Consider the following 57,671-nt stretch of genomic DNA (forward strand, 5'->3'; position numbering starts at 1 on the left):
TAACTGCTGAACGACACGTGGGCTTCCAGCAACCATTTCGCCAGCGTAGAGCGGGTCGTTGTTACCGGCAAAATCAGTGACTAAGCCACCAGCCTCACGCACGAGTAACTCACCGGCGGCAATATCCCATGGTTGTACACCGCGCTCCCAATAACCGTCAAGTCGCCCTGCGGCAACATAAGCCATGTCTAGGGCAGCAGAGCCTGAGCGACGAATGTCACCCGCTTTACTAAAGATTTGCGTAAATTGTCGCGTGTATTGTTCTAGCTGTTCTGGCTGCTTGAATGGGAAAGCTGTGCCCAAGATAGTTTGATCAAGATCTTTAGCTTTCGACGCGCGAATACGGTAGCCATTTAGCTGTGCACCTGCACCTTTGCTGGCGGTAAATAATTCGCCTCGAATTGGGTCAAAGACCACTGCTTGGTCTAGACGACCTTTGTGCAACAGCGCAATAGAGACACTGAAGTGAGGAATACCTTTGATAAAGTTAGTCGTGCCGTCTAGCGGGTCGATAATCCAAGTGAAAGTTTCATCGTCGCCCTGTTTACCGCTTTCTTCGCCATAGAACGCGTGATCTGGATAAGATTGTTTGATCTTACTGATGATGGCTTGCTCAGCTTCCTTATCGATTTTCGTGACAAAATCGTTCTTACCTTTTGCTTGTGTATCTAAGTCGTCGCGGTTTTCAAAACCCCGCGCAATAATGTTACCGGCCACGCGTGCTGCGCGCACCGCAATATTTAGCATTGGATGCATATTATTCACCATCAGTTGTCAAAGAACGAGAAAGGCCCGCAACCGTCGGTTTCTGGGCAAAAAACGCGCGCATCCTAACAGAACGACGCTTTTTTGCAATGGCTTTATATTCTCTGGTTTCAGCTTAGTTCAATTCGAACTGCTTTGCCGTGCCTAATATGCTAAAATCTCGCGCGATTTTTTGACGGCTCATTTGATTGGATTTGTGCTGCGTTTAACGGTAGAGACTGCAATGCTAGAGAACATCCGGATAGTTTTAGTTAACACTTCTCATACAGGAAATATTGGTTCCACGGCCCGAGCGATGAAAACCATGGGGCTTAGTCAATTAGTCTTAGTGGATCCAGTATCACCGCCCGACGGCAAATCCAGCGCACTTGCAGCAGGAGCCGGTGATGTACTTGCCAATGCTAAGACAGTTGCCACGCTAGAAGAGGCTGTAGCTGATTGTGGTTTGGTAGTGGGTACTTCGGCGCGTTCACGCACGCATTCTTGGCCGATGTTAGGGCCACGTGATTGCGGCGTGAAGTTGGTGCAAGAAGTGGCGAAGTATCCAGTCGCACTCGTGTTTGGACGCGAGAACAACGGGCTTTCTAACGAAGAGTTGCAGCAATGTCATTTTCACATGTGCATTCCCGCAAACCCAGAATACAGTTCGTTAAACTTGGCCGCTGCAGTGCAAACACTGTGCTACGAAATCCGCATGGCGCACTTAAGTCAAAATGAGTACCCCGAGGTAGAGCAAGAATATCCGCTCAATGAAAACCTTGAAAAGTTTTACCAGCACCTTGAGCAAAGTCTGACAAAAACCGGTTTTATTGTAAAAAATCATCCGGGCATGGTCATGACTAAACTGCGACGTTTGTTTAATCGCGCTCGACCTGAATCGGCAGAACTGAATATTTTGCGCGGGATTTTATCATCCATTGATAAGTCCGTGCCTGATGCTAATGCTACTTCAGCGTCTCAGTCAGACGACCGCAAAGAGGGTTAGTTATGTTTGCTCGAATAAAGGAAGACATAGCCAGTGTTTTTCATCGCGATCCTGCTGCGCGGACAACTTTTGAAGTATTAAGCAACTATCCGGGGTTACACGCCATTTGGTTTCATCGCTTAAGTCATAAGCTCTGGCGTCGCAATTGGAAGTGGCTTGCGCGATCAGTCAGCACCTTTTCACGTTGGCTTACCGGTATAGAGATTCATCCAGGCGCGAAATTGGGACGCCGATTTTTTATCGATCATGGTATGGGCGTTGTGATTGGCGAAACTGCTGAAATCGGCGATGACGTGACCATTTATCACGGTGTTACGCTAGGTGGTACTACTTGGAAAGCGGGCAAGCGACATCCTACACTGAAAGACAATGTGGTGATTGGAGCGGGCGCTAAAGTGCTCGGCCCAATTGTGCTGCACGAGGGCGCAAAAGTGGGTTCTAACTCGGTGGTTGTTAAAGATGTTCCGGCCGGCGCTACGGCGGTTGGTATTCCCGGACGGATTATCCAAGCACCACAAGCAAATGCTGAATCGCAAGCCGCGAATCAACAACGCCGCAGCCAAATAGCACAGAAATTTGGCTTTGACGCATATGCCGTCTCTGCGGATAACCCCGATCCAGTCGCGAACGCAATGGGGGTCATGTTGGAACACGTTCACATCATGGACAAGAAAGTTGAAGAAATGTGCACGGCTATTCAAGCAATGGGGGGCAATGTATGTACTAAGTCATTGCACAGTTTAACGGTCGAGGACTTTGCTGATACGGGCTTGAAGCCGAAAGTAAAGGACAGTAAAGACTCACCAGACGATGCCTTTGACCCCAAAATATAAGTCTCTATACCTGACTAAAACACTCGGATAAATACTTGACTGTTTTAGTAGGTTATGTAACAATTCGCGGCAATTGAACGATGGGAAAGTCGCATGAAATTGACATCAAAAGGTCGCTATGCGGTCACTGCAATGCTTGATGTAGCGTTACATTCAGCGAAGGGCCCGGTGCCATTAGCAGATATCTCTGAACGCCAGGAGATTTCATTGTCGTATTTAGAGCAGCTGTTTGCTCGACTGCGCAAAGGGCAGTTAGTTGACAGTGTTCGAGGACCGGGTGGCGGCTATTTGCTGGGGCGCGACGCGAATGAAATAGCAATTGGTGAAGTTATTCGCGCTGTTGACGAAACAGTCGATGCCACCCGTTGTCAGGGGCAGTCGGACTGTCAAGGTGGCGAGCAGTGTCTAACCCATAGCTTGTGGCACGACCTCAGCGAACGCATCAGTTTATTTCTCGACGGCATTAGTCTCGGTGAACTAATGGCAAAACGCGAAGTAAAACGTATCGCGGACCGCCAAGACAAATGCAAGAGCAAAGCATCTACATTAATTAACGAAATTGAAGTCAGCTTACAGCTGTAACTGGAGCAAATTACATGAGTCAGGTACAACTACCGATTTATTTAGACTATTCATCAACTACACCGGTAGATCCTAGAGTGGCCAAGAAGATGGCAGATTGCCTTACCAACGAAGGTAACTTCGGTAATCCAGCTTCTCGTTCGCACCGTTTCGGATGGGTTGCCGAGGAAGCCGTTGATGAGGCGCGTAATCACATTGCCGACTTGGTCAACGCAGACCCGCGTGAGATCGTTTTTACCAGTGGTGCAACTGAATCAAATAACCTTGCAATTAAAGGCGCAGCACATTTTTACTCCAAGCGTGGTAAGCACATTATTACCCTGAAAACTGAGCATAAAGCTGTGCTTGATACGTGTCGTCAACTTGAGCGTGAAGGCTTTGAGGTGACCTATTTAGAGCCTGAATCAAACGGTATCGTCGATTTGGACAAATTGCAGGCGGCAATGCGCGACGACACAGTGCTCGTTTCGATAATGCATGTTAATAACGAAATCGGTGTTATTCAGGATATCGCTGCAATTGGTGAAATCTGTCGTGCTCGCAAAATTTTATTTCATGTTGATGCTGCGCAAAGTACAGGTAAGGTGCCTATCGATTTGCAGACATTAAAAGTCGACTTAATGTCGTTCTCTGCCCACAAAACCTATGGTCCGAAAGGTATCGGTGCTTTGTACGTGCGTCGTAAACCGCGGGTGCGTATTGAAGCTCAAATTCACGGTGGTGGTCACGAACGCGGCATGCGCTCTGGGACACTTGCAACCCATCAAATCGTCGGCATGGGTGAAGCGTTTAGACTTGCAAAAGAAGAGATGGCAACGGAAAACGAACGTTTATTAATGCTGCGCAACCGCTTATGGGACGGCATAAAAGACATTGAAGCGGTTACTATCAATGGCGATCTGGAACAGCGCGTAGCCGCTAACCTCAATGTGAGCTTCGCTTACGTTGAAGGAGAATCATTAATCATGGCATTGAAAGATATGGCCGTTTCATCAGGTTCTGCTTGCACATCAGCGAGTCTTGAGCCTTCTTATGTTTTACGCGCATTGGGATTAACTGACGAATTAGCGCACAGCTCAATCCGATTCAGTTTGGGACGATTCACTACTGAAGCTGAAATCGATTATGTCATCGATGTTATACGCAATGCGATAGATAAGTTGCGTGAAATGTCACCGCTGTGGGATATGTATAAAGAAGGTATCGACCTTGAAAGCGTTGAGTGGGTGCACCACTAATACGCAAGAGTTTGGTACAGCAGAGCAATTTTTAAGAGGCAAAAGTTATGGCGTATAGCGATAAAGTAATCGACCATTATGAAAACCCACGTAACGTGGGCGCGTTTGACAAGAATGACCCAAGTGTAGCGACCGGAATGGTTGGTGCTCCAGCGTGTGGTGATGTAATGAAGCTGCAACTAAAAGTTGGCGAAAACGGGATTATTGAAGATGCCAAATTTAAGACCTACGGTTGTGGTTCTGCGATTGCATCTAGCAGTTTGGTAACCGAATGGGTGAAAGGTAAATCAATTGACGAAGCAACGTCGATTAAAAATACCGATATTGCTGAAGAGTTAGCACTTCCACCAGTGAAAATTCACTGTTCTATTTTGGCTGAAGATGCAATCAAAGCTGCGGTCGAAGACTATAAAAGTAAACATAAATCATAAGTGTAATGAGCGAAGTTCAAGAGTATTCTGGTGTTACCGTAACCGACGCCGCGGCGTTGCGAGCCAAAACATTTTTACAAAATCGCGGTAGTGGAATTGGCTTGCGCCTTGGCGTTAAGACGACCGGCTGTTCGGGGTTGGCGTATGTGCTTGAGTTCGTAGACGAGCTCAATGCCGACGATGAAGTGTTTGAAAGCAACGGTGTGAAAATTATCATCGATGGTAAGAGCTTAGTTTATCTTGATGGCACTGAATTGGATTTTGCCAAAGAAGGTTTAAACGAAGGATTTCAGTTTAACAACCCCAACGCCAATGGTGAATGTGGTTGTGGTGAAAGCTTTAACGTTTAACCAGACTTATGACCAACTATTTCGAATTATTTGGGCTGCCAGTTACCTACGAATTGGATTTGGCAGCTTTATCGCAAACCTACCAAGAATTACAGCGCCTGACTCATCCGGATCGATTTGCTGATCAAGGACAACAGCAGCAGCGTATAGCTCTGCAGAAAAACTCTCTCGTCAGCGATGGGTACAGCGTTCTAAAATCACCTGCACGGCGGGCAGAACACCTGCTGAGTTTGCGTGGCATTGAATTAGCTGGCGAAACCCAAACCATGCAAGATATGGACTTTTTGATGCAGCAGATGGAATGGCGTGAGATGCTCGCTGATGTCACTGCCGATAGCGGGGAAGAGGTCATCGAAGAGTTACACGAGATCATTGAGGCACAACACAAGCAACTTTATCAAGCGCTCCAGCGCGAATTGGAGCAGCAGTCTGCGCAGAGTGACCAAGCCGCGGCAGATTTACTCCGCAAGATTAAGTTTATCGACAAGTTGCATGCAGAAGTGATGGAAAAAGAAGAGCAATTCTTTTCTTAACGACAAAACGAGATAGAAACGACTATATGGCATTACTCCAGATTGCGGAACCCGGTCAAAGCGCTGCGCCCCATCAGCGTAAGTTAGCGATAGGAATTGACCTTGGCACGACACATTCATTAGTTGCTACTGTTCGCAGTGGGCAAGCAGAAACACTTGCAGATGAGCAAGAACGTCACTTGTTACCCTCTGCTGTGCAGTACAGTCAGGACAATACCATTGTTGGCTATAAGGCCTATGAAAACGCAGCACATGATCCGAAAAACACGATCATTTCAGTCAAGCGCTTTATCGGTCGGAGCGTTGAAGATGTGTTGCACACCTGGCCAAATTTACCTTATGAATTTGCTTCTGAGTGCGCACAGAATGTGCAAATAAAAACGCAACAAGGGATCAAAAATCCCATTCATGTGTCAGCTGACATCTTAGCGTCATTACGCGGTCGAGCAGAAAAAACCCTTGGCGATGAAGTCACCAAGGCAGTAATTACTGTCCCTGCTTATTTTGATGATGCCCAACGTCAGGGGACAAAGGATGCTGCAGCAGTTGCGGGTCTTGATGTTATGCGCTTGCTCAATGAACCGACAGCAGCGGCGTTGGCGTACGGTCTAGATAGCGGTCAAGAAGGCATTGTTGCGGTTTATGATTTGGGTGGCGGAACCTTTGATATATCTGTATTGCGTCTGAGTCGCGGTGTATTTGAAGTACTCAGTACTGGCGGCGATTCGGCACTAGGCGGTGATGATTTTGACCATGCATTGGCAGATGCTGTTGCGACGCAATTAGGCTTAAGCGAAAGTGACAAAAAACGTCACTATCGAGCGTTGGTATCCGCTGCAAAGCGAGCGAAGGAAGCTCTGAGTGAACATGATACTGCAGTGCTTGAAATAGACAGTGACGAGTTCGCGGCGGTCGAAATCAGCCGCGAGCAGCTACAAGCATTGATTCAGCCTTTGATTCAAAAAACTATTCGCGCTTGTCGACGCGCGTTAAAAGACGCGGATGTCAGTAAAGACGAGGTTGTAGAGGTTGTCTTAGTCGGTGGTTCGACACGCGTCCCTGCAGTGCGAGAAGCTGTGGAGACGTTTTTTGCTAAACCGCCGCTGACATCGATTGACCCGGATAAAGTCGTGGCAATTGGTGCCGCTTTGCAAGCGGATATTCTAGTCGGTAACAAACCCGATACGGACATGCTGCTGCTCGACGTACTACCACTATCTTTGGGTATTGAGACCATGGGTGGCTTAGCCGAGAAAATTATTGCGCGCAACACGACCATACCTGTTGCGAAGGCACAAGAATTTACTACCTTTAAAGACGGCCAAACGGCGATGATGATTCACGTGGTTCAAGGCGAGCGTGAACTGGTTGATGACTGTCGTTCACTGGCACGCTTTACCCTGACAGGGATCCCTCCGATGGCAGCCGGTGCGGCACATATTCGGGTAACGTTTCAAGTTGACGCCGATGGCTTGTTAAGCGTTACTGCGATGGAGAAGTCTTCTGGAGTAAGTGCAGATATCCAAGTGAAACCATCCTATGGCCTAGAAGAGCGTGAAATCGCAGGCATGTTGAAAGACTCCATGTCGAATGCCAAACAAGACATGCAGGCGCGTATGCTCAAGGAGCAGCAAGTGGAAGCTGCTCGGGTACTTGAGGCGTTGAATGCTGCCTTGTCTGTGGATGCAGACTTATTAAGTGCCGAAGAGTTAGCTAATCTTCAACAGCAAATGCAAGTACTTGAAAACGTCGCAGCAAATGCCGATATAGATGCGATTAAGGTGGCTATCGAAAACGTCGACAAAGCCAGTCAAACTTTTGCCGAGCGCCGTATGGATAAGTCGATTAATATTGCCTTGGCAGGCCAATCCGTTGAACAAATTTAATTAAGGTTAGAATAATGCCTCAAGTGATTTTTTTGCCACACCCTGAACTTTGCCCAGATGGCGCAGTGCTAGAAGGCGATACTGGAACCTCAGTGCTGGACGTTGCACTTTCAAACGGAATTGGTATTGAGCATGCGTGTGAAAAATCCTGTGCCTGTACCACCTGTCACGTGATTGTTCGCGAGGGTTTTGACTCGCTGGATGAGAGCGATGAACTAGAAGATGACCTACTTGACAAAGCGTGGGGATTAGAGCCTGAATCAAGATTGGGATGTCAGGCTATAATCAAGGACGAAGACTTGGTAGTAGAGATACCCAAATACACAATCAACCACGCTAGCGAAGATCATTAATCGCGCTAAGGAGACTGCGATGTATAAGCTGTTAACCTCATTCTTATTGGTATCACTTCTTAGTGGCTGTGCATCGATGGGGCAAGGTAGCGTTGCTGAAAAGCGTACGGCTATTTTGGATATGCGCAATACAACACTGCAGAAATTGTATGCAGAAAAGCCTGATACTCGAGCTCAAATTAATAGTGCTGAAGGCTACGCAGTCTTTTCAAATGCCAATGTGAATCTTATTTTTATGGCGGCAGGCACCGGCTATGGCGTGGTAGAAAATCGCGCAACGGGTAAGCGTACTTTTATGAACATGGCTGAAGGCGGTGTTGGTTTCGGGTTAGGTGTTAAGGACTATCGCATTATCATGGTGTTCCATACCCAAGAAGCCATTAATCAGTTTGTCGAGTCGGGCTGGACTTTTGGTGGTAACGCTGATGCAGCCGCAAAGGCTGGCGAAAAAGGCGGTTCAGTGGAAGCTGAAGCCTACTATGGCGATGTGAGTGTTTATACCCTGACCGAAAGCGGTCTGGCGCTGCAAGCGACGGTGAAAGGCACCAAGTTCTGGCAAGATGACCAACTGAATTAATCTGAGTTCAGCACTAGGTTTTTGCCCCAGAATTGCATATAATCCGCGCCGAAATTTTTATTAACCAGTTTACGGAGATAGAGCATGGCTCTCGAGCGTACTTTTTCAATCATTAAGCCTGATGCAGTTGCTAAAAATGTTATCGGTGCTATTTACAACCGTTTCGAAACAGCAGGTTTGCGTATTGTTGCCTCTAAAATGGTACACATGAGCAAAGAGCAAGCGGAAGGTTTTTACGCTGAGCACAAAGAGCGTCCTTTCTTCACTGCATTGGTAAACTTCATGACTTCTGGCCCAGTTATGGTGCAAGTACTTGAAGGCGAAAACGCTGTTGTTCGCAACCGTGAAATCATGGGCGCAACTAATCCTGCAGAAGCGACTGCTGGTACTTTACGTGCTGACTACGCTGAGTCAATTGACGAAAATGCCGTTCACGGCTCTGATGCACCAGAGTCAGCCGCTCGCGAAATTGCTTACTTCTTCTCAGAAGAAGAGATTTGCCCACGCACTCGCTAAGCGCGTAACGGAATCGATAAAGGGAGCTTATCGCTCCCTTTTTGCGTATTCTAGGAGACGATTAATATGTCAAATAGCCAATCACCACAACAGCAAACCGCCGGCGTAAACACGGTTGAGAGTGACGTGAAGAAAGTCAATTTACTCAACTTTAATCGGCAGGGGTTACGTGACTTTTTTGCCTCAATCGGTGAAAAGCCATTTCGCGCTGACCAATTGATGAAGTGGATTTATCAACATGGTGAAGATGATTTTGACAATATGACCAATCTCAACAAGTCTCTGCGTGCCAAGTTAAAGGCGCAGTGCGAAATTACAGCACCTGAGATTGCATACCAGCAGAATGCCACCGATGGGACGATCAAGTTCGCGTTAAAACTAGCCGGTGGTCAAGAAGTCGAGACCGTTTGGATCCCTGAAACTGACCGTGCCACGTTGTGTGTTTCTTCGCAAGTGGGCTGTGCACTGGAATGCACATTTTGTTCGACGGCTCAACAGGGGTTTAATCGCAACTTGTCAGTCGCTGAGATCATTGGCCAAGTATGGCGGGTGGCGACTACATTGGGTCTATCAAACGACTCAAGCCAACGACCGGTCACTAACGTCGTGATGATGGGCATGGGGGAGCCATTGCTCAACTTGAAAAACGTTGTGCCAGCGATGGATATCATGCTCGATGATTTTGGCTTCGGCTTGTCTAAACGGCGCGTGACATTGAGTACTTCAGGTGTTGTCCCAGCACTTGATATGTTGGCCGATCAAATCGACGTTGCCTTAGCAATTTCACTGCATGCCCCGAATGACGAATTGCGTGATGAAATTGTACCGATTAATAAAAAGTACAATATCGAAACCTTCCTTGCAGGTGTGCGTCGTTACTTAGATAAAAGTAAAGCAAATCAGGGCAGAGTCACCGTTGAGTACGTTATGCTCAATCAAATCAATGACAGTACTGATCAGGCACATGAATTGGCTAAGGTATTGAAAGATACACCGAGTAAAATCAATTTGATCCCTTTTAATCCTTATCCAGGATCACCTTATACTTGTTCGAGCAACTCGCGTATCGACCGTTTTGCGAAAGTTCTCATGAGTTACGGCTTTACTGTTATGGTGAGAAAAACGCGCGGTGATGACATCGATGCGGCGTGTGGTCAATTGGTGGGTGACGTCGTTGATCGCACCAAGCGGTTGATGAAGAAACAAGCAAAAGGTCAACCAATTTCGGTTAAAATGGCCCAGTAGACAAGAAAACACGTATAAACCATTGTTATTAGTGGGTAGTCTGATAAATTTGCCTACAATACCTTTGTGATATTACGAGCCAGTACATGTTTTTACGCAGCGCTATCATTGTTTCGATGATTCTATTATCTGGTTGCGTGAGCGAGCCTTTACCCGAAGGGTTCGAGCGCAGTAACGATTTTGATCAAGTGGAAGCCGCCAAAACGCGCATTTCGCTGGGCTTAACCTACCTTAAAAATGGCAATTACACGCAAGCCAAAATCAATTTAGACAAAGCGTTAGAGTTTGCACCTAGATTGGCAGATGCACATTACAGTATGGCTTATTATTACCAGCTAGTAGACGAAGTTGTGCGCGCCGAAGAGTCTTATAAAAACGCGCTCAAATTAGATTCGCGCAACCCTGATATTGCCAACAGTTATGGCGCGTTCCTGTGTCAGCAAAGTCGCTACGAAGAGGCGAAAGAGTTTTTTATGCGCGCGGTTAATAGCCAGAGCTATGCCAATTCGGCTGAAACCTATGAGAATATGGCGTTGTGCAGCCTGAGTCAGAATCGCTCACTTGATGCAATAAACTATTTGAACACCGCATTAAATCATCAACCCACACGCGCAAAGAGTCTGTTTTTGTTGGCCGAGTTGCAAGCTCAAGCGGGTCAGTACAACGAAGCTAAACAAACCCTGGCTCGATACCAGCGAGTCGCACGGGTCAGTGCCGATACCTTGTGGTTATCAGTACAAATCGAACGCGGCTTGGGCGAGTATGAAATGGCTGAAGGCTATGGGGAAATGCTTATGCGAATGTACCCAGGTCATCGTTTGACCAAGCGTTATATTACTTCAATTGAAGAGCAAGCCGAGCAAACTGTGCGTGTTACTCGTAAGCCTGCGCCGATAGAGGATACTCCCCTCCCTGCACAAGACGCTGAAGAAGTTGTCGAGCCCGAGCCTGTCGTTACGCCACCAGAGACTACACAAGTTGAACCTGAGCCTGAGCCAGAGGTCGAAACGAGAGTTACGCCAAACGATGATGTTACTGAGACTCCAGAGGTTGTAATTCCAGTCACTCCAGAGGTTTCTTCAGCTACGGGTACGCCGGTAATGGACGGCGATAGAGTGATTAAGCATCAGGTGGCGAAACGTGAAAACCTGTATCGTATTTCGTTACGGTATAATGTTAAAATTCAAAGCCTGATCGAGTGGAATAATTTGCCCGAAAGCGGTGCAATAGATTATGGCATGCTACTTTGGGTAGTTGACCCGGCGACAATCGAGAGCGAACAAGAGCAATAATACGCAATGACGGAATCACAAGTAGAAGCCGAAGTAACGGAAAACGCGACACCGACAGTTGGAGCGCAACTCAAAGCTGGACGCGAAGCCATAGGGCTTTCCCAACAAGCGTTGGCCGATAAGCTATTTCTTAAACTCACTATCATTCAACAGTTAGAAGACGATAACGTTGATAGCGCTACGTCTTCAACTTTTGTTAAAGGTTACATTCGCTTGTATGCCAAGAATGTTGACTTGGAACCAGAACCTTTGGTCGATTTGTTTAACGCCAGTATAGGGGTGCAAAAGGCGCCACAAAAGTTACAAAGCTTTTCACGCCGAACCACCCATGAGGCGCGTGATAACCGTTGGATGATGGTCACCTATTTCATTTTGGCTGTAGTGATCGCTTTATTTGTTTTGTGGTGGTATCAGCAACCACAAACAACGGTGTCAGAAGTCACAGCGACTTTGCCTGACGTAGAAAACATACAAACAGAGCGCACTGAACTGCCAAATTTACAAAGTGATGATGCTTATTCAGCCAATGCAGTGGGTGTTCCGCTTGACGAAGCTACCGACTCCGTCACTGAACAACCTGAGTTATCAGAACCGGGTGACATTGACGCAGACGTTTCGTCTGAACTCGGGGGGGAAGATACACAAGCGCTTGTTGATAATGACGCGCCGGCGATAGAAAATTTGAATCAAACAGAAACGCCAGCAACTGTCGACCTTGTGTTTAATTTCAGTGGCGACTGTTGGGTCAATATAACCGATGCTACAGGTGAAGCAATTGCCTATGGGACTAAAGTCGCGGGACGGATTATGCCCATCACGGGCTTACCACCATTTGAGGTCACACTCGGGGCTCCGCAAAATGTGGCGATAACATTCGCTGGCGAACCGGTTGATCTAAGCGATATTCCTGAAGGGCGAAGCGCCCGATTCACATTACCCAGGTAGGATTTTCATGTTTGCAGAATCACCTATAACGCGTCGTAAATCGACGCGCATTTATGTCGGCAATGTACCCATTGGTGATGGTGCCCCAATTGCCGTTCAGTCGATGACCAACACCCCGACGACAGATGTTGAGGCGACCGTTGCTCAGATAAAGCGTATTGAAGCCGTCGGCGGCGAAATTGTCCGCGTTTCGGTGCCAACGATGGATGCGGCTGAAGCGTTCAAGCAAATAAAGCAACAGGTCAATGTGCCATTGGTAGCTGACATACATTTTGATTACCGTATTGCGCTTAAGGTCGCTGAATACGGTGTCGACTGTTTGCGAATTAATCCCGGTAATATAGGCAACATGGACCGTGTTCGAGCTGTAGTTGACTGTGCTGCGGACAAGAATATACCGATTCGGATCGGTGTGAACGGTGGCTCTTTGGAGCGTGATTTACAGGAAAAATATGGTGAGCCTACACCTGAAGCATTGGTTGAGTCAGCCATGCGGCATGTGGATATTTTAGATAAGCTGAACTTCAATCAATTCAAAGTCAGTGTCAAAGCCTCCGATGTTTTTTTAGCCGTTGGCGCTTATCGTTTGTTAGCGCAACAAATCGATAACCCGTTGCACTTGGGTATTACCGAAGCTGGTGGATTCCGCTCTGGCGCAGTGAAGAGTGCTGTAGGTCTAGGAATGCTTCTCGCGGAAGGTATTGGCGATACGATTCGAATCTCATTAGCGGCTGATCCGGTTGAAGAGATTAAAGTTGGGTTTGATATTTTAAAATCACTACGCATCCGTTCGCGAGGAATTAATTTTATTGCTTGTCCCAGTTGTTCAAGGCAAGAGTTTGATGTAATTGGGACGGTTAATGCTTTAGAGCAACGCTTAGAAGACGTATTAACACCAATGGATGTGTCGATTATCGGTTGTGTAGTAAATGGGCCCGGCGAGGCTGAAGTATCTGATCTCGGTTTGACCGGGGCGCGAAATATGAGCGGCTTTTATCTAGATGGAAAACGTCAAAAAGAACGGCTTAAAAATGACGAATTGGTCGATCAGCTGGAACAACGAATCCGTGCTAAAGCGGCGATGTTAGATGAAAAAAATCAGATTCCCGTAAAAGCCGTAGAAAGTGACGTCAAATAACGCGAATAATCGCGATAAGTCAATTGTTGTTTGTTCTCATAGCCCCTATAATACGGGGCTTTTTATTAACTAATCGAATTCGAGTTACGCTGTGTCAAAACAACTCCAAGCCATCCGAGGAATGAATGATGGACTGCCGGAACAAACTGCATTGTGGCAGTGGGTAGAAAGTCGTATCCGGAAAGTAGTCGCAAGTTTTGGATATCAAGAAATTCGCACGCCGATCGTTGAAAGTACGGATCTATTTAAACGCTCAATTGGTGAAGCGACGGATATTGTCGAAAAGGAAATGTACACCTTCGACGACTATGGTGACAGTTTAACCCTACGCCCAGAAGGAACTGCTAGTTGTGTGCGGGCCGGGAATCAGCACGGTTTACTGTACAACCAACAGCAACGACTCTGGTATATGGGGCCAATGTTCCGTCACGAGCGTCCGCAAAAAGGCCGGTATCGCCAGTTCCACCAATTTGGTGTCGAGACCTTCGGTTTGTCCGGCCCAGATATTGATATTGAAGTTATCATGCTAAGTGCTCGTTTGTGGCGTGAGTTCGGTATTAGCAACGCGGTCACATTACAATTAAACTCTTTGGGCTCGCCAGCTGCCCGAGCTGACTATCGAGAAGCACTAGTAGCGTATTTGAGCGCTCATGAAGAACAACTCGATGAGGATAGTAAACGCCGCTTAAAAACAAATCCGCTGCGTGTACTAGACAGCAAGAATCCACAAGTACAAGCTCTTGTGAAGGATGCACCAGTATTGCTCGATTACCTGGATGAGGAGTCCAAGCAACATTTTTCAGAACTTTGTGAACGATTATCGCAATTGGGTATCGAATTTGAAGTCAATCCGCGTTTGGTGCGAGGCTTAGATTATTACAATCGCACGGTTTTTGAGTGGGTGACTGACAAATTAGGTGCACAAGGTACTGTGCTCGCTGGTGGACGCTACGACGGTTTAGTCGAACAATTGGGCGGCAAACCGACACCCGCAGTGGGCTTTGCAATGGGGCTTGAGCGTCTAATACTGATGATCGAGACTTTGCAGACCGCGCAGGTTTCTAATGCAGCCGCAGATGTCTATGTGATGCCCATGGGGGCTGAGCAGTTTGTATATGCAATGCAAGTGGCGGAGCAAATGCGTGCAGCACTACCTGCCGTTAATGTGCAGTTGCATTGCGGTGGCGGGAACATGAAAAAGCAATTTAAGCGCGCTGACAAAATCGGCGCACGTATTGGCATAGTGATTGGTGACAGTGAAGCGGAAGCTCGCTGTGTAGCGGTTAAACCGTTACGCAATCAAGGTGAACAACAAACAATTTCGTTGGCTGATATGCCAGCATTAGTACAACAGTTATTGACGGCATAGCCGTCGCTGAACAGTAATTAACTCAAGAGGTAGTAAGAACTACCCACATTGTAAGAGGTAACTAACAGTGGAACAGTTTGCAACAGAAGAACAACAAGTTGAAGCGATTAAGCGATTTTGGAAAGAAAATGGTATCGCGATTGTTGTCGGTGCGGTCATTGGCTTGGGGGGGCTATGGGGCTGGCAGTATTATTCTGATAGTCAGTTGGCGGCTAAAGAAGCTGCGTCTCAAGGCTATCAAGACGTCGTTGAAAACTTGCAAGCAGATGATGGTATTGCAAAAGCTGAAGCATTTCTGGCCGAGTACGAAAGCACAGGCTATGCCGCAATGACAGCGTTGGTGCTGGCTGCTCAAGAGGTTGAAAATAATAATCTAGAGGCAGCACAACGCCACTTACAAACAGCTGTGGCAAGCCAAGACGGTGCTTTGAAAAATGTTGCTTTGTTGCGTTTAGCGCGAGTTCAATTGGCGCTTAATAACGCTCAAGCCGCACTGGATAGCGTAGCTAAAGTTGAAGGTGATGCATTCACTGCACAAGTAGAAGAGATCAAAGGTGACGCATTCGTTGTGCTCGCAGACTTTACTAAAGCAAGATTGGCTTACAGCGCGGCTGTCGAAGCTGATAGCGCCAATCGCCTGGTTAAGATGAAATTAGATAACCTTGCAATTACAGCGGGTAGCTAAGGATTGTCTGTGAAGAATTTTAAATGTGTAATCGCTGCAGGTTTAGTATTTTCGCTAAGTGCCTGTAGCACTGTATCCGATTGGTTTGCAGACGAAGAAGAACTCGAAATTCGTCGCTTAGAACCTATAGCGGAACAGTTTAAGCCCGTCAAAGTATGGGATCGTGATATTGGTCATGGCGTTGAAAACTATTATTCGAGACTGCGTCCAGCGGCCGCTTATGACAATCTTTACGTTGCTAATCGTCAAGGCGACGTTGTTGCGCTAAATCAAGCAACAGGCAAGGTCACATGGGAACGCAACTTTGCGATTTTTCCAGAGCAAGGCTTTTTTGATGGCTTAACCTCACTGTGGTCGAGCGGCGTTTCAGCTAAGATTTCTGGAGGCTTAACCGTTGTTTTTGATACCGTTTTCTTTGGCACGGAAGATGGTTTTGTCTATGCATTAGATGCTCAGACAGGTGAGACTAAATGGCAGGCAGATGTGCGCGGTGAAGTGTTGGCTGCACCCGCGGTCGAAAGTGGCATTGTTGTTGTCAATACCGGGGCAGGAGCCTTGATTGGTTTAAACAGTATTGACGGTACTGAGCTGTGGCGCGCGGATAGCGAAGTGCCACCACTTTCATTGCGAGGACTCTCCAGTCCGGTCACAGCCAGTGGAGGGGTCATTTTTGGAACTCCAACTGGCAAGCTGCAAGTGAATATTATTCAGTCTGGTATGTTGGCTTGGGAGCAAGTGGTCAGTGCGCCAAGCGGGGCAACCGAGCTTGAACGTATTGTTGATGTTGATGCACAACCTATCGTTTTGGGCGGTACGGTTTATACAATTAGTTATGGTGGTACGCTAGCAGCCGTCGAACTGCGCAGTGGTCGAGTTGTTTGGAAGCGTGAGTACGCCGCGTATCAGTCATTAGCCCTAAATGGCAATACGTTATACGTTGTTGATAACAACAGCCATGTGTATGCGATTGACCGTCGAAACGGCGTCGAACTATGGTCACAGGGGCGTTTAAAAGGGCGTGAACTGTCTGCGCCGGTCACTATGGGCAGTTATGTAGTTGCGGGTGACAAATATGGTTTTTTACACTGGTTTAATCAATCTGATGGTCAGTTGGTTGCGCGTTATGAACTGGGCGGTGATGATGAAGATGAATCGATTTTCGTTGCACCGGTTGTTGCCGGTAATACTTTGTTTGCGACAACACGCGATGGTGTCGTTGCAGCATTACAGGTGTCGCAATAAGCGACACCTATTGTTCGTTTCTAGATTTTAGGTACCTGATTCATGCTCCCCGTAATTGCCTTAGTTGGTCGTCCAAATGTCGGTAAATCTACATTATTTAATCGCTTGACCAAGACACGTGACGCATTGGTTGCCGATTTTCCCGGGCTAACCCGTGACCGAAAATACGGACAGGCAACGGTGGATAGCATGGCATTTATCGTTGTCGATACCGGGGGCATCTCTGGCGATGAAGAAGGTATTGATGCCGCGATGGCTGAGCAATCACTATTAGCGATAGATGAGGCTGATGTTGTCTTCTTTTTAGTCGATGCGCGCGCAGGTATGACGCCCGCTGATCAGGGCATAGCCGAATACTTACGTCGCTCAGAGAAGAAGGTTTACGTTGTCGCTAACAAAGTAGACGGAATCGATGGTGATAGTGAAAGCGCAGACTTCTACGCGTTAGGTTTAGGTCAAGTGCACCAAATCGCAGCCGCCCACGGACGCGGTGTCAGTCAGTTGTTGAGTGAATCGCTGGGTGAGCTTACCGAGCAATTTCCAGATATGACCGTCTCAGAAGCAATTAAACCGGTTTCTGAAGAAGACGCTGATGCGCAATTAGAGCGTTTACAGGGCCTGCCGATAAAGTTGGCGATTGTTGGTAAACCCAATGTTGGCAAATCAACGCTGACTAACCGGATTTTGGGTGAAGAGCGCGTTGTGGTTTACGACCTGCCGGGTACAACTCGCGACAGCGTTTTTATTCCTATGCAGCGCGACGAACGCGAGTACATCCTTATCGATACTGCGGGTGTACGCAAACGTAAAAAAGTCACAGACGCAATTGAAAAATTCTCAATCGTCAAAACCTTGCAAGCAATAGAAGAAGCAAATGTCGTTCTGATGATAATTGATGCGCGTGAAGGCATCAGCGATCAAGACCTAAGTCTTTTGGGTTTCGTATTGAATTCCGGCCGCTCATTGGTACTTGCAGTTAATAAATGGGATGGTCTAGATAAAGACGTGAAAGAGGATATTAAGCGCGAACTTGATCGGCGATTAGGCTTTATTGATTTTGCCCGTTTGCACTTTATCTCTGCTCTACATGGAACTGGCGTGGGACATCTGTTTGAGTCGGTACAAGAAGCTTATGCGTCAGCGACGCAACGAATTAATACATCTATGCTGACACGGATTATGGAAATGGCTCAGGAAGACCACCAGCCACCATTGGTGCGAGGCAGACGAGTAAAAATGAAATACGCTCACGCTGGCGGTTACAACCCACCCGTGATTGTGATCCATGGTAATCAGGTACAAGATTTGTCTGATTCATATAAGCGTTACCTAATGAACTATTTCCGCAAGGCGTTAAAAACCATGGGGACGCCGATAAAAATTGAATTCCGCGAAGGCGCTAACCCCTTTGAAGGCAAGAAAAATCAGCTGACGCTAGCGCAGCAGCGCAAGCGCAAGCGCAAACGCATGATGGCATTTCACAAAAAACAATAACCTTAGGATTGGGGTTGACGCAGCATTCTCATTAGCTGTGATTGTTCGGGGACTTCTATTGTAGGTAGTGCGCCTTTAACCATACTTTCGGCGACTCGGCCTGGAAAGTTTGCACTGAACTTGATGAATTTGTCTTTAGATTGAAACAAGTAAGTTGTAGTAAACATTGGCTCGCCATCGTCATCCATTGCTTCCACATCAAAGTACATACCGCGGAAATGACGTTGTTCGGTTTGCCAGTCAATTGCTTTAATCTGACCAATAGTGACCCCCTGGATATTGCGACTCGCCGTAATCAATTCGATATCGTCTATTTCTTTGCGTAATTCGTGGGTAATTTGAATTTGTGGGTCAGGATTGGACTCATCAGGTATAAACACCGGATAAACAAAAATATCTATCACATCGCCAGGATATTGGGGGTGAGAATAGCGTGCAACAGCACCTTGTAATGGATCGTGATACAGCTGCATATCATACAATTCAAAGGCACTAATGACTTGTGGTAGCTTTAAGTCTGCGTGATAGTCACTGGCTTGCAACTTATCGTACAAAAAGCCGGCGGTGAATATTTCGGCCTGTTTAGCGTCTTCGATAAATTGACTGACCAATCGCTCGGTATAATCAGCAATGCTCAGAGTCGTTACTTGTTGCTGATTGAATGTGTCAGCGTATTGATAAGAGCCAAGCACAATACCGCGCCAGGTCACGTCAAATTCAGTAATGATTTGGCTGTCAGTCACGCTTTCATCACCCGCTGAACTAACCAACGTATTGGCAATTAATAGCTCGTAATCATAACCGTCTTCGCTGGCGCCTGTTTTGAGAAAATAGTTAGGCAGTTCAACTGCCGCATAAAGTGCCATTGGGTCGATGAAATCTTCGGCGCAGTGATATTGCTCAGCGATTTGACAGAGTGATTGCACCTCGTCACCAGGAAAAGAGGAAAACACACTAATTGGAGGCAGGGTAGTCTCTGCACTAGCCATGCCTGTTGTACCTAGCGCAAGCGCAGTACATGAGGCCATCAGCCAGCTTGGTATAAATTTAGAGTGTTCGTACGACAAAAAACCGCTCCCTGAGCGAAATCCATGCTGGATAATGCCTGACATGAATCTGCCGCACAAGCGGAGATTTACAATAAAAGCAATAAATGCGACGAATATCAAAATCGCTATGATTTACCAATCTCAGTAACTTGACTGACTAATGCTCCGTCGTGCAATTGCGTGCGAATTTCGTCTCCGATTTGGACTTGTTTGCTCGATACCACAACTTCGCAATTCGATTGGGTGATGCTATAACCACGACTCAATGTGGCTAATGGGCTAAGCGACTGTAATAGCCCAGCTTGTTCCGCAAGGCGTTGGCGGTGCTTTTGCAGTCTATGTACAACAACGCTTTGCAGGCGCATGTGTACTTGGCCAAGACGCTGTTGATGCTGATAAATCTCCCGTTTCGGTGAAACCCGGATTAAACGCTGGGCTAGTTGGGAGAGATATTGCTGGGTCTGGTTGTTCTGACGCTTGACTGCATTAGCTAAGCGAGCGGCTATTTCATCAAGGCGCTGAGATTGAGTAATGAGTTTACTTTGTGGATGATTGCGTTGGACTCCGTTCGCAGCTGTTTTTAGACGATATGCGGCTTGTTCCAAATGACGTCGCATATGTTGACGTAGCGCGCGATGCAATGTGTCGATAGCCTGCAATTGGTGGCGTACGTCTCGGCTGACAACCTCTGCGGCAGCACTTGGCGTAGGGGCGCGCAAGTCAGCGACATAGTCGGCAATGGTAATGTCAACTTCGTGACCCACAGCACTAATTATCGGCAAAGTAGATTCTGCAATCGCGTAAGCTAATTGTTCATGATTAAAGCACCACAAATCTTCAATCGAGCCGCCACCTCTACCGACGATTAAAACATCGACTTCGCTGCGCCGGTTAGCAACTGTAATAGCATTGATAATATGCTGGTGAGCTTCAACGCCCTGTACTTGAGTGGGATAGACAATGACTTTAGTTGCAGGGCTGCGCCGACGAAGCACTGTCAGTATATCGTGCAACGCGGCACCCGTTGCAGATGTAACTACTCCAACAGTATTAACGATGTCAGGTATTTGACGCTTGCGTTCGGCGGCAAATAGTCCCAGTGAATTTAACTTTGCCTTGAGCGCTTCAAACGCAGCTTGGAGATCACCACTACCATCGAGTTCCATATAATCAGCAATTAACTGATAGTCCCCGCGAGGCTCGTAGAGAGAAAGGTTACCGCGAACTAATACTTTATCACCTTCCTTGGGGCGATATTTCAGGCGGGCATTCGCACCTCGAAACATAGCCGACTTTATTTGTGCCTTACTGTCTTTTAACGTGAAGTACCAATGACCACTTGCCGCTGCGGTAAAATTGGAAATTTCAGCCGATAACCAAACATTTCCCACTTCCGCTTCTAACAACGACTTAACGTAGCGATTTAGCTTAGTTACGGAGTAAATTTGGCGGGAGTTGCTAGGTGGTTTTAACATAGTTTATTTTTTTATCAGCTTTATTGCGAAAGGCAGTTTACCTGAATTATAAAAAACACTACAATTGCGCCGCAATTAAAACCTTATCCCGTAGGTGGAATTGCATGCTCCGAATCGCTAAAGAAGCTCTGACATTTGACGACGTTTTGCTCGTCCCTGGTCACTCTCAAGTATTGCCACACATGGCAAGTCTAAAAACGCGTTTAACACGTGGTGTTGAACTAAACATTCCGATGGTTTCTGCTGCCATGGATACGGTTTCTGAAGCGCGATTAGCTATTGCGCTTGCCCAGGAAGGTGGTATCGGCTTCATTCACAAAAATATGACTCCGGAACAGCAGGCTAAACACGTTCGCCAAGTTAAGAAATACGAAAGTGGTGTGGTTTCTGATCCTGTGACGGTAAAACCGTCGGCCACTATTGGCGAAGTGAATGCGTTAAGTCAAAAATTGGGTTATTCAGGATTCCCTGTTATCGATACAGACAATAACTTAGTCGGTATTGTCACAGGTCGAGACTTGCGATTTGAAAATAGATTTGACCAACCTATCAGTCAGGTAATGACGCCGAAAGAGCGTTTAGTTACGGTGAAAGAAGGCGCTCCTTCAGAAACAGTGTTGGAATTGATGCACGAACATCGAATCGAGAAAATTTTGGTCGTCGATGATGCGTTTAAACTCAGCGGATTGATTACTGTTAAGGATTTCCAAAAAGCCGAAAGTAAGCCCAATGCGTGTAAAGATAAGCTTGGACGATTACGCGTTGGCGCGGCAGTGAGCGTCGGTCCGGGTACGGATGAACGGATTAAATTACTCGTTGAGGCGGATGTTGATGTGCTGTTAATCGATACCTCGCACGGCCACTCACAAGGCGTTATCGATCGTGTTCATGCAATTCGCCAAGCCTATCCTGATGTCCAGTTAATTGCTGGTAACGTGGCAACAGGTGAAGGCGCTAAAGCTCTTGCTGATGCAGGTGTTGACGCTGTTAAAGTCGGTATAGGCCCAGGTTCCATCTGTACTACCCGTATTGTCACCGGTTGTGGTGTACCGCAGATAACCGCAGTAAGTGATGCTGTCGAAGCTCTGGAAGGTACTGGAATTCCAGTAATTGCTGACGGCGGTATCCGTTTCTCTGGTGATATTGCTAAAGCCATTGCTGCAGGCGCAAGTTGCGTGATGGTTGGCAGTATGTTGGCCGGCACAGAGGAAGCGCCAGGTGAAGTGGAGTTATATCAAGGCCGTTACTACAAATCCTATCGCGGTATGGGCTCGTTAGGCGCTATGAATCAAAGCCATGGTTCATCCGATCGTTACTTCCAAGAGAGTAACAATGCGGAGAAGTTAGTACCTGAAGGCATCGAAGGGCGGGTCGCTTATAAAGGTCCTATTGCGAATATCATTCACCAGCAAATGGGTGGGTTGCGCTCAGCAATGGGATTGACAGGGTGCCCGACCATTGATGACCTACGCACTAAGCCACAATTTGTCAAGGTAACCGCGGCTGGCATGGGAGAATCGCACGTTCACGATGTCAGCATTACTAAAGAAGCACCGAACTACCGCTTAGGATAATTTCCTACACTTGTCTTATTGCGCCATGCGTTGTCGTGGCGCTAGTTATTTAGGAACTAGAAAATGACCGCCAATATTCATGACCAACGCATCCTTATTCTCGACTTTGGCTCGCAATACACGCAATTAATTGCGCGCCGTGTGCGCGAAATCGGTGTTTATTGTGAGCTCTGGGCATGGGATGTCAGTGAAGAGCAAATCAAAACCTTTAATCCAGACGGTATTATTCTATCCGGTGGCCCCGAATCAGTAACCGAGGGCGGCTCACCACGTGCGCCGGAGTATGTGTTTAATGCTGGCAAGCCTGTACTGGGTATTTGTTACGGTATGCAAACCATGGCAGAGCAATTGGGTGGACGTGTACAAGGCTCAAATTTGCGTGAATTTGGTTATGCGCAAGTTGAGTTATTAGAAAGTACCCCTTTATTTGAACACATCGAAGATCATATCGGTGAAAACGGCAATGCGTTGATTGATGTTTGGATGAGCCATGGTGATAAAGTTGCCGAGATTCCCGCTGATTTTAAGACTATAGCCAAGACCGGAAGCTGTCCGCACGCTGCGATGGTTAATGAAGAGCGCCAATTCTACGGTGTTCAATTTCACCCTGAAGTCACACATACCAAACAAGGACAACGGATCCTGCAACATTTCGTGATGCAGATATGCGGTTGTGAAAAACTGTGGACACCAGCGGCTATCATTGATGATGCCATTGAGCGCATCAAACAACAGGTCGGTGATGATAAGGTTATACTTGGTCTGTCGGGAGGCGTCGACTCCTCAGTGACCGCCATGCTATTGCACCGAGCGATTGGCGACAACCTTACCTGTGTGTTTGTAGACAATGGTCTGCTGCGTTTGAACGAAGGGCAGCAAGTTATGGATATGTTTGGTTCGCACTTCGGCCTCAATATAATCAAAGTGGACGCGGAAGAGCGTTTCTTAAGAGCGCTGGAAGGTGAATCTGACCCAGAGGCAAAGCGCAAAATTATTGGGGGCGAGTTTGTCAAAGTATTCGATGAGCAAGCCGGCAATATAGTTGATGCTAAATGGCTAGCGCAGGGGACCATTTACCCCGATGTGATCGAATCAGCAGGTTCTGCAACCGGCAAAGCCCACGTGATTAAGTCGCACCACAATGTTGGCGGCTTACCGAAAGATATGAAATTGGGATTAGTCGAGCCTTTACGCGAACTGTTTAAGGATGAGGTGCGTAAAATCGGTCTTGAACTCGGTTTACCTTACGACATGCTGTATCGCCATCCATTCCCAGGACCAGGCTTAGGAGTCCGCGTCTTGGGTGAGATCAAGAAAGAATACTGTGATCTGCTGCGTCTGGCAGATGCCATTTTCATCGAAGAGTTGCACCGCGCTGAGCTGTATCACAAAGTAAGTCAAGCATTTACCGTATTCTTGCCTGTGCGCTCTGTTGGTGTAATGGGTGACGCGCGCAAATACGATTGGGTTGTGTCCTTAAGAGCCGTTGAAACCATTGATTTTATGACAGCACATTGGGCACATTTACCTTATGATTTCCTAGGGCACGTATCCAATCGTATCATTAATGAGATTGATGGAATTTCTCGTGTCGTTTACGATGTATCAGGAAAACCGCCGGCAACGATTGAGTGGGAGTAAATGCTCTTTAACGTTTGTTCACGTTGAGGTTACTTCAGTTTATTGGAGTAACCTTATTTGCGTTTCAAGGCGCCATTAACAATCTGTAAAAATTAGTATTCTCCATTCCAGGTAAACACGAAACAACAAAAGCACCTTTCTTTCGATTCCATTATTGGAGTGTTTTTCATTTATCGTCCTTTAGACATCATGCACTGTGTCAATATATTTTACATGGCTGAATTGTTGAACTGAAAATGTCATTATAAACAGCGTTTTAGATAATGGTGTGAAAAATGCATAACCACGATTATTGTAAAGTGTTTCCAAAAAAGGAAAGTAATATGCGATTACTAACTATTGTGTTTTTCATGTTTAGCCTTAATGCCAATGCGGCGTTAATTCTTGATCAATCATTTGATTCTTCAAATATTCAAACGGGCGCCAACTTTTCTCAAGGCAGTTTTGGGTTATTTGACGATTTTGTGCTAGCGGATACGTATAGCATAGATAGCATCAGTTTTTGGGGCGGGTATTGGAGTTCAGGCGCGCAGCCTGCGACGCCAAACTTTCGGGTGCAAATCCGCTCATCGACTAGCGTCGCTGACATAGTGTATGACTCGCTGATTAATCCAGTGGGCGTGTTTGATACGGGGTATAATCATAACGGTTCGAGTAACGGCGATATATTGAGATTTGACGTTGTTTTTAATGATTTAATTCTCGGCGCTGGTTCATATTTTATTACGTTCTCGAGTCAAAACAGCCCCAGCGGTACAAGTTTTTATTGGCAACGATTGAGAGGCTCTGGCGATCGAGCATCTGGTTCGCTCGGTGGCGAATTAAGCACATTTACTGCTTTAAATCTCGCGCTAGCGATTGAAGGATCGCAAGCACAGCAACCCCCGTCAGTGCCTGAGCCTGCTTCAATAGTACTCTTAGGTTTAGGTTTAGCTGGGTTAGCCGCTCGCCGCAGAGTCAAAGCATAATTAATCCCTAAGTGGTGCGTCTTGGAGATGCCATTTTCATCGAAGAGTTGCACCGCGCTGAGCTGTATCACAAAGTAAGCCACGCATTTACCGTACTCTTGCCAGTGCGCTCTGTTGGTGTAATGGGTGACGCGCGCAAATACGATTGGGTTGTGTCCTTACGAGCCGTTGAAACCATTGATTTTATGACAGCACATTGGGCACATTTACCTTTTGATTTCCTAGGGCACGTATCCAATCGTATCATTAATGAGATTGATGGAATTTCTCGTGTCGTTTACGATGTATCAGGAAAACCGCCTGCAACGATTGAGTGGGAATAGCCTAGACTCAATTTTGACAGTTTGCGGGGGATATTGGCTCCCCCAGGCGTTTACTGAAATCAAGCAAAGGGAATGGAGTGATATGAGTAACAAAAGAAGCTTTATCTTAGGCTTGGGGCACCAGAAATGTGGCACGAGTTGGCTGCACAAATACTTGTGTGAGTCCGATCTTTTCGCGCGGGGCTTTAAAAAGGAATATCACGTTTGGGATAGGTTAGATACACCGCTGTTTAAAGATAAACGTGAGAAGCTGACATGGCGTACATTTTTTAAGTCTAATTTAATGCGTGCTTACAAGATGGAGCACTCTGAAGGTTATTACTTCGACTATTTTGACCGGTTGATCGGCAACAATAAATTGATTGGCGCCGACATAACCCCCTCGTATAGTGGCCTTAGCGCGCGACGATTGGAATATATTAAACGCAACTTTGCTGAGCGCGATATTGATGTCAAGGTGGTGATTTTGACTCGTGAACCGTTGTCACGAATCAAGAGTGCCGTGCGGTTTAACCTGGATCGCAAAGATTACACAGAGGGTATTAACGTTGGTGAGACTGACTTTGAAAAGGCATTATTACAATATTACAAGTCTGAACACTGTACGTTGCGCACTCAATATCAAAATATTATCTTGGAAGCTGCAAAAGTCTTTAATCCAGAAGACATTTATGTAGGTTTCTATGAAAACATGTTTGACGAAGATGAGGTCAAACGCATATCCCAATTCTTACAGGTTGAGCCCAAATATGAATTTGTAAAAGTGCGGGTGAACAAAACCAAAAATACTGTGATGGAGACGAAATCTGATACTTTGATTAAAGAATTTTACGCCGATACGTATGCGTATTTTTATCAAAACTACCCTGTTACCAAAGAGCTCTGGTAATGGTTAACAAGAGCTTTATATTCCTAGCCGGTCACCACCGCAGTGGAACGTCACTGTTACATGAAATCATACGCAACCACAAAGATATCAGTGGTATGGTTGACACGGGGGTACCGGAGGACGAAGGACAGCACCTACAGAGCGTGTTTAAACCTGCATCTGAGTTTGGTGGCGCAGGTAAATATATTTTCGATGCAAACTCCTATATGAATGAGTCTCACGAGCTAGCCACGGAAGCTTCTGCGCAAAAAATACTTGAACAATGGGAGTCTTATCTTGACTCAGCCTGTTCGCATTATATCGAAAAAAGCCCTCCTAACTTAATTAGAACACGGTTTTTACAGCGTTTATTTCCCAATAGTAAGTTTATTGTCATCTTAAGACACCCATTAGCAGTTGCGTTTGCGACGCAAAAATGGAGTAAGAGCTCGATAAAATCACTGATAGAACACACCCTTAGAGGGTACGAGTTATTTGCCGAAGATAGTAAATATTTACAACAATGTTATGTGTTGCAGTACGAGAGCTTTATCGCTAGACCACAAATTGAAGTAGATAAAATTTTCGAGTTCCTAGACATGGAGTCGATCGAAGTTACACATCATATTCGCCAAGGCATAAACGAAAAATACTTTAATGCTTGGGAAAAGCATAAAAATAAATTGTGGAATAAGTTAATACCGCCAATCAATCAAAAACTCGAGCTACGCGCTAATAAGTTTGGTTATAGCTTACTTGACTACAGAAATGAGTTTGCGCGTTCACTATCGAGTCTCGCTTGATCTGATTTTGGCTGATTATTGCAACAAAAATATATTGGGGAAGGATTCATCGATTCGCTGAAGGTCTTCTTGGTATAACCGTTTTAGTAAGCTCGCTTCTTGTTCAGAGAACAAGGTGTATTTTTCAGCCTTATTATTTGCAGGAAATGTTTGATAGACATCGTCGCACACTTGCCGCCAGTTCGCTGGTTTTTTATCGAACTTTGCAGCCATTTGCTCAATCTTTTCAATTGCCGAATAGCTTGGCGTCATTGTCGAGGTTGGCCTAGAAAGTGTGGGAACGGCAATATTTTCATCACCAATAAATGCTTTAATAATGTCACTGCTGCGCTTTGAATAATCCTCTTGCGTCCATATTTTAAAAGCGAAAGGCCGCGCGGTTATACCGTTTATCCGCTTTAGTAAATCATGCCAATTAGGCCTATAACCATGCTTAAATAGTTCGAGGAAATAGTCTTTTGCAGCGATTGCTCCCTTGGGGTTAAATCGCAACATTGTAATATATGCTCCGGTCATTACTTTGTCGAAAGAACGGATCGACGCGTAAACCCTGACGTCCAGCTTTTGTGATGCTAAAACATCCAAAAAATGTAGCTTAGATTCTATCTGGGGATAGAGCCGTTCGCTCAATAATTGCAGTGGTGTGCCTGAGACGTTTTCTTCCGACAACAACAGGTGCTCGCAGTGTGAAGGAAGGTAAAAGTTAGTTTTTCGCAGATAGAGGTACTTGAGCTTGGCCGGAGCAAGATCATAAAGCATTTTTTTCTTACCTTTAGGGGTAAGTGCGCTTAATTTCTGCCGAGTTTCGTCCAGAGGCTCATAATACATACCTTGGTTCACAAGGTCATTTCGCATTGCAAGCAACGTATCCTGAAAGTGCGTGGTCGCGGTTTTGTGAAACCCAATATGAAATTTAAATACTTTCAACCTAAATCCTTTACTTTGGAGAGACCAACGTCTCAATGTTTCTATGTATTAATACTTGTAGTTTGCTGTGCTAATTACGATACCACGGCATACGAGTCTGAGCTAAGCGTTCTTATCAGTCGCGAGTTAGATAAACGTTGCAATTTCATCAAGTGTTTTCTTTTGTTGCGCGTGTAGCGGTACAGTTGCATCTTCAGCGGGGTAACCCGCGATCACCAACATGTAAGGGCGTTCATCATCCGGTCGCTGACAAATCTTGGATAAAAAAGTCATCGGTTTTGGCGTATGGGTCAATGTCACTAGGCCAGAATGATGTAAAGCTGTGATAAGCATGCCGGTAGCGATGCCCACAGATTCGTGAACATAATAGTTTGTGTGTTTATCACCTGTGTTCAAGCCGCCTTTCTTTTGACTGAAAATAGCGATGAGCCACGGGGCGTGCTGCAAATAAGGTTTATTCGCATCGGTACCGAGCGGTTTTAGGGCATCTAACCATTCCTCGCCAGCGCGACCAGAATAGAAGCCGCGTTCATGCGCTTCCGCTTGATCACGGACTTGTTTTTTAACCTCTTCACTGTGAATTGCTACAAAGTGCCACGGTTGATGATTGGCGCCATTTGGCGCTGTGCCCGCAGCTTTGATACAGTTTTCAATGATTGCTCGTGGTACGGGGCGATCGCTAAAACTGCGAATACTATGACGGCGCTTAAGATCTTGGTAAAACTGCTCAGAGCGGGTGAGCATGTCGGCTTGAGAATATTCTATAAAGTCAGCTAGTGGAGTGGCGTCGTGTTGCTGCATATTGGGTATTATTTTTGATTGTTGTCATGAGGTAAGTTTTGCATATTTACCCAGCCATGAGAAGCGGTGGTATCGGTCGAAAAACAGTCGATCAAACAGCAACATAACTGAAAGTCGGGGTAGTATAGCTAAATCGTTGAATCATGTAATAAATCTGTCATCTAGATATAGTTTCATGAGGGCTCTTCAGGAGTCCTCTATGATCCAATATAAAAGCGTCACATCTTTAGTAGTAACACCGGTTTTTATCAGTTTGGTAATTATTCTTTCATTAACGTTCTTCAGTGTTAGCAAAACGTTTTCAGTCCTCAATCAGTTTTCTGAGCTTGAGAATACCGTTGTGCAAGTGGAACGCGACTTTGCGGATGTTTTGAGTGATTTTAAAACGCAAGTGCAAGAGTGGAAAAACGTATTATTGCGCGGTCATAAGCGCGACGATAGAGACAAATATTGGCAACGTTTCCAAGATAATGAGCGGTCTATCCAAATGCGCTTGAACGATTTGCGCGGCAGTGACACTTTGACACTCGAGGCGAAACAAAAAATTGATGCTTTCTTGAGCGCGCATCGCAATATGGCGACAAAATACCGCGAGGGCTACCAAGCCTTTATTGATGCCAATTACGATCCAAAGGTCGGGGATAGTTATGTTCGCGGTATAGATAGAGAGCCGGCCAAGATCCTGGGGGAGCTGGCAGAACTTACTGCGACGGAAGCCAGAGCGTCTATCGCTGAATTAAAAGCAAGTACACGGCAAACCCTATGGTGGCTGGTGATTGCTTTCCTCACTCTGACAGTTGCAACGGTCTACTACGTGGTGAAAAGACTACGGTCCCATATCATCAAGCCAGTCAAATCAATGGCTAAACAGCTTGATGCGATGGCCAAGGCTGACTACAGCGTTGAGCTTACGTATGAAAGTGAGCACGAACTTGGTGTCTTGGCAAATGCTGCTCGGGTATTGCAGCAGAAACTTCGCAATACTGTCTCTGACCTCAATGGGGCAGATGACCATATCAGTGCAGCTGCTAATACGCTGCACGATATCAGCCGAGTGCTTGATGACAGTGCCCAACAGCAAACGTCTGCCTCTGCCAGTTTAGAGCAATCAACGAACCAGCTAAGTGATTGCGCTGCTGAGTTGCGTAAAATTTCCGAGGTGGTGAGTGAAGTGTCCGCATTATCGAATCAGAAAATGGGACGCTGCGCTGCGACCTTTGAAGCAGCCAATGATGGCTTTGTACAATTGGCCGATAACGTAGCGAAGTCGGGACAAGTAGTAGAAGCACTGCAAAGCCGCAGTAGCAACATTCATGGCGTGGTGAATGTCATCAATGAAATTGCTGATCAAACCAATTTGCTCGCGTTGAACGCGGCGATAGAAGCCGCTCGTGCAGGTGAGCACGGTAGGGGCTTCGCAGTTGTTGCTGACGAAGTACGTGCATTGGCTGCAAAGACCCAACAATCGACCAAGGAAATTAATGAAATTTTAGGAGCCTTCGAACAGGAAGCGAAAGGTGCAGTGGTTGCAATGCAGACCGGTAAAGAGCTGTCGATGAGCAATGCTAAAGAAGCGCAAGAGGCGCTCAATGAACTCAATAGTGTGGTAGCTGAAGTGGCGCATACCGCCGAGGAAGCTGCCAAATTGACTCAAGTGTCCGAACGGCAAAGTGCTGTGAGTATTGATGTGGCAGCTATTTCTACACAAATTGGCTCGTTATCACAGCAAAGCCGTGAATTGGCCGCAAGGCAAGATGTCTCTGAGCATATGGCAACTGCAACATCCGCATTTAAACGCATAGTGCGATCATTAACACGTAATTAACGGCGGTGGTCGTTGGTCACTTTTTCAAAGGCATTTTTGATCCGTCGCTAGGTTGATATTTTTTCCGCACCAAAAAGCGCTTATTTGCGTATTCTATGTATAAAGTAGCCGTGCAAATGTGTAGTAATGATCCCGCTAGTCTTTCATCCCATTTATAGTCAGTTAAACTTGCCGGTACGGCATCGTTTTCCGATCGAAAAATACCAAGGGATCCGGGACAGGTTGGCACTTAATGGTGTACCAGACGATTGGTTCCATGTGCCCGAACCACTTGAGATAGGGCAACTTATTCGTGTGCTTGAACCGAATTATATAAGGGCATTAACCAGTGGAATGCTCGATCCGAAAGCAATGCGTCGGATTGGATTTCCTTGGTCCGAGCAACTTGTCGAACGCACACTAACCGCAGCGGGTGGAACAGTACTAACAGCTAAATTAGCCCTTGAGTACGGCAAGGCTCTCAATCTCACTGGCGGCTATCATCACGCGTTTGCCAACTATGGGAGCGGGTTTTGTATGGTCAATGACTTGTACTTGGCGGCATTGGAGATGCTGCAACATCCCGATGTAGACAAGGTTCTTGTGTTTGATTGCGATGTACACCAGGGTGACGGTACCGCAAAGTTAGCAGAAAATAACCCCAACGTGTTCACCGTTTCGATCCACGGCGAGAAGAACTTTCCCTATCGAAAGCAACGCTCTGATCTGGACTTTAACCTGGCCAAAGGTACGTTGGATAAAGCTTATCTAGAAGTTGTTGATGAAGCGCTACAATTAGCATTGCGCCTGAGTCGGCCGGATGCCGTTATTTACGATGCTGGCGTAGATATTCATATTGATGATGACTTGGGGCACTTACATATTTCAAGTGCTGGGGTTTTCGCTCGAGATTCACTCGTGTTTGACACTTGTGCTGCCCATAACTTGCCCGTTGCTGCTGTAATTGGTGGCGGGTATCAGCGCGATATCAACGCATTGGTTGATGTTCACATGCAATTATTCAGGGCGGCGGGGGTATTAGCCTAATTGCAGCGACTGACCTTCTGCAGAGGCGAACAACTCCAGTGGCGCGGCCGCCGCATCGATGAACAATTTGCAGTGCTCAATAATTGCGTCAACATCGTCATCTGTCCGCTCAGGGTCATGACTATAAAGTGCAAGCGTCTTACAATTACTCGCCATAGCAAGCTTGACGGCTTCTTCGGCAACTGAGTGTCCCCAACCAGACTTTGCTGGCATATCACTGAGCATATATTGCGCGTCGTGGATCAACAAATCAGCATCACGGCAAAACTCTACAAACTCAAGAAAATCACTGTTTTTCTTATAGGGAGGATAGATTTCGTTATCTGTTAAATACACCACTTTCGCAGCCTGAGTCGAAATGGCATAGGCGCAGCCGCTACCCGGATGGTTAATCAACATCCGCTTTATTTTTGCACAACCACATTGCCACTCCGATATGTCTGCGGGGCGTGGCTGCAAGTCAATCGTTGCACCAAGCGTTTCAAATGGGACCGGAAAGAGTGAGCCTTGCATTTGGTCGACTACTGCCGTTGTATTGCCATCAGAGACCAGCCCAGGGACTACTTCAATCTGTCGGCCAGGTTGGTAAATGGGAGCAAAAAATGGAAAGCCTTGAATGTGATCCCAGTGATTATGCGACAGTAAAATGGTGATAGGAGCATCGTCTGCGAGTAACTTTTTCCCTAACAGCCTGATACCCGTGCCTGCATCCAGAATGATATGCGCGCCGTCGGGTAGCAATAAATCAACGCAAGCGGTATTGCCCCCATAGCGGGTGTACTCCGCGCCAGGAGTTGGGATCGAGCCTCTCACACCATAAAACGTTACTTGCATACGACCCCTAATGATCGTTATAGCTGCTGGATGAACGCTGCTGCAGAATCAATAGCCAACAGTTGTTTCTCGCCACTACGCCGATTCTTGTACTCAACTTGCTGATTGTCAAGGTTGCGCTCACCAATCACAATACTGTGTGGTATACCTATTAGCTCCATATCAGCGAACATAACGCCTGGACGTTCTTTGCGATCGTCAAACAATACTTCAACACCCGCATCTAGCAGCGCATTATAAATGGCCTCAGCCGTTTCTTTGACTCGGTGGCTTTTGTGCATGTTCATCGGGATAAGCACAACTTTAAACGGAGCGATAGCATCTGGCCAAATTATTCCGTATTTGTCATGGTTTTGTTCAATAGCCGCTGCAACAATTCGCGATACACCTATGCCATAACAGCCCATAGTCAGGGTCTCATGTTTGCCGGTCTCTGTCAGTACACCACAACTCATGGCTTTTGAGTACTTGTCGCCGAGTTGAAAAATATGACCGACTTCAATACCACGTCGGATGTCTAAGGTACCACTACCATCCGGCGATGGGTCGCCTTTTACCACGTTGCGAACATCGGCAATAATTTCATCGCCTTGCCAGTTGGCTCCGGTAAAATGAAAACCGGTTTTATTGGCACCACAAACAAAGTCAGCCAATACTGCCGCGCTGCGATCAACGATAAGTGGAATGCTTATGTCGATTGGGCCGACGCTACCAGCCGCGCAATTCAACGCGTACTGCAACTGCTTGTCGTTAGCTAATTGCAATGGTGCAAAAATCTGTTCAAGTTTTTCTGCTTTTACTTCGTTAAGACTGTGATCGCCACGCAGTGCCACGGCTACAAGCGGAGCGTCTGGAGCATTAGGTTCTTCGGTTGCACCTACAACTACAATCGTTTTTACCGTTTGTCGTGGGTCGATACTAAAAAATTGAGCAACCTCTTCAATACTTTCAACATTCGGTGTTGCCACTTCGGTGATACTTGCCGCAGGCGTTTGGGCTTCACCGACGGTAAGGGCTTCAGCTGTTTCGATGTTGGCTGCGTAATCTGAACCCGTACTAAAGACGATGTCATCTTCGCCAGAGTCAGCAAGTACGTGGAATTCATGGCTCACACTACCGCCAATTGAACCAGAATCAGCCATCACTGGGCGATATTCCAAGCCACATCGTTCGAATATATTGCAATATGCTTGATGCATGTCTTCATACGTACGCTGTAAACAGTCTTGCGTTAAATGAAATGAATATGCATCTTTCATTGTAAATTCACGACCCCGCATGATGCCGAAGCGCGGACGCACTTCGTCGCGGAACTTGGTTTGAATTTGATAGAGATTCAAGGGCAACTGCTTGTAGCTACTTACTTCGTTGCGAACTAAAGCCGTAACAACCTCTTCATGGGTGGGACCCAAGACAAAATCGCGCTGATGGCGGTCTTTTATGCGCAACAACTCTGGGCCATACTCTTCCCATCGCTTTGATTCTTGCCACAGGTCGGCTGGTTGGACGACGGGCATGAGCACTTCAATGCCGCCTGCTTTGTTCATTTCACTGCGCACGATATCAGCCACTTTATTTAGCACTCGCAGGCCGGTTGGTAGCCAGGTGTACAAGCCCGAGGCCAATTTGCGGATTAGGCCCGCACGTAGCATTAATTGGTGGCTAATTACTTCAGCATCAGCTGGCGTTTCTTTTTGCGTTGAAAGCAGGTATTGACTGGTGCGCATGCAGGCAAATATTCCGTGATAGATTAAATAACCCGCGTATTCTAGCAGTCGCGATTTAGATGGCAAACGCTAATTAAGTAACCGCTTTAATTGCGTACACTACCGCATTGCCACTGTGCACTTGCCACTGAACATCCAAGGTATACAAACGCAGTCCATAAGACTTGCTGTCGTTAGCCAATTTTCGCTTGTAGGCGGGCCTTGGGTCTTGCGCAAGGATATCGCGAATCAAGGCATCTAGGTCTGCAAAGTGCTGTTGCCATTCGGTTAGCTGTTCAAGGGCTTGTGGCGTATATTCAACGCTGAGCAATAAGGCCGGCTTTTCAGCCGCGTAACTCGACTCAGCACTGGGCGCACTATCAGCATAGGCAATGTATGGTTTAACGTCGTAAATTGGCGTGCCAGACAACATGTCCACACCAGACACTGACAACCACAGCTGACCGTCCTCTATACCGTGATCGACGTACTTTACTTTTGACATTCCCAGATGGTTAGGTCGAAACGAGCTACGGCTGGCGAACACACCGATCTTCTGATTGCCTCCTAACCTTGGTGGGCGCACTAGAGCACTTGTTTCGCTTTGGAAGTGCTGGTGAAAACCAAAGATAAGCCACAGGTCTGAAAATTGCTCGATGCCGCGCAAGAAATCTAGGCTGTTGTAGGCGTCAGCAAAAATAATTTGACCGACAACTTGCTCAGCGACGCTTGGTTGACGGGGGATGCCGAACTTTTCTTTGAAAGGCGTTTCGATATAACCGACCGGGGATAGAGTGTGCTCAAATGCCTTCACGTTTTACCTATTGGTCTTGATATGCGGTTAGTTTATGAGGATTATGCAACATCTTGCAACAATTGGCTTTCGCATGATCACACTCACTACACATTTGCGGTGTATTCTGTATCTGTCATTTAAATTTTCTTTATGACATGTAAGTAACACGGATCCCACCCTTAGGCTTGCTTGACGCAAGCCTTTTTTTTTGAATTTTTTAATCTTTCGCTGTTGATTTAGACTTAAAAAACCCAATATTTCGCACATCAGATCCTGACATAAATAGACTGCCAAATGTCAGACGCTTTTAAAACGCAAATGTATTGAGTCAAGATAGGAAGACTATGATCTCAGTGACCCAACTAACGAAGCGATTTAAGGAGTTCACAGCTGTGAATGAATTGTCGTTTGAAATGCAGCCCGGCGATATCGTCGGCTTTCTCGGACCAAACGGTGCTGGTAAGTCTACAACAATGAAGATGCTTACCGGGTTTCTAGCCCCAACATCGGGTGAAATCCATATCGATGGTATGGACTTGGCAACTAACAGCAAAGCCATTCAAGCGAAAATTGGCTATTTACCTGAAGGTGCGCCCGCATACGGCGATATGACCGTTATTCAGTTTTTAAACTTTATTGCAAAGGTTCGCGGTATAGATAGTCAGCATCGAGATCAACGCATAGCTGACGTCGTGCAACAATTAGCGTTAGAGAAAGTACTCGATAAACCCATTGAAAATCTATCGAAAGGCTTTAAACGCCGAGTTGGGCTTGCGCAAGCGATTGTCCATGACCCGCAAATACTGATCCTTGATGAGCCGACCGATGGACTTGATCCTAACCAGAAACATCAAGTCAGAGAATTGATCCAGCACTTATCAAAGGATAAGTTAGTGATTGTTTCTACACATATTCTCGAAGAAGTCACTGCGGTATGCAATCGGGTTATCGTCATCGCCGATGGCGAGTTGCGTTTTGACGACACGCCTGAAGCATTACTCAAGCAATCAAAGTATCACCAAGCAATCACGTTACATTTGAGCTATCAAGCCGATATCTCAGGCCTCCTTGAGTTGCAAGGCGTTGCTGATATGCATGTAGATCGGGCTACGGGACGAGTCACACTATTCCCCGAGCCGGGCGCACAAATCCTACATTTAGTTACGGAATACGCGCAAGTTCGCAAACTTCCCGTAGATACACTTTATATCGAGCAAGGTCGTCTGGATGAAGTGTTCAGGACGATAACTAAGGAGCGTGTTGCATGAATGCACTAGGAATTATTGTAAAGCGAGAGTTTGCAAGCTTCTTTGCGACTCCAGTGGCGTATGTATTTATCACTATATTTCTAATGCTGAGCGGAGTCTTTACGTTTTTTATTGGCCAATTTTACGAGCGTGGCCAAGCGGATTTGTTACCGTTTTTCAATTTTCACCCGTGGTTGTATTTGTTTCTGGTACCCGCTATAGCCATGCGGAGCTGGTCTGAAGAACGCAAGTCAGGCACGATTGAACTGTTGATGACTCTACCCATTTCAGTGACACAAGCCGTGCTAGGTAAGTTTATTGCAGCATGGGCGGTATTAGGATTGGCTTTACTGCTAACCTTCCCACTTTGGGTGACGGTTAATTATCTTGGTACACCTGACAATGGCATCATACTAGCAGCGTACGTGGGAAGTTGGTTAATGGCTGGTGCGTTCTTAGCCGTTAGCTTGTGCATGTCAGCGTTGACCAAAAATCAAGTTATTGCGTTTATTTTGGCAATAGTCGTTTGTTTTTTATTCGTTCTCAGTGGTAGCCCTGTTGTATTGGATGTATTCCAAGGTTGGGCATCTGCCATGGTGATCGATACGGTAGCGAGTTTGAGCTTCCTGACGCATTTTGAGGCTATGGCCAAAGGTGTATTAGCACTCAACGATATTGGCTACTTCTTGATCGTAATAGTGACCTTTATGATTGCAAATCATATGATTATTGAGCAGAAGAAGGCGGATTAGTTATGCAAAGAGCTGTTTCATTTTCGTTGGCAACTATCCTTTTAGCTTGTTTGTTTTTCGCATTGGTATTTGTCAATAACACCGCGTTGAATTCTGTGCGATTAGATTTGACGGAAAACCAAGTCTATTCATTATCAGATGGCAGTAAAGCGGTTATTGACGAGCTCCAAGAGCCCATTAATTTATATTTTTTCTTTTCAGATTCTGCCACCAAGGGGATGACAGGTTTACGAAATTACGCAAGCCGAGTTGAAAGTTTGTTAGAAGAATATGCTAACTATGCTGATGGTAAGATTCGGTTACATGTTATTGATCCAGTGCCCTTTTCTGAATATGAGGATCAAGCAACACAATACGGTTTAACCGGTGCCGCAATTGGCCAATTGGGTGAAGCTGTATACTTTGGTCTTGCGGGGACTAATGCCGTTGATGATCAGCAAGTGATAAGTTTCTTTGATCCACAAAAAGAGAGCTTTTTAGAGTACGACCTTAGTCAATTGATTTATCAATTAACTGACAGTTCGGCGGTTCAAGTAACACTATTAACTGATTTGAATACGGTTGGAGGTCAAAATCCAATGACTGGCCAATTTGATCCGGAGATGGTTTTTTATAATCAATTGGGCCAGTTGTTCGAATTAACCACTATCTCAAGTCAGGATACCGAAGTACCGTTGGATACTGATGTGCTAATTATTGTGCACCCTCAAGGGCTCAATGAAAGCTTGCAGGCGAGTATCGAGCAATACGGATTAAACGGCGGAAGAATGCTCGTTTTTGCTGATCCACATTATGAGTCTGATCCAATGGCGCTAATGGGGGGCGTCGGGGCAAACCCATCTGACTTGCCGCTATTGGCTTCGTGGGGGATTGACTTAGATTTTTCCCAGATTGTATTGGATGCCAACCTTGGCTTAGAGGTTCGCACACCGCAAGGCGGAATTGCACGTCATTTTGGCATTCTGGGGTTTGACACTGAGGTTATCGACGCAGGTGATGTTGTCACTGCTAACCTCGACAGCATTAATGCGGCTTCGATAGGCTCTATTGAACTGTCGGAAAACGCTCAGCTGGAGCTGGTACCTTTGTTGACAACTTCAGCTAATAGCCAATTGCATGAAACCGCAACATACGCAATGACTCAGGACCCGCAGGAGCACGCACGCAATTTTGCCGCTGAAGATAAAGAGCATGTAGTCGCGGCCAGAATTACCGGTGTATCAGGCACTGATTTAGCTAAACTCAACATACTTCTTGTTGCTGATGCTGATCTACTAGCGGATCGTTTCTGGGTGCAACAGAGCAACTTTTTTGGTCAAACTATTTTTACACCATTTGCCAACAACGGTGATTTATTAATTAACGCTGTGGAAAATTTAGCGGGCAGCGATGCGTTGATCAGCGTACGTAGCCGCGGAACTTTCTCTCGTCCATTTGAGCGGGTCGAGGCACTTGAGGTTGCTGCAGAAGCTAAATTTAGAGCGCAAGAAGAGCGCCTACAGCAACAGCTAGCAGACACAGAGGCGCAACTCGCTCAATTACAAAGCCAGCAAGGTGATGGCGGCGCTTTAGTAGTTACTGAAGAGCAGCAAGCAGCGATTGATGAATTTATAGAGCAACGCATCGCGATACGCAAAGAGTTACGCGATGTTCGCTTCCAACTCGATCGCGATATCGATAAGTTAGGTAACTGGCTTAAGTTCGTCAACGTTGCTGCGGCACCCGTTCTGTTAGCGCTGCTTTTGTACTTTTTGGCTGCAATATTGCGAGCTGGTTCAGCTCGTCGGTCAATCCGTAAGGTGGTCGGCTAGTATGAGTAGAATTATCGCCCTATTGATTGCATTGAGTGTTGCCATAGGTCTTGCGCTTTGGCTGATTAGCAAAGACCGTGTTTCCGTACCTACGAATCAGCCGTTACTCAACGAGTTTACGGTTGACCTTGGCAACATAGAGCGTATTGAAATAGCCAATGCCAACGAACAATTGTTGCTTGCACAGCTCGTCGACGGGCAGTGGCGGGCCAATCACTTGCATTCACAATTGTATTTTCCAATGGATTACGATTCGCTGGTGGCTTTGATTGACAGTTTGCGAGGTGCCAAAAAGGTTGAAGCAAAGACCCAAAATCCAGCCAACTTTGCTCGCTTAGGATTACAGGATATTGCACAGCCAGATTCGCAAGCTCGATTGGTTACTCTCGCTACGCCCGACCAATCTTTTAGTTTACTTGTTGGCAATACGGCGAATAACGGCTTTGGCTCTTTTGTGCGCACACCAGAAGACACGCAAACCTGGCAATTGGATAAAGTAATACGTTTACCAGATTCGCACACCAGCTGGTTAATTAACCCTGTTAAACCACTGGATCCTAACAACGTTTTTCGCGTGGTTAGACGCGGTGAAGAAACTTGGCAAATTGTTCGCGATGAACCGCGTGAATCGGAAGACGGCGTGTCCAATGGCCGCAGTGGCCCGTTTGTATTAGCGGGTATGCGTGCTGATGAACAACTCGTATTTCCGAATGTATTGCAAAACAGCATAGCAGCAATGCTGAGTGTGCGTTTTGAGGATATTGCTGCACGAGACGAGCTGGCGTTTGACGAGTCAGGCGCAGAGCCTATCATCATTGATTTTGATACCGCTCAAGGTGCGTTGATGGTCAGCTTGTATCAGATTGAAGACCGTTATTTTGTCACTTACGATTCTGCCGCGCTGCCTTGGGTCAATGATTGGGCTTTTGTTATAACCGAGTTCAATTATCGGCAGTTTGCTAAAGGCCGCAGCGATTTCGTGGAGCCGGCTGAAGCCACCGATCAAGAGCAGAGTAATGAGCGGCAACGTTCTATCGATGAAGGCGACGCGCCAGGCAGTTAAGTGTCGTCTTCGTTGCCTTCTAATGCGCGTTGGAGGGCACGTTGAAAAAACGCTGTACCGAGCGCATGCGCATGTGCAATGTTGCGCTCGGGTATTTGTTCAGGGGCCGAGAAGGTTTTTAAGGCCCGATCAAGGCTTTCTTCTCGCAGTATATGCAAAATAGGATAGGGACTGCGGTTGGTGTAATTTGCCGGTGAATCGTTTTCTTCGCCGGCAAAGCAATAATCAGGGTGAAAAGTCGCAAGCTGCAATGTGCCGGCATAATCTCTTCTTTGCATAGCCCATTCGGCTTGCTCGACGAGAAATAGGAAATCATCAAATGAGTTAATATCGTAACTGTTTGCTCTCTCGCTTGCGCCATTTGGCGCAATGATGAATAAACTTGTTGCGATACTCGGCGTTGCCAAAACGCGCTCACATTCATTCACCAACAATGCTATCTGCTCATCGATTCTCGGCGTATCAACAACCACATAAGCAATCGATTTGGCCAATACTTCGCGTTTGGCAAACGGACAAAAATTCTCGCCGACAACGACTTTTTCCACCCAGTAACGCGTGGCTTGCTCAACGTGAGCGGCGTGCGTCATTAGGAATTGTATTTGACGTAAGCTTCTAGAGTGTTGGCAACCAAGCTAGCAACTGTCATTGGCCCAACACCACCAGGGACCGGCGTGATCCACCCAGCGACTTGCGCCGCTTTATCATACTCGACATCACCGACAAGTCGACCGTCATCCATGCGATTGATACCCACATCAATAACAATGGCTCCGGGCTTAATCCAATCACCTGGAATAAAGTTAGGTTTACCGACCGCCACAACGAGTAAGTCAGCCCGTTGAACATGAGCTTGAAGATTCTTAGTAAACTTGTGACAGGTCGTTACCGTACAACCCGCAAGCAACAGCTCCAGTGACATGGGACGACCGACAATATTCGAAGCACCGACGATGACGGCATCAAGCCCCTTGATGGGACGTTTAGTTGCTTCGATCATGGTCATGATCCCCTTCGGTGTACACGGCCGTAAAGCCGGTATCCGTTGTGCAAGGCGTCCAATGTTGTAAGGATGAAATCCGTCTACATCTTTGTGTGGATGAATACGCTCTAACACTTCCTCGGCATCGAGACCTGCGGGAAGTGGTAACTGAACTAAAATACCGTCAATGGTGTCATCTGCGTTTAAATCATCCACTAATGTGAGCAATTCATCCTGTGTTGTATTGGCAGGTAAGTCGAAATGCTTGGAAACAAAACCGACTTCATCACATGCCTTGGTTTTGTTTGCGACATAGACTTTTGACGCAGGGTCTGAACCAACTAACACCACGGCTAATCCAGGCACGCGCTTTTCGGCCTCAATTAAGGACTTAACGTAAATGGCGACATCCTTGCGGACGTGTTGGGCGATGACTTTTCCATCGATTCGGTGAGCGGGCATACAACTTCTCTAGCTAAAACCAAGACAGATAATCATGATCCCACGGAAGTGCATGCCAATTCAATCACGCAATGTGATTTTTAGTTGCAAAACACTGAGGTTAGTTTCTCCGAAGGGGGAAGTTTACGGCTGTTTTTTAGTCGCCTTGATGGCATTTTAATCAACTGCAAAATTAATGCTAAAAGTGTTTGACGATAATCGGTCAAGTCGGTAATATGCGCCCCCCGTAGAGATGCTGAATTGCATTTTTACTCGGTTCGGTGAGTGGCGCAGCTTGGTAGCGCACTTGGTTTGGGTCCAAGGGGTCGTAGGTTCGAATCCTATCTCACCGACCACTTTTAATCTTGCAGAGATTTGCTACGCGTCCGTAGCTCAGCTGGATAGAGCAACGGCCTTCTAAGCCGTGGGTCGCAGGTTCGAATCCTGCCGGACGCGCCATTTGGCGTAGCCGGTATGATTCAAATATCAGCAAGGTTAAATAGACTATAATGGTCTTAACAAATCATTATGGTGGGCGTAGCTCAGTTGGTAGAGCCCCGGATTGTGATTCCGGTTGTCGTGGGTTCAAATCCCATCGTCCACCCCATTTTTGCGGAAGTGGTGGAATTGGTAGACACGCTGGATTTAGGTTCCAGTGCTTCACGGCGTGAGAGTTCAAGTCTCTCCTTCCGCACCATCTTTACACAGTGTTATTGTCGGTGAGTGGCGCAGCTTGGTAGCGCACTTGGTTTGGGTCCAAGGGGTCGTAGGTTCGAATCCTATCTCACCGACCACTTTAATTCATTTTTTTGATTCCGATCGCTCTAACTAATCGTCGATTAATAACAATATCGATGCAGCAGAGTTTTTTACTCGACTCTACAATTTCCTGCCTGTATACTACCGCGTCTTTTTTTAACCGACGCCAAACGCAGCGCCACATAACAAAAGGTGGTGGGGCTTAATTGGCTCACACTAAACATCTGATTAGAGAGCGCGTCAACCGGCGCAAAGTTGAGGTAATATAATGCAAGTTTCTGTTGAGACGACTGAAGGTTTACAACGCCGTCTTACTATCACTGTTCCCGCTGATGCAATCGACAGTGCAGTTAAATCACGCCTACAACAATTGGCGAAAACACAACGTATTAACGGTTTCCGTCCAGGCAAAGTACCTGTTTCAGTAATCAAGAAGCGCTACGGAACTGCAGTGCGTCAAGAAGTTGCAACAGATGTAATGCAGCGTAATTTTTACGAAGCCATTATGCAGGAAAAAATCACGCCTGCAGGTTATCCATCATTTGAATTAAAAAATGATAAAGACGGCGAAGACTTTTCGTTTGTAGCTTCTTTTGAAGTGTATCCAGAAATCGAAGTTAAAGATGTCGACAAAATGAAAATCGAGAAGCCGGTGGTTGAGATCGAAGACAAAGATCTCGATAACATGATGGTTACGCTTCAGAAGCAGCACGCTGAATGGAAAGAAGTTAAGCGCAAAGCTAAGAAAGATGACCGCGTAGTTATTGATTTTGTTGGTTCAATTGACGGTGAAGAGTTCGAAGGCGGTAAAGCTGAAGACTTCACGTTAGAGCTCGGTAAAGATCGCATGATCCCTGGCTTTGAGAAAGACTTGGTCGGTGCGAAAAAAGGCGAAGAGTTTGTTACTGAAGTAAGCTTCCCTGAAGACTATCACGCCGAAGCGCTTAAAGGTAAAGCTGCCAGCTTTGCTATCAGCGTGAAGAAAGTAGAAGGTCAAGCATTACCTAAAGTCGACGATGAGTTTGCCAAGTTATTTGGTGTTGAAGAAGGTGGTGTAGATGCATTGCGCGATGAAGTGCGCAAAAACATGCAGCGCGAACTCGATCAGACGCTTAAGGCACAACTTAAAGAAAATGTAATCGCGGCTTTGCTTGAGAAAAACGAAATTGATTTGCCTCAAGCATTAGTTGACCAAGAAGTAAATGCCTTGCGCGAGCAAGCAAAACAACGCTTTGAGCAACAAGGTCAAGGTCAGAATTTGCCAGAGCTACCGGCTGATTTGTTCATGGATAACGCTAAGCGCCGCGTTTCTGTTGGCTTATTGTTGGGCGAAATCATTAAACAGCAAGAACTTCAGGTGGAAGCAGAGCGCGTTGATGCGTTGATCGAATCAATGGCTTCTGCGTATGAAGATCCAACAGAAGTTGTTGAGTACTACAAGGCGAACGAAGAACTAATGCAACAAATGAACAATGTTGCGCTAGAAGAACAAGCAATTGAATGGATTGCTGCAAATGCTAAAACCAAAGAGGTTAAAAAGGCATTTGACGAGATCATGAACAAACAAGCTTAATCGCGTCGTCTTTGATTGACTTTTATAGTCAGCTACTGATTAAATGCTCGGAACTTTCCGAGCATTTTTTTTTCTTCATTATAAATAATAAGGTCTCTTCGACATGAATAACACTTTTGATCCGACCAACGCTTTAGTTCCAATGGTAGTTGAGCAAACGTCCAAAGGTGAGCGCTCGTATGATATTTATTCGCGCTTGTTAAAGGAGAACGTGATTTTCCTTGTTGGTCAGGTTGAAGATCACATGGCTAATCTCATCGTGGCACAAATGTTGTTTTTAGAAGCAGAAAACCCAGAGAAAGATATATATCTTTATATCAACTCTCCAGGTGGTTCGGTCACTGCAGGTATGGCTATTTATGATACGATGAACTTTATTAAGCCAGACGTCAGCACAGTGTGTGTAGGCCAAGCGGCGAGTATGGGCGCATTCTTGCTATCAGGCGGAGCAAAAGGCAAGCGCTATTGTTTGCCAAACTCGCGAGTGATGATTCACCAGCCGTTGGGCGGATTTCAAGGTCAAGCGTCAGATTTTGAAATTCATGCCAAAGAAATCTTGTCTATTAAAGAGAAGATGAATCGGTTGATGGCCGAGCACACGGGCCAACCTTATGAAAAGGTTGCTCAAGATACCGATCGCGATAACTTTTTAAGTGCGACGGAAGCCATGGAATATGGTTTAATTGACAAAGTATTGTCTAGTCGAGATGAAGCGTTAAACGGTTAATCGACTAGACTAGTTAGTGAGTAAGCAGATTTACTCTAAGAAGCACAGAGGCAATCGATAAATGACAGACAAGCAAAACGGTGATAGTGATAATAAATTACTGTACTGCTCATTTTGTGGAAAGAGCCAACACGAAGTTCGCAAACTGATTGCGGGTCCTTCAGTTTTTATTTGCGACGAATGTGTTGAATTATGCAATGACATTATTCGCGAAGAGATTAAAGAAATAGCGCCTAAGCAGGAACAAGATTCGCTGCCGAAACCGCATGAAATACACGCTCATCTCGACGATTACGTTATTGGTCAAGAACACGCCAAAAAGGTGTTGTCGGTAGCGGTTTACAATCACTACAAGCGTTTGCGAAATGGCGATGTACACGACGGTGTTGAGCTGGGTAAAAGTAACATTTTGCTGATTGGTCCAACGGGCAGTGGTAAAACGTTACTTGCGGAAACCTTGGCGCGTTTGCTTGATGTCCCTTTTACAATGGCAGATGCAACCACATTAACCGAAGCCGGTTACGTGGGAGAAGACGTAGAAAATATCATCCAGAAGCTGTTACAGAAATGCGATTATGACGTAGAAAAGGCCCAACGCGGGATTGTCTATATCGATGAAATCGACAAAATCTCACGTAAGTCTGACAATCCATCTATTACCCGTGATGTGTCAGGTGAGGGTGTTCAGCAAGCATTATTAAAGTTGATCGAAGGAACCATTGCATCAGTGCCACCGCAAGGCGGACGCAAGCATCCCCAGCAAGAGTTTTTACAGGTTGATACCTCAAAGATCCTGTTTATTTGTGGTGGAGCATTCGCTGGACTTGATAAAGTCATCGAACAGCGCGCCCACACTGGCACGGGTATTGGCTTCGGTGCCAAAGTTAAAGATTCGGATGATAAGAAAAAACTCACCGAGTTGTTCCGTAAAGTCGAGCCGGAAGATTTAGTCAAATATGGCTTAATTCCTGAGTTTATCGGTCGTCTTCCGGTTGTTACTAGCTTGGAAGAGTTAAACGAAGAAGCGCTTATCCAAATACTGCGCGAACCGAAAAATGCGATTACAAAACAGTATGCAGCACTGTTCGCCATTGAAGACACAGAGCTCGAATTTCGCGATGATGCTTTGCATGCGATTGCCGGTAAAGCGATGCAGCGGAAAACAGGCGCACGGGGTTTGCGTTCGATAGTGGAAGCCGTGTTACTCGATACCATGTACGACTTACCTTCAATGAATGATGTCAGTAAAGTTGTTATAGACGAATCAGTCATCAAGGGGGAGTCCAAGCCCATCTTGATATACGATTCGCAAGATAAAAAAGCAGCATCTGAGTAACACTCAAATATGAAAGGCCCAGCGACGGGCCTTTTTTGATAAAGACGCAACAAAATGCGATGGGGTGATTGAACTTTACTTCCGCAACCCCATATAAATCCGATACGCAGTTTATGAGAGAAAGCATGTCAAAAGAGCAATCACAGCGCACGGAAATGCCAGTATTGGCGTTGCGCGATGTCGTGGTTTATCCGCATATGGTTATCCCGCTATTTGTTGGACGGGAAAAATCGATCCGCTGCCTTGATGCGGCGATGGCTAATGACAAACAAATCTTCCTAGTGGCGCAAAAAGACGCCGGAGTTGATGAACCTGCCCAAGACGATATATACAACGTCGGTACAGTAGCAACGATTTTACAGCTGCTAAAGCTACCTGATGGTACTGTCAAAGTATTAGTCGAAGGCAACATACGCGGTCGCGTTGAAGGATTGAGTAAAACGGAGCCGTATTTTGCCGCTGATGTTGAGCAAGTTGAAGGTGAATCGATTCCCGAGGGGGAGCAGGATGTCTTGATCCGCTCTGCAGTAAGCCAATTTGAAGGTTATGTAAAGCTCAACAAAAAAATCCCGCCCGAGGTCCTAACATCGCTCAATGGTATTGAAGATGCTGCGCGTCTAGCGGATACCATGGCTGCGCATATGCCACTTAAGTTAGCCGAAAAGCAAAAGGTATTGGAAATGTCTGGCGTTAATGAGCGCTTAGAATACCTAATGGCGCTGATGGAAGGCGAAATTGATGTATTGCAGGTTGAAAAGAAAATCCGCACTCGCGTCAAGAAGCAAATGGAAAAGAGCCAGCGCGAATATTATCTCAACGAGCAAATGAAGGCGATCCAGAAAGAGCTGGGTGAATTGGATGAGGCGCCCGATGAGTTTGAGGCGCTCAACAAAAAAATTGACGAAGCGAAAATGCCCGATGAAGCCAAAGATAAGGCCGTCGCCGAGCTGAAGAAGCTTAAAATGATGTCGCCAATGTCTGCTGAGGCCACGGTAGTGCGAAGCTACATTGATTGGTTGACTGGCGTGCCCTGGCATAAGAGGTCTGCAGTTAAAAAAGACTTGGGTAAAGCTGAAAAAGTACTCGATGCAGACCATTACGGTTTAGAAAAGGTCAAGGAGCGTATTATTGAGTATCTCGCCGTCCAACAGCGCGTGAAAAAGCTCAAAGGTCCGATTCTTTGTCTAGTGGGGCCGCCGGGAGTGGGTAAAACGTCTCTGGGTCAATCCATCGCTAAAGCGACGGGACGGAAGTATGTGCGCATGGCATTAGGTGGCGTGCGCGATGAAGCTGAAATACGCGGTCACCGCCGTACTTACATCGGTTCAATGCCGGGTAAACTCATCCAGAAGATGTCGAAAGTGGGGGTCAAAAATCCACTGTTTTTACTCGATGAAATCGACAAAATGTCATCGGATATGCGCGGTGATCCGAGCTCCGCGTTATTAGAAGTTCTCGATCCCGAGCAGAATAGTAGCTTTAGTGATCACTATTTAGAGGTCGACTACGACTTATCTGATGTGATGTTTGTTGCAACGTCAAATAGTATGAATATTCCAGGCCCGCTACTGGATCGGATGGAAGTGATTCGTCTTTCTGGTTATACCGAAGATGAGAAACTGAACATTGCCCAGCGTCATTTGGTGTCCAAGCAAATTGAGCGCAATGGGCTTAAGCCCGATGAACTGGAAATAACTGATTCTGCTATTTTAGGCATGATCCGGTATTACACCCGTGAAGCAGGTGTGCGAAGTCTTGAGCGCGAAATATCAAAAGTATGCCGAAAAGCCGTCAAGCATATTTTACTCAACGAGAGTGTGGGTAAAGTCGTCGTCACACAGGATAACTTAAAAGAGTATTTGGGCGTTCAGCGCTTTGACTACGGCAAAGCGGATAAGCAAAACCAAATCGGTCAGGTCACTGGGCTCGCTTGGACCCAAGTGGGCGGTGATTTGTTGACTATCGAAACGACCTCGGTGATTGGCAAAGGTAAGATGACATTTACCGGCTCACTGGGCGACGTAATGCAAGAGTCTATTAAAACGGCTATGACCGTTGTTAGAAGCCGTGCTGACAAGTTGCGGATCAACAACGACTTTCATGAAAAGCGTGATATTCACGTACACGTGCCTGAAGGAGCGACACCCAAAGATGGACCAAGTGCGGGTATTGGCATGTGCACAGCACTAGTATCTTGCTTAACGGGTAATCCTGTGAAGTGTGATGTAGCCATGACTGGTGAAATTACATTGCGCGGTGAAGTATTGGCGATTGGAGGCTTGAAAGAAAAGCTATTGGCAGCGCATCGCGGTGGGATTAAAACCGTCGTCATTCCGCATGAAAATGAACGTGATTTGGAAGAGATACCGGATAATGTGAAGAAAGATCTAAACATTCACCCTGTTCGGTGGATAGATGAAGTTCTTGATATTGCGTTACAGGAACCCGTAGAGTCGTTTTCTGTAGGCTCTGAGAAGTAAGTAATCCTGTGTTCAATTGGGGGCAACCTCAGGTAAATTGGGCGTTTCGCCATCAATTGGTTAAAAAGTGAGCGGTGAGGCCCATTTTTTTGCACTTTTTTAACGAATATAGCTTCACACGGCAAATAGTTGTGATACCTTTAATGGGTATTCGCTTCTAGCCTTTGCCACCAAAGGGGTGGCAGCTTATTCGTGAGAAGTTAATAAATTGTAAACAGATGCTTGATGTATTTCATTAGGCTTGCTATAACAACTTGGCAAAAACGGTTTTGCCTCACAAAAATAACAACCGAAGGGGATCTTATTGTGAACAAGTCTCAACTAATTGATACCATTGCTGCTAGTGCAGATATTTCAAAAGCAGCGGCAGGACGTGCTCTAGACGCTTTCACGGACGCTGTTACTGCAGCATTGAAAGATGGTGATCAAGTAGCACTTGTTGGTTTTGGTACTTTCTCAGTACGCGAGCGTGCAGCTCGTAGTGGTCGCAACCCACAAACTGGCCAAACAATTCAAATCGCAGCAGCGAAAGTTCCATCTTTCAAAGCTGGTAAAGCTCTTAAAGACGCGTGTAACTAATACGCCGTATTTAGTATCGCAAACGAAAGCCCCTGACACAGTCGGGGGCTTTTTTTATCGGTGAGCAAAATCCCACTATGGTCGAAAATCAACGCATTTTCAGGCCTGCTAGCTGAAATAAGCTGTCGAGATATTTTCTAATTGGGGTATAATTCGCGCCCGAAAAATAAATAAATTCACGCGTTGTTCAAAAACAAACGCAGTCAATGGTGTTATGGAGAGTTTCTAAGCCATGTTAGATAAAATTAGAGAAGGTGCTCAGGGGCCTTGGGCAATGGTGGTTATTGCCTTGATTGTCTTGAGCTTCGTGTTTGCGGGCGTCGGTAGTTACTTAACCGGTTCGACGCAAACAGCTGTCGCTTCAGTGAATGGTGTTGAAATCCAACAAAATACGTTAGAACGTGCTTACCAGGCCGAACGTAACCGCCTTGAATCTCAATTTGGGGAAGGTGTTGCGGCATTGTTTGCCAATCCCGAGTATTTACAAGATTTTCGTCAAGGTGTACTTGACCGACTGATTGGTGAAGAGTTAGTTGAACAGAAAGCCCAAGCTTTGGGATTGCGGGTCAGCGATGACCAAATACGTGACACGATTCGTGCGATGCCGGAGTTTCAGGTGGGTGCCCAGTTCAACAATGAACGCTATCAAGCCATAATCCAACAAGCAGGTTTCCAGCCTAACTCATTCAGAGATTACATGCGTGCAGAAATGACGCGTGACCAACTCGCTAGAGCCCTAGCGGGTAGCGAGTTTACCCTGCCGGGTGAAGTAGAGCGTGCGAATCTATTGCAAAGTCAAACGCGTAATATAGAAGTTGTTACTATTGCCGCGCAGCCTTTTGCTGACGCTATCGAATTATCTGAAGATGATATTAATGCGTTTTATCAGTCGAACCTAAATACATACGACACCGAAGAGAAAGTGGCTTTGGCGTATGTTGAGCTTCGCGTTGCAGACCTGGCTGGTGAAGTCGATGTTACTGAAGATGAAATTCTTGAGTACTACACACAAAATCAAGCGAGCTATATGACTGAGGAAGAGCGCCGAGTGTCACATATCATGGTTGAATTAAGCGATGATGAAGCTGCTGCTGAAGCTGAAGCGATGGCGTTGCTTGCGCGTGTGCAAGCAGGAGAAGATTTTGCTGCGTTAGCGGAAGCTGAGTCAGATGATATCGCCAGTGCTGAATTAGGTGGCGATCTTGACTTCTTTGGTCGTGACATCATGGAGCCTGCATTTGAAGAGGCTGCTTTTGCCCTAGACAATGTTGGAGACGTGACAGAGTTAGTTAAAACGGATTTCGGTTTTCATATTATTAAACTGACTGACATCAAGCCTGAAGATGTCACACCGCTAGTGGAAGTGCAGGAAGATATTCGATTATTGCTTGAAACAGACAAGGCCACTGGACTTTTCTATGCTCGCCAGCAAGATATGGCACAACTCGCGTTTGAATTGCCTGACACTTTGGTAGACGTTGCTGGAGCAATCGGAGCAGAAGTTAAAACCACTGAGTTGTTCACACAAGGCGCTGCACCAGCAGCGGTAAATTACCCACAAGTATTGGCGGTGGCGTTTTCCTCAGACATTATTAACGATGGTGTTAACTCTGATGTTATTCAGATAAGTGATGAACACGTGATGGTTGTGCGCGCCGAGCAATATGAGCCTCAGCGGACTAAATCATTGGAAGAAGTGCGCACTGAGATAGAAATGGCGTTACGCGCAGAAAGAGCCCAACAAGAAGCGCTAGCCTTTGCTGATGACTTAATGGCTAAGGTTATCGCAGAAGAATCTATTGATACTGAGTTGAGTGATAATGGCTTGCAGTGGGAAGCGTTTAATGACTTAACTCGCATGATGTCTACACCGGGTCTTTTGGTTGTTGAACAAGCCTTCACTTTAGGACTTGAGCAAGGTGAAAACGTGACAACTGTGGCAAAGAACAATGGTGATGTTGCACTCGTTAAATTATTGTCTGTGGAGTCGCCGACTGAAATAGATGAAGCACAGTTGGATGCTTTAAGACAGAGATTGACTTCAACATACAGTCAAACTAATTACGCAGCCTTTGTTGAAGCGCTGCGCGCTGAGGCAGACGTTCAAGTGTTTGCGCGCTAATAATCAGTAGTTGTTTTAAGAAGTAAAAAGCCCCGCTCATGTAGCGGGGCTTTTTTTATTGATTTTGCGTGATAAACAACAGCAGAGTGTATGCAAGAGTTATGACGACTGAAAATATAAAGATGTACACAAACCCTTGTTTCCCCTGACCTAGCGAATAGCCCCGCGATTTTAAATACAGGATCCATAGAATGCATAGTGTGATGGGTATCAAAGCCAGAAAGCGAATCAATGTAAAACTCCAGTATTTTGTTTCTGTTAGTTTGCGTTAATACGAATTGACAGTCAAAAAGGCCACAATTTAAATCAGTGATTTACAAACGGGCCGCGCATAGTGTTGTTTGCATTAGATATTGTCACAATACTGTCGTGTTGTAGTAATTAAATTGTCATTCACCGGCGGCAAGCTAAAGCATCATTCATCGGCGAAAATTGTCGTTTATGTCAGTAACTCAGCCAAATCCTCAGTTGCGCAGTAATGCCTTGTGTATTGCTGAGGCGCTTATTGCGAGACCTTCAATTACCCCTGACGACGCTGGTTGCCAGCACTTTTTGCGAACCCGGTTAGAGCGACTAGGTTTTAATTGCATTACCCTCGAGGTCAATGGTGTAACTAATCTCATTGCTCGAATTGGCAATGGGGAGCGGCATATTGCCTTTAACGGTCATACAGATGTAGTGCCGCCGGGTGATTTGAACCGTTGGAATACGGACCCCTTTACGCCCGTTTTGCATGCAGGGCGCTTATATGGTCGTGGGGCTGCAGATATGAAGACAGGCTTAGCGGCAATGCTCGCAGCTTGCGAAGCGTTTGATTGGCGTTCATTGGCATCTGAACTATCATTTTGGTGGCTGATCACGAGCGATGAAGAAGGTGAAGCTGAACACGGTAGTTTGGCGATACAGCAGTATTTGCAGAGCCAAGGAGTGGAGCTTAGTAGTGTCCTAATCGCTGAACCGACTGCCGCCACCCAAGCGGGCGATTGCATCAAAGTAGGCCGACGCGGTTCGCTATCAGCACGAGTGAATATCCAGGGCCGTCAAGGTCATGTTGCCTATCCAAAACAAACCATTAACGCAGCGTTACAGGGTGCCAAAATTGCAATGGCACTGTCGGAGATTGAATTTGCACCGGGCTCTGTGGATTTCCCCGGTACAACATTGCAAGTGACGCAAATTGACAGTGGGACACATGTGGACAATTTAGTACCTGGACGCGCCTCGGTGGCATTCAATGTGCGCTATGCCAGTGATTTTAATGAGACTTCATTAAAGGCTTTACTGACAGATGCCATAAGCACAGTTGGCGCCGATGTTGATGTTCAATGGGAGCGTCTATGTGAAGCGTACTTATCAAATCCAACGGGGGGCGAAAACTGCCTAATCAATATTGCCGAAGCAGCCATTTTTGAGCATTCAGGACGTTTTCCTGTGCTGAGCACCGCTGGGGGCACTTCTGATGGCCGTTTTTTTGCAACTGAGGGTACTCAAGTCATTGAAATAGGAGTGTCTAATCGAACGATTCACCAAGCCAATGAATCTATCGCAATAGATGATTTGGAGCAATTAACCGCGATTTTCATCCGTATTTTGCCGCAATGGTTGGGTAGATAAATGCGATTCGCTAGCGCTTTAACTCGCTAGCGAATTATCAAGGTGCGGCTGAATATAGCGATTGTATTTCTTCTGTTTAAGCATATGCATATCAGCGACAACGAAACCATCGATACAGTCATTAAACTCGGGATCAATATTAAAATCGAGAAAGCAAACACCGTTTGCTTCCGTCAGCTCTGCATATTGCTTCAGCAATGTGGGTACATTAACCCCCATATTAGCCAGTAGATGTTTCAAACGCTTAAAGCCCTCTTGGCTATCGGTATTGGCGAACGCAGAGTCGTGTTCGCGAGAGATAGGGTAGGGCATTTTGCCGTGCACCGTGAGTGACGGCAGTGTGGCGAGCTGCGGGTAGCTGTTGGCATAAAAATCGACCAGCAATTTAACGGCTGCCGCTGGAAACGCATTACTAATACTTACAGGACCAAACATAAAGCGATAACGTGGATAGCGAGCGAGGAATGCACCGATTCCAAACCATAAATAGTCTAGACTGCGCTTGCCCCAGTAACGCGGTTGCACGAAGCTGCGGCCCAATTCCAAACCTTGAGCAAGCATCTCTGCACAATTTGGGGCATAGTCGAACAGCGTTGCAGAATATAGCCCTGTTGGATGATCAGGGCGGCTCAATACTGCCGCATCGCCCAAGCGATAAGCGCCAACGATTTCAAGGTCATTTTCATCCCAGAGTAAAAGGTGGTAATAGTGACTATCAAATGGATCTATATCCCGGCGCCTTAATGAACCTTCACCAACGGCGCGGAAAGCGAGTTCCCGCAAGCGGCCTATCTCACGCATGATGGGCGAGCTGCCCATGTGTTGATAAAGAAAAATCTGCTTGCCATCAGTGGTTTCTCCCAGGCGCTCGCATTGACTTAATATCGCACTCTTCAATACTTTACGGTCTTCTGGGGCGGCAATGGGTCGTTGAGTTGCTAAAGGAAGACGCTTTCCGCTGGCAACCCGATACAAATGGGTTTTAAACAACTTGGCTAAATCGGGTAGTGGTAATTGAATATTGGCGTAACTCGAATGGGGAATAACTTCGCCGATCCGCATAGGGATATGCTTGCGCTTTTGCTTGAACATTTCTTTGACCAGCAGCGCCGTAGCTAGCGGTTTGTACAACATCGATGCACCGTAAAACAGTGGCGAGTTTTTCGCATCGATAAATACCGGTAAAATCGGTGCCTGTGAGGCTTTAGCTATGCGTAAAAAGCCACTGTGCCAGTGGGTGTCACGCACACCTTGCGGACGTAAGCGTGATACCTCGCCAGCGGGGAATATCAGCACTGCGCCTTCATCTTGTAAGTGTTGCTGTATATTCAATAAATGCTGTTTGGGTGTACCGCCTTGCATGTTATTAACGGGGAGCAACATACCGTTTAATGGCTTTATTGCCATGAGCATTTGGTTGGCTACCACTTTTAAATCACTGCGCACTTCGCTGACTAATTTGATTAATGCCAATGCATCTAAAGACCCGATGGGGTGGTTGGCAATGATCAACAGTTTTCCCGATGATGGAATATTTTCCCGCTCCACATCACGAGCCGAACAACTAATACTGAAGTATTCCAATACTTGCTCAACAAAGTCGATATCGTGTAAATGTGGGTACAATCGTTCAAACTCAGTGAACTCGCGCTCGTGCAGAAGATGCTTAAGTACAAACTCAGATGACTTGAATAACAGTGGGTGGCGCTTTAGTGCAGGGTATTGCTCTTGTAATACCGTGTTTACATTAAACATAGAGTTAGCCTTTGTTATGCTGCTTTTCTTATTGGTTTTATTGTCTCGGTCGGTTCGAGTAATTTGGCTTGTAGCATCGCTGCGGTCATTAGTTGCAATTCACCCGTTCTGTCTTCAATTAGTGCTGAACAACTATCCACCCAATCACCATCATTGACGTAATGAATGTCGCGCACCGAGACCGATTCGGGATAGTGAATGTGACCACAAATAACGCCGTCAAGGCCAAGCTCTTCCGCGCGTTTACAGGCCGCAGTGCGGTAGCGGTCGATGGCCAGATTAGCCCCTTTTATTCGACGCTTGATATAGCTGGCCAGGGACCAGTAGCGCTTGTTGCGTTTTTGCATATAGGCGTTGTACCAGCGATTCAGAGTTAACAAGAACTCGTAGCCTTTATCACCCATCCATTCATGGAAACGGCCTAAAGTAACGTCCGCATCGAACTGATCGCCGTGTAATACGAGGTATTTCGCACCAGTAGCTGTGGTATGTACCGTTTCGCGGTGAATAGCGATTTCACCAAAGTGCATGCCTGAATATTTCTGCAATGGCGCATCGTGGTTGCCGGGTAGAAAAATTACGCGCGTGTTGCTATGGCTGAGCTCAATTAGGCGATGCAATACATCGTTGTGCGCTTTGGGCCAGCGAAATTGCTTACTCATCTGCCACATATCGACAATATCACCGACTAAGTACAGCGTGTCGCATTCGAGATTATTGAGAAAAGATAATAAGAATTCAGCTTTGCAATCGATACTGCCCAAGTGAATGTCTGATAGAAACACACTACGTGCTGTTATTTTGTGAGTCTGCATGTTCAACCAAGCAACAGTGATTTACTTGGTCGTACACCTTAAGTGAAGATCTTGACACTTCAGTGAAACAATCATGACACAGCGATGACATTTATATAGGAGCTATGCGATTGCTGCATAGCTCCATAAGTCAATACGTTAGGATTGAGGACTGCGCGTTTCGATTGAGGAGTTAGCCATAAATGCAGTAAATATCGCCCAAACCGCAACATTTTGCTGTAGAGCGGCAGGGTCTATTTTATCCAAGGTATCATTTGGCGTATGGTGATAATCAAAGTAATAAGTCCCGTCTTGGCGCAAATTTACAACGGGTACACCGTACTTAGGTAACATGGATACATCTGGTCCACCGGTCGCTTCATTATTACCACGCTCGACACCCAGTGGCGCGAGTGCAGTAAATAACGGCTCTGCTTGTGTCAGGCCAACAGGTGAGAATAATGTATCGAGACGATAGATTTTACCGGCACCAAAATCACTTTCCGCCGCAACGATTAGCTTACCCAAGTTGTCTTTTTCCAGGCGCGTGTACTCGTGTGCACCTACTAAGCCAATCTCTTCTGCGGCATACAATACAACGCGTATAGTTCTTTTCGGTTGACCAAGCTGCTCTTTGATCAACTTCGCCGCTGCCATCACGATGCCAACACCTGCACCGTCATCCAGCGCACCAGTGCCTTCATCCCACGAGTCTAAGTGAGCAGAGATCAATACAATTTCGTCAGGACGCTCTGTTCCGGTAAATTCACCAATGACATTATATGAGGTTTGCCAGCCCAACTCTTTGGCGCGTAGATGGACATCGAGTTTTACCTTATGGCCGGCTTCAACCATCGCCGCAATGGTGTCTGCGTCAGCATTCGATAGGGCACCTGCAGGAATTTTTTCAACATCATCGGCATAGCGCATGATGCCAGTATGAGCAAAACGCGAATTAGCAGTACCAACCGAACGGATTAGTATTGCACTAGCGCCGAGTTTAGATGCTTCAACTGCTCCGCGCACACGGCCGCTGACAACCGGACCATAACCACGTCCGGCTCTATCTCTTTCCATACGGTGGTTGATAAATACAATTTTGCCACGAACATCATCTGGACTCATAGTTGTAAGATGCTCTAGGGAATCTGCCATGATGATTTCTGCTTGCAGCCCATCTTCAGGGGTGGCGATTGAACCACCCAGTGCCGTGATCACGAGATCGTGCTCATAAGGCGCTGTGACTTTGGCATCGGCTAAGCCGCGAGACCAATTGCGCACGCGCACCGGCTGAGTGAAGACGCGGTCAAACCCCAATTCAGCAAACTTTGCTTGGGCCCATTCAACGGCGCGCTTGTCGCCGTCGCTACCAGGGATTCGCGGCCCGACTTCAACGGTCAGTGATTTGACGATATCAAATCCTAAGTTAGACGCTAAAGCATACTCCGATAGTTCAGCGTAAGGCTGTGATTGGGTTTGCGTAGTTTGACTGCAGCCAAAAGTGAGAGTTGCAGCAGCAAGGACTACAGCTGCTAAGCGACAAAAACGTCTCATGTGGGTTCCTTTATTTGAAAATACCGCAATAGTTTAACGTGTAGTCCAGACACTTAGAAGTCGTTGCGCATTGGCAGCGAGACGACAGGCACAAAAAAAGCGCCTAAAGGCGCTTTTTTGCGAAACGATAGCAACCGTTATGCTAGTGCTTTGATCTGTGCAGCAAGGCGGCTCTTATGGCGTGCCGCTTTGTTTTTATGGATCAAACCACGCGCAGCCATACGGTCAAGAACCGGTTGAGCTGCTGCAAAAGCAGTTTGTGCAGCGGCTTTATCGCCAGCTTCAATAGCCGCAACCACCTTTTTAAGGCTGGTGCGAGTCATGGAGCGACGGCTGGCGTTGTGCTGACGACGCTTTTCGGCCTGGATGGCACGTTTCTTAGCAGACTTAATGTTAGCCAAGGTGTAACTCCCAAAAAACAGGTAAAAATTAAGGGTGCGGATTGTGCCTAGTCCGATGCTTAAAGTCAACTGTTTTTGCCTATTTACTGATGAATCACGCAAATCTGTGATTAGCCAATCCAAGATGACACTTCAGGGTGCTTTGTTGTAGTCTTAACAGCATTGTTTTGAGCGTTTACTCTTGCGCTCAAAAAGGGGCGTAAACGGCGATAATAGCTGGACTCCCCAAGCACAAATAAAGGAACTTCGGTTGTCTGCTAAATTACTTAAATCGGGCATTATCGTAAGCTCGATGACTTTCATTTCTCGAGTCTTAGGCCTTATCAGGGACGGTGTAGTTGCGCATATCATGGGCGCGAGTGCTTCTGCTGATGTATTCTTTTTTGCCAATAAAATCCCCAATTTCTTACGTCGCTTGTTTGCCGAAGGGGCCTTTTCTCAAGCTTTTGTACCTGTTTTGACTGAAGTGCATCAGCAACAGAGTAAGCAGCAACAGCTAGAATTCATAGCGCGAATATCCGGTACGTTAGGGATGATCGTGTTTGTGCTGGCCATTGTGGGGGTTATCGGCTCGCCTGTGCTTGCCGCACTATTCGGCACGGGGTG

At 46.4% G+C, this 57,671-nt stretch carries 52 protein-coding genes, 5 tRNA genes and 1 pseudogene (2 of these 58 running past the window's edge); 44 read left to right on the forward strand and 14 right to left on the reverse strand.

The window, feature by feature from the left end:
- On the reverse strand, positions 1-756 hold the 5' portion of the coding sequence (suhB, locus tag QTP81_RS03550) for an inositol-1-monophosphatase (RefSeq protein ID WP_289363767.1). Its footprint begins 18 nt before the window's first position; the window shows 756 of its 774 coding nt (coding positions 1-756); the start codon lies at positions 754-756; its stop codon lies off the left edge, out of view.
- A 232-nt stretch (positions 757-988) separates the two neighbouring features.
- Here suhB and trmJ point away from each other — a divergent pair, with 232 nt between their 5' ends.
- The 19 genes from trmJ to der all read left to right on the forward strand — a co-directional run bounded on the left by trmJ (position 989) and on the right by der (position 18,459).
- Positions 989-1,750, forward strand: a complete 762-nt coding sequence (gene trmJ, locus QTP81_RS03555) for a tRNA (cytosine(32)/uridine(32)-2'-O)-methyltransferase TrmJ (protein WP_289363768.1) — start codon at positions 989-991, stop codon at positions 1,748-1,750.
- A gap of 2 nt (positions 1,751-1,752) precedes the next feature.
- Entirely contained in the window at positions 1,753-2,583 is an 831-nt protein-coding gene (cysE, locus tag QTP81_RS03560; protein ID WP_289363769.1) for a serine O-acetyltransferase, read from the forward strand.
- Between the two features lie 93 nt (positions 2,584-2,676).
- Positions 2,677-3,165 carry a Fe-S cluster assembly transcriptional regulator IscR gene (iscR, locus tag QTP81_RS03565; protein WP_289363770.1) on the forward strand — a complete coding sequence of 163 codons (489 nt, stop codon included), beginning with the start codon at positions 2,677-2,679 and terminating at the stop codon, positions 3,163-3,165.
- 14 nt (positions 3,166-3,179) lie between these two features.
- Entirely contained in the window at positions 3,180-4,403 is a 1,224-nt protein-coding gene (locus QTP81_RS03570; protein WP_289363771.1) for an IscS subfamily cysteine desulfurase, read from the forward strand.
- Between the two features lie 47 nt (positions 4,404-4,450).
- Complete coding sequence (iscU, locus tag QTP81_RS03575) at positions 4,451-4,834, forward strand: Fe-S cluster assembly scaffold IscU (protein ID WP_289363772.1); 384 nt, start codon at positions 4,451-4,453, stop codon at positions 4,832-4,834.
- 5 nt (positions 4,835-4,839) lie between these two features.
- On the forward strand, positions 4,840-5,184 hold the full coding sequence (gene iscA / locus QTP81_RS03580; RefSeq protein ID WP_289363774.1) for an iron-sulfur cluster assembly protein IscA: 345 nt from the start codon (positions 4,840-4,842) through the stop codon (positions 5,182-5,184).
- Between the two features lie 8 nt (positions 5,185-5,192).
- Entirely contained in the window at positions 5,193-5,717 is a 525-nt protein-coding gene (gene hscB / locus QTP81_RS03585; protein ID WP_289363775.1) for a co-chaperone HscB, read from the forward strand.
- Between the two features lie 26 nt (positions 5,718-5,743).
- On the forward strand, positions 5,744-7,603 hold the full coding sequence (hscA, locus tag QTP81_RS03590) for a Fe-S protein assembly chaperone HscA (RefSeq protein ID WP_289363776.1): 1,860 nt from the start codon (positions 5,744-5,746) through the stop codon (positions 7,601-7,603).
- Between the two features lie 14 nt (positions 7,604-7,617).
- Entirely contained in the window at positions 7,618-7,956 is a 339-nt protein-coding gene (gene fdx, locus QTP81_RS03595; protein WP_289363777.1) for an ISC system 2Fe-2S type ferredoxin, read from the forward strand.
- Positions 7,957-7,975: 19 nt separating this feature from the next.
- Positions 7,976-8,533 (forward strand): lipid-binding SYLF domain-containing protein, encoded by a 558-nt coding sequence (locus QTP81_RS03600; RefSeq protein WP_289363778.1) that lies wholly within the window; start codon positions 7,976-7,978, stop codon positions 8,531-8,533.
- A gap of 84 nt (positions 8,534-8,617) precedes the next feature.
- Positions 8,618-9,049, forward strand: coding sequence for a nucleoside-diphosphate kinase (ndk, locus tag QTP81_RS03605; RefSeq protein ID WP_289363779.1), 432 nt, complete (start codon positions 8,618-8,620; stop codon positions 9,047-9,049).
- A 66-nt stretch (positions 9,050-9,115) separates the two neighbouring features.
- Entirely contained in the window at positions 9,116-10,294 is a 1,179-nt protein-coding gene (gene rlmN / locus QTP81_RS03610; protein WP_289363780.1) for a dual-specificity RNA methyltransferase RlmN, read from the forward strand.
- Positions 10,295-10,380: 86 nt separating this feature from the next.
- Complete coding sequence (gene pilW / locus QTP81_RS03615) at positions 10,381-11,586, forward strand: type IV pilus biogenesis/stability protein PilW (protein WP_289363781.1); 1,206 nt, start codon at positions 10,381-10,383, stop codon at positions 11,584-11,586.
- Positions 11,587-11,592: 6 nt separating this feature from the next.
- On the forward strand, positions 11,593-12,531 hold the full coding sequence (locus QTP81_RS03620; RefSeq protein ID WP_289363783.1) for a RodZ domain-containing protein: 939 nt from the start codon (positions 11,593-11,595) through the stop codon (positions 12,529-12,531).
- A 7-nt stretch (positions 12,532-12,538) separates the two neighbouring features.
- The gene (gene ispG, locus QTP81_RS03625; protein ID WP_289363785.1) at positions 12,539-13,669 is read left to right on the forward strand and encodes a flavodoxin-dependent (E)-4-hydroxy-3-methylbut-2-enyl-diphosphate synthase; all 1,131 of its coding nucleotides are present in this window, start codon (positions 12,539-12,541) and stop codon (positions 13,667-13,669) included.
- Positions 13,670-13,760: 91 nt separating this feature from the next.
- Positions 13,761-15,038, forward strand: a complete 1,278-nt coding sequence (gene hisS / locus QTP81_RS03630; RefSeq protein ID WP_289363786.1) for a histidine--tRNA ligase — start codon at positions 13,761-13,763, stop codon at positions 15,036-15,038.
- Between the two features lie 67 nt (positions 15,039-15,105).
- Positions 15,106-15,723, forward strand: a complete 618-nt coding sequence (locus QTP81_RS03635) for a YfgM family protein (protein WP_289363787.1) — start codon at positions 15,106-15,108, stop codon at positions 15,721-15,723.
- A gap of 9 nt (positions 15,724-15,732) precedes the next feature.
- A complete protein-coding gene (gene bamB, locus QTP81_RS03640; RefSeq protein ID WP_289363788.1) occupies positions 15,733-16,965 on the forward strand; it encodes an outer membrane protein assembly factor BamB in 1,233 nt (410 codons plus the stop codon).
- A gap of 42 nt (positions 16,966-17,007) precedes the next feature.
- Positions 17,008-18,459, forward strand: coding sequence for a ribosome biogenesis GTPase Der (der, locus tag QTP81_RS03645; protein ID WP_289363789.1), 1,452 nt, complete (start codon positions 17,008-17,010; stop codon positions 18,457-18,459).
- Positions 18,460-18,461: 2 nt separating this feature from the next.
- Here the strand turns inward: der and QTP81_RS03650 are convergent, their stop codons facing one another.
- Together QTP81_RS03650 and xseA are read right to left on the reverse strand one after the other, a co-directional pair.
- The gene (locus tag QTP81_RS03650) at positions 18,462-19,526 is read right to left on the reverse strand and encodes a hypothetical protein (protein ID WP_289363790.1); all 1,065 of its coding nucleotides are present in this window, start codon (positions 19,524-19,526) and stop codon (positions 18,462-18,464) included.
- Positions 19,527-19,633: 107 nt separating this feature from the next.
- On the reverse strand, positions 19,634-20,983 hold the full coding sequence (gene xseA / locus QTP81_RS03655; protein ID WP_289363791.1) for an exodeoxyribonuclease VII large subunit: 1,350 nt from the start codon (positions 20,981-20,983) through the stop codon (positions 19,634-19,636).
- 104 nt (positions 20,984-21,087) lie between these two features.
- Here xseA and guaB point away from each other — a divergent pair, with 104 nt between their 5' ends.
- The 6 genes and pseudogenes from guaB to QTP81_RS03685 all read left to right on the forward strand — a co-directional run bounded on the left by guaB (position 21,088) and on the right by QTP81_RS03685 (position 27,160).
- Entirely contained in the window at positions 21,088-22,557 is a 1,470-nt protein-coding gene (gene guaB, locus QTP81_RS03660) for an IMP dehydrogenase (protein WP_289363793.1), read from the forward strand.
- Between the two features lie 63 nt (positions 22,558-22,620).
- Positions 22,621-24,198 carry a glutamine-hydrolyzing GMP synthase gene (guaA, locus tag QTP81_RS03665; RefSeq protein ID WP_289363794.1) on the forward strand — a complete coding sequence of 526 codons (1,578 nt, stop codon included), beginning with the start codon at positions 22,621-22,623 and terminating at the stop codon, positions 24,196-24,198.
- A gap of 323 nt (positions 24,199-24,521) precedes the next feature.
- On the forward strand, positions 24,522-25,166 hold the full coding sequence (locus tag QTP81_RS03670) for a PEP-CTERM sorting domain-containing protein (protein WP_289363795.1): 645 nt from the start codon (positions 24,522-24,524) through the stop codon (positions 25,164-25,166).
- A gap of 11 nt (positions 25,167-25,177) precedes the next feature.
- Positions 25,178-25,489 (forward strand): annotated as a pseudogene (locus QTP81_RS03675) (GMP synthase (glutamine-hydrolyzing)); the annotation flags it as partial.
- Positions 25,490-25,571: 82 nt separating this feature from the next.
- Positions 25,572-26,378 carry a sulfotransferase domain-containing protein gene (locus tag QTP81_RS03680; protein WP_289363796.1) on the forward strand — a complete coding sequence of 269 codons (807 nt, stop codon included), beginning with the start codon at positions 25,572-25,574 and terminating at the stop codon, positions 26,376-26,378.
- Complete coding sequence (locus QTP81_RS03685) at positions 26,378-27,160, forward strand: sulfotransferase family protein (protein WP_289363798.1); 783 nt, start codon at positions 26,378-26,380, stop codon at positions 27,158-27,160. The genes QTP81_RS03680 and QTP81_RS03685 overlap by 1 nt, the downstream gene beginning before the upstream one ends.
- Before the next feature lie 15 nt (positions 27,161-27,175).
- Here QTP81_RS03685 and QTP81_RS03690 read toward each other — a convergent pair whose 3' ends face one another.
- Together QTP81_RS03690 and QTP81_RS03695 are read right to left on the reverse strand one after the other, a co-directional pair.
- Positions 27,176-28,087: a hypothetical protein gene (locus QTP81_RS03690; protein ID WP_289363799.1), complete on the reverse strand. Its 912-nt coding sequence runs from the start codon at positions 28,085-28,087 to the stop codon at positions 27,176-27,178.
- A gap of 126 nt (positions 28,088-28,213) precedes the next feature.
- Positions 28,214-28,888 (reverse strand): nitroreductase family protein, encoded by a 675-nt coding sequence (locus QTP81_RS03695; protein WP_289363800.1) that lies wholly within the window; start codon positions 28,886-28,888, stop codon positions 28,214-28,216.
- Positions 28,889-29,087: 199 nt separating this feature from the next.
- On the opposite strand from QTP81_RS03695, the gene QTP81_RS03700 reads away from it, so the two are divergent.
- Together QTP81_RS03700 and QTP81_RS03705 are read left to right on the forward strand one after the other, a co-directional pair.
- Positions 29,088-30,713, forward strand: coding sequence for a methyl-accepting chemotaxis protein (locus QTP81_RS03700; protein ID WP_289363802.1), 1,626 nt, complete (start codon positions 29,088-29,090; stop codon positions 30,711-30,713).
- 126 nt (positions 30,714-30,839) lie between these two features.
- Positions 30,840-31,739 carry a histone deacetylase family protein gene (locus QTP81_RS03705; protein WP_289363803.1) on the forward strand — a complete coding sequence of 300 codons (900 nt, stop codon included), beginning with the start codon at positions 30,840-30,842 and terminating at the stop codon, positions 31,737-31,739.
- Here QTP81_RS03705 and QTP81_RS03710 read toward each other — a convergent pair.
- From QTP81_RS03710 to tsaA, 3 genes are all read right to left on the reverse strand, one after another.
- Positions 31,731-32,573, reverse strand: a complete 843-nt coding sequence (locus tag QTP81_RS03710; RefSeq protein WP_289363804.1) for an MBL fold metallo-hydrolase — start codon at positions 32,571-32,573, stop codon at positions 31,731-31,733. The genes QTP81_RS03705 and QTP81_RS03710 overlap by 9 nt on opposite strands.
- Before the next feature lie 17 nt (positions 32,574-32,590).
- Complete coding sequence (locus QTP81_RS03715) at positions 32,591-34,300, reverse strand: proline--tRNA ligase (protein WP_289363805.1); 1,710 nt, start codon at positions 34,298-34,300, stop codon at positions 32,591-32,593.
- 73 nt (positions 34,301-34,373) lie between these two features.
- Complete coding sequence (gene tsaA, locus QTP81_RS03720) at positions 34,374-35,093, reverse strand: tRNA (N6-threonylcarbamoyladenosine(37)-N6)-methyltransferase TrmO (RefSeq protein WP_289363806.1); 720 nt, start codon at positions 35,091-35,093, stop codon at positions 34,374-34,376.
- Positions 35,094-35,419: 326 nt separating this feature from the next.
- Here tsaA and QTP81_RS03725 point away from each other — a divergent pair, with 326 nt between their 5' ends.
- From QTP81_RS03725 to QTP81_RS03740, 4 genes are read left to right on the forward strand one after another with little or no spacing between them, the layout of a single operon-like run.
- On the forward strand, positions 35,420-36,343 hold the full coding sequence (locus tag QTP81_RS03725; protein WP_289363807.1) for an ABC transporter ATP-binding protein: 924 nt from the start codon (positions 35,420-35,422) through the stop codon (positions 36,341-36,343).
- Entirely contained in the window at positions 36,340-37,074 is a 735-nt protein-coding gene (locus QTP81_RS03730; protein WP_289363808.1) for an ABC transporter permease subunit, read from the forward strand. Before QTP81_RS03725 ends, QTP81_RS03730 begins: the two co-directional genes overlap by 4 nt.
- Positions 37,075-37,076: 2 nt before the next feature.
- Positions 37,077-38,885 carry a Gldg family protein gene (locus tag QTP81_RS03735; RefSeq protein WP_289363810.1) on the forward strand — a complete coding sequence of 603 codons (1,809 nt, stop codon included), beginning with the start codon at positions 37,077-37,079 and terminating at the stop codon, positions 38,883-38,885.
- Position 38,886: 1 nt separating this feature from the next.
- Positions 38,887-39,948 (forward strand): DUF4340 domain-containing protein, encoded by a 1,062-nt coding sequence (locus QTP81_RS03740; RefSeq protein ID WP_289363811.1) that lies wholly within the window; start codon positions 38,887-38,889, stop codon positions 39,946-39,948.
- Here the strand turns inward: QTP81_RS03740 and QTP81_RS03745 are convergent.
- Both QTP81_RS03745 and folD read right to left on the reverse strand, forming a co-directional pair.
- Positions 39,945-40,538, reverse strand: coding sequence for a DUF1415 domain-containing protein (locus QTP81_RS03745; protein WP_289363812.1), 594 nt, complete (start codon positions 40,536-40,538; stop codon positions 39,945-39,947). The two genes, QTP81_RS03740 and QTP81_RS03745, sit on opposite strands and share 4 nt — an antisense overlap.
- Positions 40,538-41,392, reverse strand: a complete 855-nt coding sequence (gene folD, locus QTP81_RS03750) for a bifunctional methylenetetrahydrofolate dehydrogenase/methenyltetrahydrofolate cyclohydrolase FolD (protein WP_289363814.1) — start codon at positions 41,390-41,392, stop codon at positions 40,538-40,540. The genes QTP81_RS03745 and folD overlap by 1 nt, the downstream gene beginning before the upstream one ends.
- A gap of 258 nt (positions 41,393-41,650) precedes the next feature.
- Between folD and QTP81_RS03755 the strand changes: the two genes are divergently transcribed.
- From QTP81_RS03755 to dapE, 12 genes are all read left to right on the forward strand, one after another.
- Positions 41,651-41,727, forward strand: a tRNA-Pro gene (locus QTP81_RS03755).
- A 26-nt stretch (positions 41,728-41,753) separates the two neighbouring features.
- Positions 41,754-41,830: transfer RNA gene (locus QTP81_RS03760), tRNA-Arg, on the forward strand.
- Positions 41,831-41,902: 72 nt separating this feature from the next.
- A tRNA-His gene (locus QTP81_RS03765) sits at positions 41,903-41,978 on the forward strand.
- A 5-nt stretch (positions 41,979-41,983) separates the two neighbouring features.
- Positions 41,984-42,068: transfer RNA gene (locus tag QTP81_RS03770), tRNA-Leu, on the forward strand.
- A 20-nt stretch (positions 42,069-42,088) separates the two neighbouring features.
- A tRNA-Pro gene (locus QTP81_RS03775) sits at positions 42,089-42,165 on the forward strand.
- Positions 42,166-42,398: 233 nt separating this feature from the next.
- Positions 42,399-43,703: a trigger factor gene (gene tig / locus QTP81_RS03780; protein WP_289363815.1), complete on the forward strand. Its 1,305-nt coding sequence runs from the start codon at positions 42,399-42,401 to the stop codon at positions 43,701-43,703.
- Positions 43,704-43,806: 103 nt separating this feature from the next.
- Complete coding sequence (gene clpP / locus QTP81_RS03785; RefSeq protein WP_289363817.1) at positions 43,807-44,430, forward strand: ATP-dependent Clp endopeptidase proteolytic subunit ClpP; 624 nt, start codon at positions 43,807-43,809, stop codon at positions 44,428-44,430.
- 61 nt (positions 44,431-44,491) lie between these two features.
- The gene (gene clpX / locus QTP81_RS03790; RefSeq protein ID WP_289363819.1) at positions 44,492-45,766 is read left to right on the forward strand and encodes an ATP-dependent protease ATP-binding subunit ClpX; all 1,275 of its coding nucleotides are present in this window, start codon (positions 44,492-44,494) and stop codon (positions 45,764-45,766) included.
- Between the two features lie 125 nt (positions 45,767-45,891).
- A complete protein-coding gene (lon, locus tag QTP81_RS03795) occupies positions 45,892-48,246 on the forward strand; it encodes an endopeptidase La (protein ID WP_289363820.1) in 2,355 nt (784 codons plus the stop codon).
- Between the two features lie 306 nt (positions 48,247-48,552).
- Complete coding sequence (gene hupB, locus QTP81_RS03800) at positions 48,553-48,825, forward strand: nucleoid-associated protein HU-beta (protein ID WP_100643286.1); 273 nt, start codon at positions 48,553-48,555, stop codon at positions 48,823-48,825.
- Between the two features lie 232 nt (positions 48,826-49,057).
- The gene (locus tag QTP81_RS03805; protein ID WP_289363823.1) at positions 49,058-50,947 is read left to right on the forward strand and encodes a SurA N-terminal domain-containing protein; all 1,890 of its coding nucleotides are present in this window, start codon (positions 49,058-49,060) and stop codon (positions 50,945-50,947) included.
- 441 nt (positions 50,948-51,388) lie between these two features.
- A complete protein-coding gene (gene dapE / locus QTP81_RS03810; protein WP_289363824.1) occupies positions 51,389-52,561 on the forward strand; it encodes a succinyl-diaminopimelate desuccinylase in 1,173 nt (390 codons plus the stop codon).
- A gap of 18 nt (positions 52,562-52,579) precedes the next feature.
- Here dapE and olsF read toward each other — a convergent pair whose 3' ends face one another.
- The 4 genes from olsF to rpsT all read right to left on the reverse strand — a co-directional run bounded on the left by olsF (position 52,580) and on the right by rpsT (position 57,065).
- Positions 52,580-54,316, reverse strand: a complete 1,737-nt coding sequence (gene olsF / locus QTP81_RS03815; RefSeq protein ID WP_289363825.1) for a bifunctional ornithine lipid synthase OlsF — start codon at positions 54,314-54,316, stop codon at positions 52,580-52,582.
- 14 nt (positions 54,317-54,330) lie between these two features.
- Positions 54,331-55,131 carry a UDP-2,3-diacylglucosamine diphosphatase gene (locus QTP81_RS03820; RefSeq protein WP_289363826.1) on the reverse strand — a complete coding sequence of 267 codons (801 nt, stop codon included), beginning with the start codon at positions 55,129-55,131 and terminating at the stop codon, positions 54,331-54,333.
- Positions 55,132-55,269: 138 nt separating this feature from the next.
- On the reverse strand, positions 55,270-56,664 hold the full coding sequence (locus tag QTP81_RS03825) for a M20/M25/M40 family metallo-hydrolase (RefSeq protein WP_289363827.1): 1,395 nt from the start codon (positions 56,662-56,664) through the stop codon (positions 55,270-55,272).
- A gap of 137 nt (positions 56,665-56,801) precedes the next feature.
- Positions 56,802-57,065: a 30S ribosomal protein S20 gene (gene rpsT, locus QTP81_RS03830; protein WP_289363828.1), complete on the reverse strand. Its 264-nt coding sequence runs from the start codon at positions 57,063-57,065 to the stop codon at positions 56,802-56,804.
- A 250-nt stretch (positions 57,066-57,315) separates the two neighbouring features.
- On the opposite strand from rpsT, the gene murJ reads away from it, so the two are divergent.
- On the forward strand, positions 57,316-57,671 hold the 5' end (the start) of the coding sequence (murJ, locus tag QTP81_RS03835; RefSeq protein WP_289363829.1) for a murein biosynthesis integral membrane protein MurJ. Its footprint extends 1,204 nt past the window's final position; 356 of the gene's 1,560 nt are visible here — the first part of the coding sequence; its start codon is at positions 57,316-57,318; its stop codon lies beyond the right edge, outside the window.

This window comes from Neoalteromonas arenosi (genome assembly GCF_030362855.1).
Lineage (GTDB): Bacteria > Pseudomonadota > Gammaproteobacteria > Enterobacterales > Alteromonadaceae > Alteromonas_E > Alteromonas_E arenosi.

Excerpts from the sequence above, each read along its gene's own strand:
- trmJ (WP_289363768.1), top strand. The coding sequence starts at position 989 with ATGCTAGAGAACATCCGGATAGTTTTAGTTAACACTTCTCATACAGGA.
- cysE (WP_289363769.1), top strand. The coding sequence starts at position 1,753 with ATGTTTGCTCGAATAAAGGAAGACATAGCCAGTGTTTTTCATCGCGAT.
- iscR (WP_289363770.1), top strand. The coding sequence starts at position 2,677 with ATGAAATTGACATCAAAAGGTCGCTATGCGGTCACTGCAATGCTTGAT.
- QTP81_RS03570 (WP_289363771.1), top strand. The coding sequence starts at position 3,180 with ATGAGTCAGGTACAACTACCGATTTATTTAGACTATTCATCAACTACA.
- iscU (WP_289363772.1), top strand. The coding sequence starts at position 4,451 with ATGGCGTATAGCGATAAAGTAATCGACCATTATGAAAACCCACGTAAC.
- iscA (WP_289363774.1), top strand. The coding sequence starts at position 4,840 with ATGAGCGAAGTTCAAGAGTATTCTGGTGTTACCGTAACCGACGCCGCG.
- hscB (WP_289363775.1), top strand. The coding sequence starts at position 5,193 with ATGACCAACTATTTCGAATTATTTGGGCTGCCAGTTACCTACGAATTG.
- hscA (WP_289363776.1), top strand. The coding sequence starts at position 5,744 with ATGGCATTACTCCAGATTGCGGAACCCGGTCAAAGCGCTGCGCCCCAT.
- fdx (WP_289363777.1), top strand. The coding sequence starts at position 7,618 with ATGCCTCAAGTGATTTTTTTGCCACACCCTGAACTTTGCCCAGATGGC.
- QTP81_RS03600 (WP_289363778.1), top strand. The coding sequence starts at position 7,976 with ATGTATAAGCTGTTAACCTCATTCTTATTGGTATCACTTCTTAGTGGC.
- ndk (WP_289363779.1), top strand. The coding sequence starts at position 8,618 with ATGGCTCTCGAGCGTACTTTTTCAATCATTAAGCCTGATGCAGTTGCT.
- rlmN (WP_289363780.1), top strand. The coding sequence starts at position 9,116 with ATGTCAAATAGCCAATCACCACAACAGCAAACCGCCGGCGTAAACACG.
- pilW (WP_289363781.1), top strand. The coding sequence starts at position 10,381 with ATGTTTTTACGCAGCGCTATCATTGTTTCGATGATTCTATTATCTGGT.
- QTP81_RS03620 (WP_289363783.1), top strand. The coding sequence starts at position 11,593 with ATGACGGAATCACAAGTAGAAGCCGAAGTAACGGAAAACGCGACACCG.
- ispG (WP_289363785.1), top strand. The coding sequence starts at position 12,539 with ATGTTTGCAGAATCACCTATAACGCGTCGTAAATCGACGCGCATTTAT.
- der (WP_289363789.1), top strand. The coding sequence starts at position 17,008 with ATGCTCCCCGTAATTGCCTTAGTTGGTCGTCCAAATGTCGGTAAATCT.
- xseA (WP_289363791.1), bottom strand. The coding sequence starts at position 20,983 with ATGTTAAAACCACCTAGCAACTCCCGCCAAATTTACTCCGTAACTAAG.
- guaB (WP_289363793.1), top strand. The coding sequence starts at position 21,088 with ATGCTCCGAATCGCTAAAGAAGCTCTGACATTTGACGACGTTTTGCTC.
- guaA (WP_289363794.1), top strand. The coding sequence starts at position 22,621 with ATGACCGCCAATATTCATGACCAACGCATCCTTATTCTCGACTTTGGC.
- QTP81_RS03670 (WP_289363795.1), top strand. The coding sequence starts at position 24,522 with ATGCGATTACTAACTATTGTGTTTTTCATGTTTAGCCTTAATGCCAAT.
- QTP81_RS03680 (WP_289363796.1), top strand. The coding sequence starts at position 25,572 with ATGAGTAACAAAAGAAGCTTTATCTTAGGCTTGGGGCACCAGAAATGT.
- QTP81_RS03685 (WP_289363798.1), top strand. The coding sequence starts at position 26,378 with ATGGTTAACAAGAGCTTTATATTCCTAGCCGGTCACCACCGCAGTGGA.
- QTP81_RS03695 (WP_289363800.1), bottom strand. The coding sequence starts at position 28,888 with ATGCAGCAACACGACGCCACTCCACTAGCTGACTTTATAGAATATTCT.
- QTP81_RS03700 (WP_289363802.1), top strand. The coding sequence starts at position 29,088 with ATGATCCAATATAAAAGCGTCACATCTTTAGTAGTAACACCGGTTTTT.
- QTP81_RS03705 (WP_289363803.1), top strand. The coding sequence starts at position 30,840 with ATGATCCCGCTAGTCTTTCATCCCATTTATAGTCAGTTAAACTTGCCG.
- QTP81_RS03710 (WP_289363804.1), bottom strand. The coding sequence starts at position 32,573 with ATGCAAGTAACGTTTTATGGTGTGAGAGGCTCGATCCCAACTCCTGGC.
- QTP81_RS03715 (WP_289363805.1), bottom strand. The coding sequence starts at position 34,300 with ATGCGCACCAGTCAATACCTGCTTTCAACGCAAAAAGAAACGCCAGCT.
- QTP81_RS03725 (WP_289363807.1), top strand. The coding sequence starts at position 35,420 with ATGATCTCAGTGACCCAACTAACGAAGCGATTTAAGGAGTTCACAGCT.
- QTP81_RS03730 (WP_289363808.1), top strand. The coding sequence starts at position 36,340 with ATGAATGCACTAGGAATTATTGTAAAGCGAGAGTTTGCAAGCTTCTTT.
- QTP81_RS03735 (WP_289363810.1), top strand. The coding sequence starts at position 37,077 with ATGCAAAGAGCTGTTTCATTTTCGTTGGCAACTATCCTTTTAGCTTGT.
- QTP81_RS03740 (WP_289363811.1), top strand. The coding sequence starts at position 38,887 with ATGAGTAGAATTATCGCCCTATTGATTGCATTGAGTGTTGCCATAGGT.
- QTP81_RS03745 (WP_289363812.1), bottom strand. The coding sequence starts at position 40,538 with ATGACGCACGCCGCTCACGTTGAGCAAGCCACGCGTTACTGGGTGGAA.
- folD (WP_289363814.1), bottom strand. The coding sequence starts at position 41,392 with ATGCCCGCTCACCGAATCGATGGAAAAGTCATCGCCCAACACGTCCGC.
- tig (WP_289363815.1), top strand. The coding sequence starts at position 42,399 with ATGCAAGTTTCTGTTGAGACGACTGAAGGTTTACAACGCCGTCTTACT.
- clpP (WP_289363817.1), top strand. The coding sequence starts at position 43,807 with ATGAATAACACTTTTGATCCGACCAACGCTTTAGTTCCAATGGTAGTT.
- clpX (WP_289363819.1), top strand. The coding sequence starts at position 44,492 with ATGACAGACAAGCAAAACGGTGATAGTGATAATAAATTACTGTACTGC.
- lon (WP_289363820.1), top strand. The coding sequence starts at position 45,892 with ATGTCAAAAGAGCAATCACAGCGCACGGAAATGCCAGTATTGGCGTTG.
- QTP81_RS03805 (WP_289363823.1), top strand. The coding sequence starts at position 49,058 with ATGTTAGATAAAATTAGAGAAGGTGCTCAGGGGCCTTGGGCAATGGTG.
- dapE (WP_289363824.1), top strand. The coding sequence starts at position 51,389 with ATGTCAGTAACTCAGCCAAATCCTCAGTTGCGCAGTAATGCCTTGTGT.
- olsF (WP_289363825.1), bottom strand. The coding sequence starts at position 54,316 with ATGTTTAATGTAAACACGGTATTACAAGAGCAATACCCTGCACTAAAG.
- QTP81_RS03820 (WP_289363826.1), bottom strand. The coding sequence starts at position 55,131 with ATGCAGACTCACAAAATAACAGCACGTAGTGTGTTTCTATCAGACATT.
- QTP81_RS03825 (WP_289363827.1), bottom strand. The coding sequence starts at position 56,664 with ATGAGACGTTTTTGTCGCTTAGCAGCTGTAGTCCTTGCTGCTGCAACT.